Source organism: Rhizobium leguminosarum bv. trifolii WSM2297 (assembly GCF_000271845.1).
Window position 1 is genome coordinate 4325270 of sequence record NZ_JH719395.1, and the last position, 56607, is coordinate 4381876.

Consider the following 56607-nt stretch of genomic DNA (forward strand, 5'->3'; position numbering starts at 1 on the left):
CTTCGCAGACCATCCTCACGCTGTTCCGCGGCTAATAATCCGCAGACATATCGGCCCGCCGGTCGCCGGCGGGCACCTCGGAAACGAGCCGCGCTTCAATGGAGCGCGGCTTTTTTAATGTCTGTTAACGGTTGATTAACCATAATGCTGTTTTCTCAACTCAACGAGACGGCGGGTTAACCAAATTTAAGAATCGGTTAACAGGCATGAGGCTGGTCCCCGTTCCCGGTAGCTTTCCGGAATGTCCCTTTTTATCAACTGCCGACAAGGGGCAATCATTTCATGACCAGCATTTTGACGAACGTTGCGGCGATGGCCGCTCTTCAGACACTCCGCGGAATCAATGACGGCCTTGAGGCGACGCAGAACCGCGTATCGTCGGGTTACCGCGTCGAGAAAGCGTCCGACAACGCCGCCTACTGGTCGATCGCAACGACCATGCGTTCGGATAACAAGGCGCTCTCCGCCGTTTCCGACGCTCTGGGCCTCGGCGCCGCCAAGGTCGACACCGCTTACTCCGCCATGGACAGCGCGATCGACGTCATCAGCGAAATCAAGGCGAAGATCGTCGCCGCGACCGAAAAGGGCGTCGACAAGACCAAGGTCCAGGAAGAAATCGGCCAGCTGCAGCAGCAGCTGCTCAGCATCGCGCAATCGGCTTCCTTCTCCGGCGAAAACTGGGTCGCCGGCGCTGACGGCACCAAGAGCGTGGTTTCCACCTTCGTGCGTGACGGCAACGGCAATGTCTCGGTCAAGACGACGGACTACATCCTGAACTCGAGCTCCACGGGCAACGTCCTCTTCGGCATGGACTCGGTCGGCTCGATCGAGACGAGCTCCGGCATTATCGGCACATCATACGGTACGATCGGTTCGATCTACTCGATGGACATCAGCAGCTTCGGGTCGGTCGAGATCTCCATGGCCCTGACGTCGATCGAGGCCGGCTTGGACGCGATGACCAAGGCTGCATCGCAGCTCGGCTCGATTTCCACGCGCATCGAACTGCAGGAAAATTTCGTCGGCGCGCTCAGCGACTCGATCGACTCGGGCGTTGGCCGCCTCGTCGATGCCGACATGGAGGAAGAATCGAGTAAGCTGACTGCGTTGCAAACGCAGCAACAGCTGGCGATCCAGTCGCTGTCGATCGCCAACTCCAGCGCTCAGAACATCCTCACGCTGTTCCGCAGCTAAACCAGGCGCTGAAGCTGGACCGAATCTTGCGCCTTCGTCCGGCAGCAGGCAAAAAAACTACGAACCGCGCCCGAAACGGCGCGGTTCTTTCTTTCATATCAATGGCTTGGCTTCCGTGGCGATCGATCCGGCGCGTCCAGTGCTGCGCTCTTGCCCAACAGGTTGATATCGAGTTACCTTAACTTTCAGTTGATTTGCTTTTGCGACACGCCGGTAGAAACGCTACCGGAGGCATGACGCCACGTCAGTCGCCGCCGGCATTCCGGCCTGCCCCTTGACCTTAATCCGAGACCCTGTCGATGACCGTTAAGATTACCAGCGCGGCCGCGGTGAATGCGCTTGCGGTGCTGCGCAGCATCAACAAAGAAGCCAGCCAGACCCAGCAGCAAGTTTCCTCGGGCTACCGTATCGAGACGGCCGCCGACGATGCGTCCTACTGGTCGGTCGCGACCGTCATGCGTTCGGACAGCACCAATCTCGGGACGATCGGGGATGCGCTCGGTCTCGGAGCTGCCAAGGTGGACGCGACCTACACGGCGATGAATTCGGCGATCGATCTTATGGGCCAGATTCGCGCCAAGCTGGTTGCGGCAAGAGAGCCGGGCACCGACAAGGACAAGATCAATGCCGAGATCAGCGAATACAAGCAGCAGCTGCAGACAATCGTCGAATCGACTTCGTTTGCGGGTGAGAACTGGCTGCTAAACGGAAATACCACCGCGCCCCCGACATGGTCGGTCATCTCCAGCTTCGTGCGCGCTCCGACCGGCGAATATCAGGCCCGGACCATCGATTTCCCGTCGTCGCAGACCATCCTCGTCGACAAGAACAATGCCAGCGGCGGCCTGTTCACCAAGGCGGTCGATGCCAATGCGATCAACAACAGCGGCGCGACGGCGCGCAACTACTACCTGCTGAACGCCAACTCGACGACACCGGCGGCAGGAACGGAAATTGCCATCGGCAAGAATACGACCGATGCGCAACTGACCGACATGCTTGATGTGACCGACTCGCTGCTTGCCTCGCTGACGACGACAGCCGCATCCATCGGCGTGATGAAGACGCGCATCGACGATCAGATAGACTATACGGCCGATCTCTCCGATTCGATCGACAAGAGCGTCGGTGCGCTCGTCGATACCGATATGGACGAGGCTTCGATCCGGCAGAAGGCGATCGAAACCCAGAAGCAGATGGCCGTTGAAGCAATCTCGATCCTCAACACGGCTTCAAGCAAGATTCTGATCCTGCTGGAATAAAGGTGGGCGCGATCGCGGATGGCGGCGTCATTCATCCTCGCGCAAGTTTGACTTCCTAGTTTCCGGCATGAAGGCATCGTCCGAAATTCGTGCCGGCGCAAGGTGAAGCCCTTGCCCGTTCGAAGCGACATGCCGGTGCGCAAGTCGTTTTGAGCGGGGGTGGATATGCTGCATGCCTCCCGAATGCTGGATGGTTTTTTATGAGCATTACGCTTTCCCGGTATTTGAAGGATTTCGGTGAACCGGAACCGTCAGCGCCGATCATCGAGATGGACGATTTCGGCGGCGACGGTTTTCCCGAAATGCCGAGCGAACCGGCGATCGACGTCGAGGCGGAGCGCCGCGATGCCTATGCGGAAGGTCATGCCGCAGCGACCGCGGATTTGACCGAGAAATACGAACGCGAGGCGCAGACGCTGGCCGAGATTCACGCGCGGGAGCTCGAGGAGCTGAAGCTTCGCTACGAAGTTGAGGCGGCAGCGATCATTGCCTCCCGCGTCCGCGATATCGCCGAAGAGGTCGCGCAGCTGGTGAGTGCCGGCGCCGCTATCGCCATTGCGCCCGTGATGACCGAAGCACTTGCCGCCAAGGCCGCCGAAAGCCTCGCCGTCCTGCTGCGCGACGCGATCCTCGAGGGTGCAGCCGGACCGATCGTCGTGCGCGGACCGACCCGGCTTTTCGATCTATTGAAGGCCGAACTCGGTGAACATGCCGGCGCGGTTCGACACTTTGAGACTGACGATATCGATCTTGCCGTCGAAATCGGCGAATCCGTCATCGTTACCCGTATGTCCGCCTGGGCAGCCAGCTTGAAGAAAGTTCTCGAATGAGCGAAGGCGAAAACCACCACCACGGCAAGAACGAGATCATCATCGTCAAAAGACATGGCGGCGGTGATCACGATGGCTCCCATGGCGGTGCGTGGAAAATTGCCTATGCCGACTTCATGACGGCGATGATGGCGTTCTTCCTGGTCATGTGGCTGGTCAATGCCGCCAACGAAGAGACCAAGGCCTCGGTCGCGACCTATTTCAATCCGATCAAGCTCTCCGACGAAAAGCCGACCGAAAAGGGACTGAAGAAGCCCGTCGACAACGCGGAGGGCGAGGAGAAGCAGGAGAAGTCGAAGCAGAAGGAAGAAAATCCCAACGACGGCAAGGCCTCGGCGGATGGCGACGACCAGACATCGACATCAGGCGACCAGACCAATTATTCCGAGGCCGATTTCTTCGAAAATCCCTACTCGGTTCTGGCCGAAATTGCGCAGGAAGTCGGCCAGCAGGCCAATGTCAGCGCCAAGGGTGATGGTGGCGCCGCCGATTCCGGCCCTGCCACCGGCGCCGATGGCGGCGAGGCCTATCGTGACCCCTTCGATCCGGATTTCTGGACGAAGCAGGTCGAGGTCACGACAGCCGGCAAGTCCGCGCCTCAGGGCAAGACCGACGAGCAGCCGGCCGAGAGCGGCACAACCGAGGTCGCCAAGGTCGAGGATATGAAGCCGATCCCGCTGACCACCGATCAGAAGGCCGCTCAAGAACCCAAGGAGACCAAGGGCGCGGCCGATAAGGACGGCAAGGCGCCGGACGACAAGAAGGCTGGCGACAAGAAGGCTGAGGACAAGAAGGCCGAAGCGCAAAAGGACGCCGATCGCCAGAAGGATGCGGACAAGAGCGCGGCCCAGACCGAGCAACAGCAGCAGAAAGAAGCAGAGCAGTTGCAGGCTGAGATCGCCCGGCAGATCGGTGGCGTTGCCGGCAAGCTTGCCGAAGGCCTGACCGTGACGGCATCCGAAGGTGGATTGCTAGTCAGTATCTCCGACCAGAACGACGACTCGATGTTCAATATCGGTTCCGCGGTTCCCCGCCAGGAGATGGTGCTCGCCATGGAAAAGATCGGCGCGATCCTGAAGGAGCGGGGTGGCGCAGTCGCCATCCGCGGCCACACAGACGGACGTCCGTATAAGGGCACGCAGAACGAGAACTGGCGGCTTTCGATGGATCGCGCCCAGAGCGCCTATTACATGCTCGTGCGCGGCGGGCTCGACGAAAAACGCATTACTCAGGTCTCGGGCTTTGCCGACCGCCGGCTGAAGCTGCCCTCCGACCCGTTCAACGCGACCAATCGCCGGATCGAGATCCTGGTGCAGGCGGATCGAGGATAACAGGATGGCGTGTCGGCAGCATCGCTATGTCGGATTTTTGGCGCTGAGCCTGGCGATGCTTTCGCCGGCTGCAGGCAAGGCGCAGGATCCGGATGATCTTGCGCCGTACAAGATGCTGCGATCGCTGCAGTTCGTACAGGATTCCGTCGTCGCCGGCGATCATTCGGCCGGTGAGATGCAACGCTTCATGCTGGGTACGATCGACGAGCGGCTGCGCACCGTCGACACGTCGGTCTTCGATGACGACCGCAATGTCGATGCAGCGCTGATTTACGCGATGAGCGGCGGCAATCCGCAGACCCTCGAATATCTGATCGCCCACGACGTCAACGGCTATTTCGACAACCGTGTCACCGATGTGCTCAGAAAATATCTGAGCGGCAAGGGGTTGCTCGTCGCCAAGACGCTGGAGGAGACGGCCAGGGAATACCGCGACAAGAAGATTGGCCCCTACCTCGCATTGATCGGCGGCAACGTGCTGATCGCGACGAAGCCGACAGACGCGCTGGATCTCTACGACCAGGCGCGCCTTGCAGCACCCGGTACGATCGTCGAGGAAGCGGCGTTGCGCCGCTCCGTCGCCATCTGCCTCGACAAGGGGATGCTCGACAGGGGCATGGCCTATTCGCAGCGCTATGTCAGGCGTTTCCTGCATTCGCCCTATGCCAGCCAGTTCGCCGATCTTTTCGTCACGCTTGTCGTCGGCCACGATCACGCCGTGAAGCCGCAGGAAGTCATCGATATCCTGTCCTTCATGGATGCGCCGCGTCAGCGTGAGGTCTATCTGCGCATCGCCCGCGCTGCCGCGATTGCGGGTAAGCCGGAGCTGGCCCACATGGCGGTCGCGCGTGTGCAGTCGCTTGGCGCCGGCACCGACAATGCCTTTGGTCCGCTGGCAGATTTTTATGGCGGCATGGCCGGGCTTCCCACAGAGGATATCGACCGGGCGGCGAAGAATGTCAGCGGCATCGCCGGCAACGCGCTTTCGCCGCGGGATCAGGCGCTGCAGGAGGCGGCGCGATCGGTTGCCGAGCAGATCCTGCGCGCTCCCGACCCGGCAAGCCTGATGCAAGCCTCGGACCCTAACACTTCCAATCAAGAAATCACTTCTGAAAAGGCTGCGGCTATAGCTCCGCAACCGGGAGCGCCAGGCGCGCTTCCCGAACCTGTTCCGGGAGGTGTGGCATCGACTGGCCAGAGCCAGGGTACCGACCCCTCATTCAACGCATTTGTGACGACCAATCGGTCCAAGCTCGACGAGATCGACGGTCTTCTGGCGCAGGAAGGCAACGAACAATGATGGATATGAGCGTCTTGGGCGGAGCCGCCGGTGCGGAAACCGCCGCGGCTGCGAAATCTGCACGGCCGATGGGCAAGGACGATGCCGCTGGCCAGAAGAACGGCTTCTCCGATGCGCTTGCCAAGGCAAGCAACGGCGCCGTCTATGACGACGCCGACGATCCGCAGCCGGATCAGGGTGCGGTTGCCGATGCCGGCGCCGAGCACGTAGCGCGGACCCTCCGCAGCCGCGGCGGCGCAAAGCCGTTGATCGACCTCGGCGACGCCGCGTTGAAGGCGCAGGCTGAAGTGCAGCCGGAAACGATCGCCAATGCCGCAAAAGCCGCGGCAAAGCCCGGAAAGGCGGCGGTCAAGATGCCAGCGGATCTCGCCTTCGGCAAGCTCGACGCGAAGGACCGCTCGGCCGAAGAGGTCGTTCAGGCGGCCAAAGGCGGAAAGCACGCCAAAGCCGATGCGTTGCAAACCGATACGGACCAGGACAGCGACGATGACGACGGCGGTATCTCCGATGTCCTCGGCCTGCTGAAGCAGGATCCTGCCGACGCCGCGGTCGCTTTGCAGGCGGCAGCAGGCGCCCATCACGCGTCCGCCCAAGCCGATGAAGTCAAGACCGCCGGCAAGAAGATCGAGGGCACCAACGCCAAGGCAGGCGGCCATGCGTCCGACGCCCTGGCGGCCGTTAGCGGCAGCGTCGACAGCGGCAAGGCGGATGAGGTGAAGGTTCCCGGATCGGAGAATGCCGAAGCCGCCGACGGCAGGACGTTCAGAATCAGCCGCGCCGATGGCCGTGGCGTGTCGATGGACGTTCACCTCGGCACCGACCAGGCCGGGCAGAAGGACGGCGCGAAGAAGGCCGATGTCGAAAACGTTTCGGTCCTTGAATCGCGCCGTTATATCGGCCTGATGCAGAATTCGAATTCTGCCGCCGTAACCGCCGCTCTCTCAGGCGATTCCGAATGGGCGCGCGCCATGGAGCCGAGCTCGGCACTCTCCAATGCGGCGGAATGGACGAGCACCGGCAAGGTGGTCAACACGCTGAAGATCCAGATGAACCCGCTCGATCTCGGCATGGTGACGGCGACCATGCGCCTGTCCGGCGACGCCCTGAACGTCGACCTCAAGGTCGAAACCGGCGCGGCCTATCGTCAGATGAAGGAAGATCACGGCAAGATTCTCGAAGCTCTGCGCAGCCAGGGTTATGCCGTCGACAACGTCACCATCAGCATGGCGCCGGTCGAGCGGAGCGACGCCGGCAACCAGGCAGGCAGCCAAGGCCAGGCCTCCCAGCAGCAGTCGCTCGCCCAGCAGGGGCAGGGCGGCGAGGCGCGCGAGCGCCACAATCAGACGGCACAGCGGACGGACGGAGGCTTCAATGGTGCAGGTGAGACCGGTATTGAAGACGTTTCTGCTGGCCGCAGCGGCGGCGCTGGCGGCGTTTACCTCTGAGGCGAAAGCCTCGACCGGCGCCTGCGAACGTGAGATCCAGTCGGCAGCTGCCAAATACGGCATCCCCGAAGGCATCCTCTATTCGGTCGGCCTGACGGAGACCGGCCGCAAGGGCTCGCTCTATCCCTATGCCATGAACGTCGAAGGCAAGGCGATCTTTCCGCCCTCCGAGCAGGACGCCATGCGGCAGTTCGATGTCGCCCGCAGCAGCGGCGCCAAGCTCATCGACATCGGCTGCATGCAGATCAACCACTACTATCATGGCGAAAATTTCGGCTCGGCCGAGGACATGTTCGACCCTCATCGCAACGTCGAGTATGCGGCAAAATTCCTCCGCAACCTCCATGATCGTCACGAGACATGGACGATGGCGGTAGCCAGATACCATGCTGGACCCAACAACGACCCCGCGCAGAAGCAATATGTCTGCCGCGTCATCGCCAATCTGGTCGCCACGGGCTACGGCAAGTGGACTCCTAATGCGAGTAACTTTTGCCGAAATTGATTCAACCAAAGATGGAAGAGGCATATTGTGACGAAACTGTGTCACAATATGGCAGGAATCCGGCACGAATCCCCTACGCAAGTCATAATTAAGGGACTGTTAACTTTTCCACGAAATTTTGGTGTGCATAAACAGCCAGACCCACTAGATATAGATCAAATCGCCACCCGGATCTTAATCAATTATTAGTTTCTGCCATTAACTTTAACGAGTTGTCGCCGATTCGTGCGATTCGTACCCATAGATCATCGAAGTGCCACACTGATTCGGAGGCGGACGAATGATCGTCGTGGTTGATGAGCGTGAGCTCGTGAAAGATGGATACACATCTCTGTTTGGCCGTGAGGGCATTCCCTCCACCGGCTTTGATCCAACCGAATTCGGCGAATGGGTACAAACCGCCGCCGATTCCGACATAGCGGCAGTCGAGGCCTTCCTGATCGGTCAGGGCCAGCGCAACTACGAACTGCCCCGGGCGATCCGGGACCGGTCGATGGCGCCGGTGATTGCGGTCAGCGACCAGCACTCGCTCGAAAACACTCTTGCGCTGTTCGATTGCGGCGTCGACGACGTGGTGCGCAAACCGGTTCATCCGCGCGAAATCCTGGCAAGGGCGGCGGCAATCCGGCGCCGGCTGAAGGCGATCGCCAATTACACCGAAATCGGTGGGATCCGCGTCTTCTCGGACGGTCGTGACCCGGAGATCAACGGCGAAGTCTTTGCGCTTCCCCGGCGCGAGCGCCGCATCCTCGAATATTTGATCGCCAATCGCGGTCGCCGGGTCACCAAGACCCAGATCTTCAACGCCATCTACGGCATCTTCGATGAAGAGGTCGAAGAGAACGTCGTCGAAAGCCACATCTCGAAGCTGCGCAAGAAGCTGCGCAAAAAGCTCGGCGTCGATCCGGTCGATTCCAAGCGCTTCCTTGGCTACTGCATCGATTGGGCCTGATTTTCCGGCCGGGCGGCGGCGCCCGGCTGAACCTCGATATTAGCCTCGCAGTGCGCCATGACAGACAGCTTCACGCAAGGCCCGACAAATACTCTCGAGTTTAACAGGTAAAACGAGGTTTTCAGATGAGCATTTTCGGCAGCATGAAGACGGCAGTATCGGGAATGAATGCGCAGGCGAACCGCCTCAGCACCGTCGCCGACAACATCGCCAACGTGAACACCACCGGCTACAAGGCCGTGTCGACGAGCTTCTCGTCGCTGGTCCTGCCTTCCTCGGGCGGCAACTACAATTCCGGCGGCGTTCAGAGCTCGGTCCGCCAAGCCGTCTCCGACCAGGGCGACATCTCCTACACCACCTCGGGCACCGACCTCGCGATTTCGGGCGACGGCTTCTTCATCGTGCAGGGTGCCGACGGCACACCGGTTCTGACTCGCGCCGGCGATTTCACCAAGGACGACGAAGGCAACCTCGTCAATGCCGCCGGCTTCCAGCTGATGGGTTATTCCTACGACTCCGGCTCTCCCGCCGTCGTCGTCAACGGTTTCGATGGCCTCGTTCCCGTCAACGTCAGCCAGGATGGCCTGACCGCCATCGCCTCGACCTCAGGTGTCTTCAAGGGCAATCTCGATTCTAACGCCAAGATCCCGGTCGCTCCTGCGACGGCGCCGAGCGCCAACGCCGCCACCACGACGACCGACACCAAGAAGGTCTCGATGGTCGCCTACGACCGTCTCGGCAACAAGGTGATGTACGACTTCTATTTCACGAAGACCGCGGTCGCCGCAGCGCCGCCGCCGGCACCTCCCGCTACTGCAGCCACCTGGGAAGTGGCGATGTACCGCAACGCCAATGCGGCGGTGGGCGGCACGACATCCTTCCCTTACACAGCCGGCGGCGCAGTCGGGAACGGAACGCTCACTTTCGACTCGAACGGCAAGATGACCTCGACCGGCGCCGTTAACATCACCGATGGCGTGACCGGCCAAACGATCGCCATGGATTTCTCCGGATTGACGCAGCTAGGCGCCGACTTCTCTGGCACCGGAACACCGAACGGCCAGGCGGCGACCCCGGTCAAGGACGTCACGATCGACGGCGATGGCATCGTCTATGCCAAGTATGAAGACGGCAGCACGAAGCCGCTCTATCGCATCCCCCTCGCCAACGTCGCGAGCCCTGACAAGCTGACGCTGATGAGCGGCAACGTCTACAGCGCCAACGGCCAGTCGGGTGTCACTGTCACCGGCTTCCCTCAGACCAACGGCCTCGGCACGATCAAGTCGGGCGCTCTCGAAGGTTCGAACGTCGACCTCGCCGGCGAGCTGACCGAGATGATCGAATCCCAACGCAGCTATACCGCCAATTCCAAGGTCTTCCAGACGGGTTCCGACATTATGGACGTTCTCGTCAACCTCAAGAGATAAGTAGGGTAACGGGTAAGCCATGTCGCTCACATCCGCACTTAATACCGCGCAGAACATATTCAACAATACCGGCACGCAAAGCAGTGTCGTATCGAACAATATCTCGAACGCGGGCAACAAAGATTACGTGCGCCGGCAGGCGATGCTCACCACGTCCTTGAACGGCGCGCAGGTCGTCAAGATCGACCGGGCACAGGAAGACGCCCTGCTGCGCCAATATCTGAAGACCTCCTCGCAGGACAGCGCCCAGCAGGCATTGCTGGGCGGTCTCGAAGACCTCAAGTCGATCGTGGGTGGCAACGACTACGAAACGTCGCCATCGACCTATCTCGGTGTTTTCCAGCAGAAGCTTCAGGCCTTCCGCACGACGCCGGGCAGCACGGTTGCCGCCCAGGGCGCCATCACCGCAGCCCAGGATGTCGCCAACTCGCTGAACAATGCCTCGCAATCCGTGCAGGACGTCCGCGCCACCGCCGACAAGCAGATCGCCACCGACGTCGATACGCTGAATACGCTGCTCAGCCAGTTCGAGAAGGCGAACAACGCGGTGAAGACCGCCACGGCTTCGGGGACGGATGCCTCGGGCGCGCTCGATGAACGCGAGAAGGCTCTCAAGCAGATTTCGAAGATCGTCGGCGTCAACGCGACGACGCGCGACAACAACGACATGGTGCTGAGCACCTCCGACGGGACCATCCTCTTCGAGACAATCCCGCGCAAGGTGACATTCAAGTCTCAGGATGTCTACAACGCCACCATCACCGGCAATTCGGTCTATATCGACGGTGTCGCGCTTGCGCGCGGTAGCGGATCGACGACGACGGCGCAGGGGAGCCTCCAGTCGCTCCTGCAGGTCCGCGACGAGATCGCCCCGAACTTCCAGAAGCAGCTCGACGAAGTCGCCCGCGGCCTGGTGTCGCTCTTCAAGGAGCAGAACACGGCGGCCGGCCCGGCCTATGTGCCAGGTCTCTTCACCTGGAGCGGCGGCGCGGTCGATACCGGCGGTACCGCGATTGCCGGCATGGCCTCGACCATCACCGTCAGCAGCCGCGTCATCACCTCGCAGGGCGGCGATCCGATGCGGCTGCGCGATGGCGGCATCAACGCCACGGGCCTTGTCCTGAATCCCACAGGCCTCAGCGGTTATACGACTGAGCTCGACCGTCTCTATACGGCGCTGGGCTCCGACATCGATTTCGACCCGGCTGCGGGAGCGGCGGTCGGTTTCGACGCCACGACCGGCATCGATTCCAACGTCAGCATCATGGAATATGCCACCAATTCCCTCGGCTGGCTCGAGCAATACCGCAGCAACGCCACGACGGCGGCGGAAAACAGCTCGGCGGCGCTGTCGCGGTCCGATGAAGCCTATTCCAATGAGACCGGCGTCAACCTCGACGAGGAACTGACGCTGCTCCTTGACATAGAGCAGTCCTACAAGGCGGCGACCAAGATCCTGAATGCCGTCGATGAAATGCTGAAGTCATTGCTGGATATTGCGAGTTAAGCCATGAAGAGCTCATTTATTTCAAGTTCGGCCATTCAGAACGCGATGCGACTGACGATCCGTCAGGCGCAGAACCAGATGACCAAGGCGACGATGGAGGCAACGACCGGAGTCTATGCGGATATTGGCGTCTCGCTCGGCGGCAATGCCGCGAGAAGCGTCGACTTCAGCCGCGAAACCGACCGGATCGACTCGATCAAAGCAAGCAATTCGCTCGTCACCGCCCGCATGGAATCCTCGCAGCTCGGTCTTTCCAAGATGAAGGATGTCGGCGACGGTCTGGTTTCGAAGCTGACGGCGCTGCAGGGCAGCCACGATCCCGGCAGCGTCACCGTCGCCATCCAGTCGGCGACCAGCGCGCTCTCCACCATGATGGACACCGCCAATACCATGGTGAACGGCGAATACCTGTTCTCCGGCATCAACACCGATGTGCAGCCGCTGACCGACAAGACGACGGCGACGAGTGCGGCCATCGTCACGGCACTGAATACCTATGCTGGTGCTCTCGTCCCGCCGAAGGCGGTCAGCGCTCTCACCGGCGCCGAGATGGAAACCTTCATCACGACGACGGTGGAGCCGATGTTCAGCCAGGCAAACTGGACCAATGCGACGACCGGCTGGTCGCAGGCATCGAGCCAGAACATGACGAGCCGCATCAGCAATTCCGAAGTGATCGAATCCTCGACCAACGCCAACTCCGAAGGCATGCGCTACATGGCGCTCGCCTCGGTGATGACCTCGGCGCTGCTCGGCCAGAACCTCAGCAGTGATGCGATGAGCACGGTGTCGAAGCAGGCGATCACCTACACGACGAAGGCGACCAGCGGCCTCGTGACGCAGGCAAGCCAGCTCGGCCTTTCCCAGGAGCGCGTCAAGAAGTCCAACGACGCCCTCGACGCCCAGTCGAACATCATCAAGAACAAGCTCGTTGATCTCCAGGGCGTCGATCCCTACGAGGCCTCGACCCTCGTCAAGACTTTGGAAACGCAGCTTGAAACGGCTTACACGATTGTCTCGAAAATCCAGCAGTTGAGTCTCGTAAACTACCTTTGATGATCAAAGGCGCGCAAGACTAAGAAGGATGCATGAATGTATCAGTTCTCTTATGCCGAAGTCATGCAGGACTCGGTGGCCGACGCGAAAGAGCGGGAATGGCAGGTCCTTGACCGCTCCATAGACCTGCTGTCGCTGGCGCGCGAAAAGGACAAATACGGCCGGGAAGCCATCGAAGCCCTGTTTTATACGCGCCGGGTCTGGGTCAGCTTCATCGAGGATCTGAAACATCCCGACAACCAGCTGGAGATCGAGCTCAGGGCCAACCTCATCTCGATCGCGATCTGGATATTGAAGGAATGCGACAGGATCCGAAAACGTCTGTCGAATAATTACCAGGGCATCATCGACGTTACCACCATCATCAGGGATGGACTTAAATGAAAAGTACACTTCGCATTTCTCTGAAAGCCGGAGAAAGAATCTTCATCAACGGCGCCGTCCTGCGTGTCGACCGCAAGGTCGCGCTGGAATTCCTGAATGATGTGACGTTCCTTCTCGAAAACCACGTCCTCCAGCCGGAAGGCGCCACCACGCCGCTGCGTCAGCTCTATTTCATCGCGCAGATGATCCTGATCAATCCCGAGGGCAAGGACCACTCGACGGCGATGTTCCGCAAGTCGATCACCATGCTGCTCAGTTGCTTCAAGAACGAGGAAATCCTCGCCGAACTGAAGCGCATCGATGCACTCGTCTCGACCGGCCGCGCTTTCGACGCGCTGAAGGCGATCCGCGGCCTCTACGCGATCGAAGACAATATCCTCAACAACCACGAAATGCCGCCGACGATGGTCGAGCAGATTCGCAGGGAGATTGCACCATGGCGGTAGATGCAACATCAGGCGTGACCACTTCGACATCGAACTCGACGAGTTCGGCCCAGAAGAAGGCGACGCTGAACTACGACAATTTCCTTCAGCTGCTCATCGCGCAGATGAAAAATCAGGATCCGACCGATCCGGTCGATGCCAGCGAGCAGATGTCGCAGCTGGCAAGCTTCTCGCAGGTCGAGCAGACGATCCAGACCAACACCAAGCTGGATACACTTCTGTCGAGCTCGAGCCTCACCCAGGCAAGCAGCTACGTCGGAAAATACATGGAAAGCGCCGACGGTACTGTCAAAGGCATCGTCGATTCCGTCAAAGTTTATTCCGACGGCATCATTGCGACGACCAAGGATGGGGGTAAGATACTCGTGCAGGCGGGAATCACTGTTGCCGACAAGGCGCCGACGACCACGACCAGCGATACCTGATACCGCGGCGCCGACGCGCCGGGTGATACCAACCAATAGCGGCCCGGCCACGGCGGGGCTGCTTCGAGGCGATATGAGGTTGCCTTCAGATGAATGAAGCTGATGCATTGGATCTGTTCCAGGCGGCGATCTGGACTGTCCTGATTTCCTCCGGTCCCGCCGTTCTCGCCGCGATGGTGGTGGGTCTCGTCATTGCCTTGATCCAGGCGCTGACCCAGGTGCAGGAAGCGACACTGACCTTCGTGCCGAAGATCGTTGCCGTGCTGGTCGTGGTCGGTGTCACAGCGCCCTTCGTCGGCTCGCAGATCTCGATTTTCACCAATCTGGTTTTCTCGCGCATACAGTCGGGCTTCTGAGCCACCTTCGCGCAAGCTTCGCCATTTAATTCTCGATCCGAATTGGCGGACCTTATGTCCGCTCCTCTCATGAAGAGACGGTATCGTTATGGCGCAACCACCTGCACTCCCCCTTCCGAAAGTCGTCCCGAGTCTGCGCGACGTCGGTTTCGCCCTCGGCATCATCGGCATCATCTGCATTCTCTTCCTGCCGATCCCGCCGTTCCTGATCGATATGGGGCTGGCCTTCTCGATCGCCTTCTCGGTGCTGATCCTGATGGTTGCACTGTGGATCCAGAAACCGCTCGATTTCTCGTCTTTCCCGACCATTCTGCTGATCGCGACGATGACCCGGCTGGCGCTGAACATCGCGACAACGCGCGTCATCCTGTCCCACGGCAATGAAGGTCACGATGCAGCCGGCGGCGTCATCGCCGGTTTCGCAAGCCTGGTGATGTCCGGCGACTTCGTCATCGGTCTGATCGTCTTCCTGATCCTCATCACCATCAACTTCATCGTCATCACCAAGGGCGCCACGCGTATCGCCGAAGTCGGCGCGCGTTTCACCCTCGATGCCATCCCGGGCAAGCAGATGTCGATCGACGCCGATCTTTCGGCCGGCATCATCGACGAGAAGGAAGCCCAACGCCGGCGCAGAGAGCTCGAAGAGGAAAGCTCCTTCTTCGGGGCGATGGACGGTGCCTCGAAATTCGTCCGCGGCGATGCCGTTGCCGGCCTGATCATCACCGCCATCAACGTCTTCGGCGGCATCATCATCGGCTACTTCCGCCACGGCATGCCGATCGGCGAGGCGGCCGACGTCTTCGTCAAGCTCTCCGTCGGCGACGGCCTCGTCTCGCAGATGCCGGCCCTCATCGTCTCGCTCGCCGCCGGTCTTCTCGTCTCGCGCGGCGGCACCACCGGCTCCACCGACCAGGCTGTCGTCAACCAGTTGAGCGGTTACCCCCGCGCGCTCTCGGTCTCCGCCGTGCTGATGTTCGTGCTCGCCCTGATGCCGGGCCTGCCCTTTGTCCCCTTCGTGATCCTCGGCAGCCTTCTTGCCTTCGGCGCCTGGTTCATTCCGCGTCAGGTCGAGGCTGAAAACAGGCTTCGCCGCGAGCAGGAGGAAAAAAAGGTCGTCCAGAGCAAGGAGCTGGAAAAGGATTCGGTCAAGTCGGTGCTGCGGACCTCCGAGATCGAGCTCGCGCTCGGCAAGATGGTCTCGACACGCCTGCTCGGCGCCCACCAGGAGCTCGCCTTCCGCGTCGGCAAGATGCGCAAGAAGTTCGCCACGCAATACGGTTTCGTCGTGCCCGAGATCAAGGTCACCGACGATATCGCCATCGCCGAGAAGTCCTACCAGATCCGCATCCACGGCACGACGGTCGCCTCCAACCTGCTGCGCGTCGGCGAAGTCCTGGTTGTCACCGGCGCCGGCCGCCGGCCGAGCATCCCCGGCGACGAGATCCGCGAACCCGCCTTCGGCATGCCTGCCGTGTCGATCCTCGAAAACTTTGCCGACGATCTGAAACGCGAAGGCTTCCAGCCGATCGACAACGTCTCCGTCGTGCTCACCCATATGAGCGAGGTCATCCGCAACAACCTGCCGCAGCTTCTGTCCTACAAGGACGTCAAGGTGCTGATCGATCGCCTCGATCCCGAATACAAGAAGCTCGCCGACGAGATCTGCTCGTCGCACATGTCTTATTCGGGCCTGCAGGCGGTGCTCAAGCTCCTGCTTGCCGAACGTGTCTCGATCCGCAACCTGCACCTCATTCTCGAAGCGGTGGCCGAGCTCGCCCCGCATGTCAGGAAGACCGAGCAGATCGTCGAGCATGTCCGCATCCGCATGGCCCAGCAGCTCTGCGGCGACCTTGCCGACAACGGCGTGCTGCGCGTGCTGAGACTCGGCAGCAAATGGGATCTGGCTTTCCACCAGGCCCTGAAGCGCGACGCCAAGGGCGAGGTGATCGAATTCGACATCGACCCGCGCAGCCTGGAAGAATTCAGCGAGCAGGCCACCAAAGTTATCCGTGAGTTCATGGATCGCGGCCTGCCATTCGCCCTTGTCACGTCGCCGGAAACACGCTCCTATGTGCGCATGATCATCGAACGGCTGTTCGCCACGCTCCCGGTCCTGTCGCATGTCGAACTGGCCAAGGGCATCGAGATAAAGATTTTGGGCTCTATTTCATGATAACAGACCCGCAAGGGACCGTTCTCGCGCTGTTTCTGGTTTTCTGCCGGATCGGTGGCTGTGTGCTGGCTCTTCCGGGTTTTTCCTCGGCGCGCGTGCCCGACCAGTTGCGCGTCTTCATCGCCGGGGCGCTGTCGATTGCCGTCATGCCGCTGCTCTGGGACACTGTCTATCCCGCCGTTCACACCAGTTCCGGGACCTATATCGGCCTGATTTTCAGCGAATCGCTGATCGGCGTGATGTACGGCATGCTGGCGCGGATTTACACCCTCGGCATGCAGTTCGCCGCGACGATCCTTGCCACGATGGTCGGCTATACCCAGCCGGGGTCGGCAGACATCATCGAAGACACGCCGGAGAGCAGTCTGTCCGGCTTCATCACCTTTGCCGGCATCATGATTCTCTTCATCATGGATTTCCATCACATCGTCTTCCGAGCGCTGATGGATTCCTACACCACCATGCCCTTCGGCGGCCTGATGCAGATGCGCGCGACGCTGATCTCCTTTACCGATACGCTGGAGCAGACCACCTACATCATGCTGCGGCTGTCGAGCCCGTTTTTGATCTACGGCCTGATCTTCAACGTCTCGATCGGCTTCATCAACAAGCTGGCGCCGCAGATCCCGGTCTACTTCATCTCCACACCCTACCTGCTGATGGGCGGGCTATTCCTGATCTATTTCTCGATTGCGGCGTTGGTCAGCCAGTTCGGCCAGTCCTTCGGCTCGATCTATATCGGGCGATGAGGCTGTCATGGTCGAGAAGAACCGTTCCCAGAAGCTCAAGCGACTGCTCTCGGTGCAGCGGCATATCGAAAGGATGGCCGAGAACGATCTGGCCGAAACCAGCCGCCAACGTGTCGAAGTCAATGTGGCGATGGACGACGTCATCCTCGCGCTCGGCTCGATGGATCCCGTCCACCATGCCTTCTCGCAGAATTACGCCGACCGATTCGGCAGGCTCTCCATCAAGGACAAGCAGCTGACCGGCATGCAGGAGGTCCACGAGATGCGGCTGGCGCGCGAGCGCGCCAAGGGCGACCGTTTCGAAGAAGGCATGAAGGAGGCCCTTGAGGCCGAGCGCCGCGAGGCCGACGACAATGCCGTCTATGATGTCATCGATCAGCAATTCGCAACGCCAGCCTCCAGCAAGCTTCGAAACCCATAGTCGTTACGATCTTAATTTAGAGGATTGTAACGTGGCTATTTCGCCCCCCAGTGATCTGGTCCTGGACGTTGTCAAAGCTGCCGACCCCATGGAGGTTCAGGCGGCCCAGGAAAAATTGAAGGCAAATCGTGCGGCCTTTGCCGCAACGAGCCTCGCCGAGAACGGCAAGGGCTTCTCCAATACGGTCGATGTTCTCGACCATATCGGCGAGAAGAGCGGCCTCAACAACATCCAGAACCGTGCCAAGGCTGAGGAAGTGCCGGAAAGCTACCGGAAATTCGAGGCTATGGTTCTGCAGAATTTCGTCAAGTCCATGCTGCCGAGCGAAAGCGAGGAGGTCTACGGCAAGGGCGCGACCGGCGATATCTGGAAAGGCATGATGGCCGAGCAGCTCGGCAACACCATGGCCAAGGGTGATGGCATCGGCATCGCCAAGCAGATGTACAGCGAGCAGCTGCGCCGGCAGGAAGGCAAGGTCGTCAATGCCTCGACCGATGATCATGACCGCAACACCGCGATCAGCATGATCGACGACTTCCAGCGCAAGACCTTTGGCACGCCGACGGCCGACGCCAAGACCGATAGAACCGGATGATTTTAGGCCCGTTGGCCTAATCTGAATCCTGTTCTCACTCAAATAGTTAGAGCACGATGTCGTGCGAATGCCGCGCATTCTTTTCGGCATCACGCTCCAAGCGACGCATAACCGAGGGTACAATGGAAATAGTTTCGAACGAATACAGGATCAAATCCGTTCTCGGACGCCTCGAAATGATCATCGACAATGAGAACACCCGGATCGGCAGCGATCCGCAGTTCGATCTCAAGGTCTCCAATGCGCATAAGAGCCGCTGCCTCTACGAGCTGTCGATGCTCTTCCGCGACACCGATCCAGCCGAGCTTGCCGCTGCCCATCTCGATCAGCTGCATGGCCTGAAGAAGAAGCTGGTTCTCAATGCCCGTCGGGTCGAGGCGCATCTCGAAGCGGTCCGCGCGGTTGCCGATCTGCTGAAGAACGCCGTTCAGGACGCCGATGCCGACGGCACCTATTCCCAGGAACAATTCGCCGCGCGTGGAAACTGATGATCAAGCTCGTCCTCACCGGTGTCTGGGTTTGCGCCATCACCTTGGCATCGGTCTATTTCTCGGTGTACCTGGCGACTGCGCCGGCGCCCGCGGCATCCGATTCCAAGCAGAGCGCCCTCGAACTGGTGAAGGGTGAAACCATCACGGTACCGATCATCGGTAACGGCGCGATCACCGGCTACTTCCTCGGCCGCGTTTCCTTCATGATGAACAAGGAGATGCTGAAGGGCGTGACGCTGCCGCTGGCCGAGATGACCACGGACGAGCTTTTCAGCTTGCTCGTCGGCAACAAGATGGTCGATATCGCCCACATCAAATCCTTCGATCCGAAGGCCTTCCGCGAAGAGATCAAGAAGGGCATGAACGAGCGCCTCGGCGGCGAATATGTCGCCGACGTGATGCTGGAGCAGCTCGACTATCTCTCCAAGGACGATGTGAAGGAAAGCTCCGCCGGGCAACCGAAAAAGGTGGGCAAACCGGTCAGCATCGTCGAGACCGCACCGGCTGGCGAAGCGCCGGCTCCGGCCGCACACTAGATATTACAGTATCATCGACGAAAACGGCGCCGCAGGGCGCCGTTTTTCGTTTGGCCGGAGTGGTTAACAAACCACTTATGCGAGCATGGAAATTCAAGGAATTTTCCTAAGGGTTGTTTGAAACCGTCCTGTTATACCACTCTCACAGCTTGGCATGTGCCGCTTCCGAAATCGGGGCGACGCCGTCACGGCGGGACGCGACCGGTGCTTTCGAGAGCCGGTGCGGAGGTGTGGGCTTGTTTTCCGGGATGTCGGGCGGATGAAGCATCCTCGGCAGGAGGTAGGAATGAATCTGATTGCAAACTTCGCGGTGCTCGCATCGCGGCGGACGATCTTCGATCTGCCGGTCTGCGATCTCGGCTGGGACGACGCCCTCGTTTTCATCAACGAGCTGGCCTCCATTCCCGTCGGCCAGACCGTGGTTTGCTTCGTCAACGCCCACAACATGCTGACCGCGCTGCGCGACGACGAATACTACCGGATCATGTCGCACAATCTGGTGCTGCCGGATGGCATCGGCCTCAACATCGCATCGCAGATCGCCCATGGTTCGCCCTTTCCCGCCAACCTGAACGGCACCGATTTCGTGCCGGCCTTCCTCACCTTCATGGAGCCCCCGCGCCGCATTGGTCTCATCGGCGGCACGCGTTCGGTGGTCGAGGCGGCGGCGGAAAATTTCCGCAGGCATACACCCTGGCACGAATTCATCGTCGTTTCCGACGGTTATTTCGACAAGGTCGATTCATCCGCGGTGACCGAGGAGATCGAGCGCCAGAAACTCGATATCCTGATCGTCGGCATGGGAACACCGCTGCAGGAGAAATGGGTCCACGACAATATCCGTGCCGATCATGCCCGCCTGGTGCTGACGGTCGGCGCTCTCTTCGACTTCGTCTCCGGCGCCGTGCCGCGCGCACCGAAGACGGTGCGGATGATGCGCCTGGAATGGGCCTATCGCATGATGCAGGAACCGTCGCGCCTCTGGCGCCGCTACGTCATCGGCATCCCGATCTTCCTTTTCCATGTCCTGCGCTACCGCTTCCAACGGCGTGAAAGAATTCTCAGCCAGCCGGAAGAGCATCACACCGTGCTGCAGCCGCCGTCGGATCATAAGAAGGCGAGCTAGCTGACGCGCAGCCGGTCTTTCCAAGGACGCCGTCGCACTCTGCAACGCATCTTTGAATCGTTTTCGATCCGAGGAGCGATGCTCAGTTCTTACACGCTGCGGTTAACCATTTCTTTGCCATGAATATTTAGACTGGCTTAATCATCTGCATCCGTGCCGATGAGCGAATTCGGCCATCCTGTGCATGAGATGTGGCGCAAATGTACGATATCAGGGCCAGAAGCAGCTTTCACGATCGCGCGGCCACCCGGCCGGCGGTGTCCGCACCGGCGCGCGTGCATGACAATCGCTATGATGGGCCCCGGTCGAATCGCCCGGATATCGCGCCGCCCGAGGCCGAACTGCTGCGCGCCATCGGCCGCGCGCTGGAAGAGCAGCGCGAAAAAGCGGCGCGCCCGGCGCCGCTGGTCGATCGCATCGAAACCATCCTCGGCAATCGCCTGCGGGCCGCCAATGATGTCGGCCATCCGCTTCCTCAGGAACAGCCGTACCGTGAAGAACTGGCTGCTCCGGTCAGCGAGCCGATGATCTCGCCCGAAACGCCGGCTGTCATTCGCGAGGAACCGGCCGAGCCCCGCCCGGCAGCACCACGCCATCGCCTCGGCGGCAGTGCTCTGGCGATGACGGTCGCCGCTGCGACGATCATCGGCGCCGGCCTGCCGGCGCTGATGCCGGCTTCGCCGGCCCTCTACCGTGCCGAAGCGACGCTTGCGGTAAAGACCGATGCCGCAAGCCGGGCCGCCTTTACCCAGGCTGCAGCGAAAGGGCTGATGTCGGCTCGGGTGGCTGCTTCGACGGTCGCCGCCCTGAAACTCGATCGCGATCCTGAATTTGCCGGCCCGGGGGCCAATGCGCTTGGCGTTGCGCTCGATCTGCTCTCGGCGACCGGTGCTGCTGCCGATCCGGCCTCGCGCGCCGAGGCAACCTTGAAACATGCTGTCGAGATCCTGCCCGATGCCGTCGCCGGCACGATCCTCGTGCGGGTGACGACCGGCGACAGCCGCAAATCCATGCGCATCGCCGCAAGGCTTGCCGAAGTGGCCTCCCCAGCCGGCGGACCCGGCGGTAACGCCGAAACCGACGCCGCCTTGCGCAAGGCCTATGACGAGGCGAAGGCGGAACTTGCAGCCTTCACGGCAAAGAGCGGCGAGGGTAACGTCAAGGTGGCGGTCGATCTTCGCCACCAGATCGACCGGCTCGATGCCGATCTGAAACAGGCCGACCAGACGATCCTCGACGCCAAGGCGCAAGCCGACCGGCTCAAGACCGCAAAACTTGCCGGGGTGCTCGACGGTTCGCTGCCCGCCGATATGCTCTCGCCGGCGCTGCAGGACTGGCGCGACAAATATGCAGTCGCCAGGACGGCACTTGCGCAGCTTTCGGCCGAACTCGGCCCGCGCCATCCGCGGCTGTTGCAGCAGCAGGCCGAAACCGATGGCCTGAAGGAGAATATGGGCAAGGAGCTTACCCGTCTTGCCCAGGCCGCCAACGTCGCCGCCAAGGCTGCCGTCGATGCGCGCAAGGGCCTGAACGACCGGCGCAACACGCTGATCGCACAAAGCCGGGATACCGGCGTCGAACTTGCCCGGCTGACCGAGCTTAGCGAGAAGGCGACCGCCGCGCGTTCGCGCCTGGAAGATGCGGCCCCCGGCTCGGCGGGAACGGCCGCCGATGGTCATATCACGCTGATGAAGCCGGCAATGGCAACGGCGGTATCGGCGCCCGACGGCCTGACCGGCCGGTCGCTGGCCGGCGCTGCCGCGGGTCTCGCCGCCGGTCTTGCTGCGGCCTTCCTGCTGCGCCTGCGTAAACCCAGGGCCGCAGCCGACGAGGAAATGCCGCTATCCCAACCGCTGTCTTCGGAGCCGCCGCCGGCACCGCAACCGGTCCCGACCACGGTCGACGAGATGGAGGCGCTGCGCTCCGAAATCTCCGGCCTGCGCGACCGGCTTCTTGTTCATGGCCTCGACGCACGGCAGCCGCTGCGCTGACCGAAACATTTCCTTGCATTTTTGATATTGCCTTGCTGCTTTCCGACAGGATAGGGCGTTAGCGGGCATTTGACGCTCGCCGACTATCCATAGATTGGCGCGAAACAGGGCGGAGAGACGCGTGACGACAGTAATCGACGGCAAGAACGTAGCTGCATCGGTCATTCAGACGGTCAAGAGTGCGACGGCAGCGCTGGAAAAGAGCAGCGGCGTCACCGCCGGCCTTGCGGTTGTCATCGTTGGTGACGATCCGGCAAGTCACGCCTATGTCGGCTCCAAGGGCCGCATGGCCAAGGAATGCGGCTTCAAATCGGTCCAGCACACGCTGCCGGCCGAGACCAGCCAGGAGGAGCTGGCAGCCCTGGTCGCCACCCTCAACGCCGATCCGTCGATCCACGGCATCCTGGTGCAATTGCCGCTGCCGAAGCCGCTCGACAGCGAGCCGATCATCCAGTCGATCCTGCCGGAAAAGGATGTCGACGGCCTGAGCATCGCCAATGCCGGCAAGCTTGCCATCGGCGACCTGAAGACCGGACTGGTCTCCTGCACGCCGGCCGGCGCCATGGTCTTCGTCCGCCGCACCCATGGCGAGGATCTCTCCGGCCTCAACGCCGTCGTCATCGGCCGCTCCAATCTGTTCGGCAAGCCGATGGCGCAATTGCTGCTCAACGCCAATGCGACGGTGACGATCGCACATTCAAGAACCAAGAACCTCGCCGAGGTCTGCCGCAATGCCGATATTCTGGTCGCCGCCGTCGGCCGGCCGGAAATGGTCAAGGCCGATTGGGTCAAGCCGGGCGCGACGGTCATCGACGTCGGCATCAACCGCGTGGCAGCCCCCGAAAGAGGTGAGGGCAAGACCCGGCTCGTCGGCGACGTCGCCTTCGAGGAGGTCTTTGCGGTCGCCAGCACCATCACCCCGGTTCCGGGCGGCGTCGGGCCGATGACCATTGCCATGCTGATGGCCAATACGGTCATCGCCGCGCATCGCGCCGCAGGGCAAACGCCGCCGCAATTTTGATCCATCAAGACTGCGGGGCAGGGCCGGTCGAGGCCCGGACGATCAGTTCGGTCTTCCAGAGTTCCTGTTCGGGGAAGGGGCCTGCCTGCTTCACCGTGCCGATCAGCCGCTGGGCGATGCGAACGCCGGCGGCCCTGAGCGAGGAGCGCGTCGTCGTCAGCGGCACGGAGAAGTTTTCCGGCTTCAAGAGCGGCAGCACGTCGTCATGGGCGATCAGCGAGATATCCTCGCCGAGCCGCAATCCGGCCTGGTTGACGGCGCGGATCGCGCCAAGCGCCAGCACCGTGCTGGAGCAGAGGATCGCCGTCGGCCGCTCCGGCAGCTGCAGGAAGTGTTCCATCGCCAACAGGCCCTGCTCGTCCGTCATCAGCGTGTGGCTCATGCAATTCTCGTCGAGCGCCAGCCCGCGCTCGGCCAGTGCCGATATGACGCCGTTCTTCCTGCGGATGGCGAAATCGAGATGCATCTGCCCGTTCATCAGCGCAAATCGCGTATGGCCGAGTTGCAGCAGCAGCCGCGTCGCATCGTAAAAGGCGCCTTCATTGTCGATGTCGAGATAGGGATAGTCCGGTTCCGAACCGAAGGATCGCCCGTGCACCACATAGGGCATGGAGAGCGACTTCAGCATGGGGAGACGCGGGTCGTGGCCGCGCATATAGGCGACGAACAGCGCATCGACATTGCCGCTGATCGCCAGGCGCCGGAGCGCCGCCACCTCATCATCCGGGTCGGCCGGCATGATGACGAAGTGGAAGTCGTGGCGCACGGCTTCCTCGCCGAGCCCGGCCAGGAATTCGCCGAAATGCACGTCGGACTGGTGGCCGGGCGCCGTCGGCATGACAAGGCCGATCGAGCCGGCCTTGCCGGTGGCAAGCCGCTGTGCCGCCTTGTTCGGGCGATACCCGGTTTCCTTGACAGCTTGAAGCACGCGCTCCCGGGTCGCCTCGTTGACCTCGGGATAACCGTTGAGCGCTCGGCTCACCGTCGTCTGCGACAGCCCCAGCAATTCCGATAGCTGTTTGAGATTCACCTGCTATGCTTCCTCCCGGCCCGCCCGTCGGCCGTCCTGAAAAAGGTCCGCCGCCTCCCAGTGTGGCATCCAAAGCGCTTTCAATTATGTAGCATCTGCCGCGCTTGACTCAAGAAAAATCGATCCATATTTCCCGATAGCCTCTGCTGCGCGGCGATAAGAGCCGCGTCCACAGCGGCTTTTCTTGAAATGACTTGACTCCATTCCGCCGAAAGTGGAATGAGTTGGGTGTCAAAGCGCTTTGAAATTTCTTATAAAGGGAATTCGGCGCGGGTTGGGATTGTGATGGGAGGTTGATCACATGAAAAAGACATTTTTGATGGGCGTTGCCGTGGCAGCGCTTTTTGCCGGTGCTGCATCCGCGGCCGATCTGAAATTTGCCCCGGGACAGGATTCCAAGTTCAATTGGAAAAGCTATGACGAATTCAAGGCCGCTCATGCCGATCTGAAGGGTCAGCCGCTGACGATCTTCGGACCGTGGCGCGGCGAAGACGAGGCGTTCTTCATGAGCGTCCTCGCCTATTTCACCGAAGCGACCGGCATCGACGCCAAATACTCCTCGTCCGAAAATTACGAACAGCAGATCGTCATCGACACGCAGGCGGGCTCGCCGCCGAACATCGCCGTTCTGCCGCAGCCGGGCCTTCTGGCCGATCTCGCCAGCAAGGGCTTCCTGACACCGCTCGGCGACGACAACTCCAAGTGGATCAAGGACAATTACGGCGCTGGCGACAGCTGGGTCGGTTACGGCACCTATAAGGGCAAGGACGGCAAGGAAGCCTTCTACGCCTTCCCATATAAGGCCGACGTGAAATCGCTGGTCTGGTACGTTCCGGAAAACTTCGAGGAAGCCGGCTACAAGATCCCGACGACCATGGAAGAGCTGCATGCTCTGACTGACCAGATCGTCAAGGATGGCGGCGTTCCCTGGTGCATCGGTCTCGGTTCCGGCGGCGCTACCGGCTGGCCGGCGACCGACTGGGTCGAGGACATCATGCTGCGCACCCAGCCGCCGGAAGCCTACGACAAGTGGACGACCAACGAGCTGAAGTTCACCGATCCGGCCGTGGTTGCCGCGATCGATGAATTCGGCAAGTTCGCCAAGAACGAGAAATACGTCGACGGCGGCGTCGCGGCCGTGGCCTCGACCGACTTCCGCGACAGCCCGAAGGGCCTCTTTGCCGTTCCGCCGAAGTGCTACATGCACCATCAGGCCTCGTTCATCCCGTCCTTCTTCCCTGAAGGCACGAAGCTCGGCCAGGATGCCGACTTCTTCTACATGCCGACCTTTGCGTCGCACCCCGAACTCGGCAAGCCGGTTCTCGGCGCCGGCACGCTTGTCTCGATCGCCAAGGACTCGAAGACGGCCCGCGCCTTCATCGACTTCCTGAAGACCCCGATCGCCCATGAGGTCTGGATGGCGCAGTCGAGCTTCCTGACCCCCTACAAGGGTGTCAGCACCGAGGCCTATGCCAATCCGCAGATGAAGAAGGAAGGCGAGATCCTAACGTCGGCCACAACCTTCCGCTTCGACGGTTCCGACCTGATGCCGGGCAAGATCGGTGCCGGCGCCTTCTGGACAGGCATGGTCGATTTCGTCGGCGGTAAGTCGGCTGAAGAGGCTGCTGGCGAAATCCAGAGCGCCTGGGACGGCATCAAGTAATCCTTTAAAATTATGCCGCCGGCTTGCCGGCGGCATGGATTTGCATGACTGGCCGGGTTCGCAAAGAGCCCGGCCATCGCAGGATATATTGTGATTGGGCAATACACATAGATTGACGATGACCGGCGCTGATCCGTCAGAATAACAACCGGTCGCACTAAGATCAGGGGAAGCAGGGGAGGGACGAAATGCTGTCGCAGATAGTGTCCGCTTTGGGCGTGGTGGTCGGAGCCGTTTTCGCGTGCTCGGCCTATTTCTATTTTTCGAACAAGCTCCTGGATCTCGCTCTGCCGGTCAAGGATGGCGACATCCGCGCCGCATCGCGCAATCTCAACCGTCGTGCGCTGATCCGCCCGTGGCTGTTCATCGGCCCGGCGCTGTTCCTCCTGATCGTCTATCTCGTCTATCCGGTCGTTGCGACTTTCATCCTCTCTTTCTACGACCGGTCGGGCAATGAGTTCGTCGGCGCGACGAATTACCTGTGGGCCTTGAACGACCGCGAATTCCGTCAGTCGATCTTCAACAACATCCTGTGGCTTGCCGTCGTACCGGCCGCCTGCACCTTTTTCGGCCTCGTCATCGCCGTGATGACCGACCGCATCTGGTGGGGCAACATCGCCAAAAGCATCGTCTTCATGCCGATGGCGATCTCCTTCGTCGGCGCCTCGGTCATCTGGAAATTCATCTATGAATATCGCGGCGGCAACGACGTCCAGATCGGCCTGCTGAACGCCATTGTCCAGACCTTCGGCGGCACGCCTGAGGTGTGGATCTCCGTTCCCTTCTGGAACAATTTCTTCCTGATGGTCATCCTGATCTGGATCCAGACCGGTTTTGCCATGGTGATCCTGTCGGCCGCCCTTCGCGGCATTCCCGAGGAGACGATCGAAGCCGCCGTCATCGACGGCGCCAATGGCTGGCAGATTTTCTGGCGCATCATGGTGCCGCAGGTATGGGGCTCGATCGCGGTCGTCTGGACGACGATCACCATCCTCGTCCTCAAGGTCTTCGATATCGTGCTGACCATGACCAACGGCCAGTGGCAGACGATGGTGCTGGCCAACCTGATGTTCAACTGGCTGTTCCGGGGCGGCGGCGATTCCGGCCGAAGTGCTGTTATCGCCATCATCATCATGCTCGCCGTCACGCCGATCATGGTCTGGAACGTGCGCCGCGCCAATCGCGAACTGAAGGGCCACTGAGATGACCGCTGTTGGAAGCTACTTCAAGATCGGCCCCGCCCGTCTCTTTGTTCACGCCGCCGTTCTCTTGATCGTCATCGTCTGGCTGATCCCGACGCTCGGAATCTTCGTCAGTGCGCTCCGCGACAAGGACCAGATCGTCGTCTCCGGCTGGTGGACGGCCTTCGTCGGCTCGACACAGACCGTCGCCGTCCGCCTGGGTACGCCGGACCAGCAGCAGCAGGAAGGGGCAATCTACGTCATCTCAGGCAATGTGCTGGAAGGCCAGACCGGCCGCTCGGTGAAGGCCTTCGGCAACCGCGTGCAGCAGCCGGCAGCCTTCGAAGCAGGTCAGACCGCCGATCTCGGCGACGGCGAAAGCCTGCAGATCAACAGCGACGGCAGCTATCGCTATATGAAGAACGCCGCCTTTTCGCCCGACGAACGCCCGCGGCGCATCTATGCGTCGGTCTCCGCGCCGCCGGAGTTCACGATGCAGAACTACAAGACGGTTCTTACCGGCGAGGGTATCGGCCAGTCCTTCATCAATTCGCTGACCGTGACGATCCCGGCGACGATCATCCCGATCCTGATTGCCGCTTTCGCCGCCTATGCGCTGAGCTGGATGGAGTTTCCCGGCCGCGGGCTGCTGATTGCGCTCGTCGTCGGCCTGATCGTCGTGCCGCTTCAGATGTCGCTGATCCCGCTGCTGCGCCTCTACAACGAGATCGGCAACATGCTCGGCCAGCCGTCCAAGACCTATCCCGGCATTTGGCTCGCCCACACCGCCTTCGGCATGCCGCTCGCCATCTATCTCTTGCGGGCCTATATCGCCGGCCTGCCGAAGGAGATCATCGAATCTGCCCGCGTCGATGGCGCCAGTGACTTCGAGATCTTCGTGCGCATCGTATTGCCTTTGTCATTCCCGGCACTCGCCTCCTTCGCCATCTTCCAGTTCCTGTGGGTGTGGAACGACCTGCTCGTCGCCATGGTCTTCCTCGGCACCGACAAGGACCACCTCGTGCTGACCGGCAGCCTCAACGCGCTGCTCGGCTCGCGCGGCGGCAATTGGGAGATTTTGACGGCGTCGGCCTTCGTCACCATCATCGTGCCGCTGCTCGTCTTCTTCGGGCTGCAGCGTTATCTGGTGCGTGGCCTGCTGGCGGGTTCGGTCAAGGGAGGCTGACCATTTCCAAACGTGACTTCAAACAGGATATTCCATGAACGTGGCTCCCCAATCGATCTCGACCCCCGACAAGGACTGGTGGCGCGGCGCGGTGATCTATCAGATCTACCCGCGCTCCTACCAGGATTCGAACGGTGACGGCATCGGCGACCTCAAGGGCATCACCGCCCGCCTGCCGCATGTGGCAAACCTCGGCGTCGATGCGATCTGGATCTCGCCCTTCTTCACCTCGCCGATGCGCGATTTCGGTTACGACGTTTCCGATTATGAGAACGTCGATTCGATCTTCGGCACGCTGGTGGATTTCGACACGATGATCGCTGAGGCCCATCGCCTCGGCATCCGGGTGATGATCGACCTCGTCATCTCGCACAGCTCGGATCAGCATCCCTGGTTCGCCCAAAGCCGCTCCAGCAAGACCAACGCCAAGGCCGATTGGTATGTCTGGGCCGACGCCAAGCCTGATGGTACGCCGCCGAACAACTGGCTGTCGATCTTCGGCGGCTCCGCATGGGCGTGGGATCCGACGCGCATGCAATATTACATGCACAACTTCCTGACCTCGCAGCCGGACATGAACCTGCATAACCCGGAAGTGCAGGACCGTCTGCTCGATGTCGTGCGCTTCTGGCTCAATCGCGGCGTCGACGGCTTCCGCCTCGACACCATCAATTTCTATTTCCACGACCCGCTGTTGCGCGACAATCCCGCCCTTGCGCCTGAGCGCCGCAACGCCTCGACGGCGCCGGCGGTCAATCCCTATAATTTCCAGGAGCATATCTACGACAAGAACCGGCCGGAGAATCTTGCCTTCCTGAAGCGCTTCCGCGCCGTTCTGGAGGAATTCCCGGCGATCGCCGCCGTCGGCGAGGTTGGCGACAGCCAGCGCGGCCTCGAAATCGTCGGCGAATACACCTCCGGCAATGACAAGATGCATATGTGTTACGCCTTTGAGTTCCTGGCTCCCGATCCGCTGACCGCCGAGCGCGTCGAAGAGGTGATGCAGGATTTCGAAGCCGCAGCACCGGATGGCTGGGCCTGCTGGGCCTTTTCCAATCACGACGTCATGCGCCATGTCAGTCGCTGGGGCGGGCTGGTCGCCGATCACGATGCCTTCGCCAAGCTCTATGCCTCGCTGCTGCTGACGCTGCGCGGCTCCGTCTGCCTCTATCAGGGCGAGGAGCTGGCGCTGACCGAGGCCGATCTCGCCTACCAGGATCTGCAGGATCCCTACGGCATCCAGTTCTGGCCGGAGTTCAAGGGCCGCGACGGCTGCCGCACGCCGATGGTCTGGGACAGTCAGGTCGCCCAGGGCGGCTTTTCCACCGTCAAGCCCTGGCTGCCGGTGCCGGTCGAGCATATCCTGCGCGCCGTCAGCGTCCAGCAGGGTGACGAGGCCTCGGTGCTGGAGCACTATCGCCGCTTCATCGCCTTCCGCAAATTGCATCCGGCCTTTGCCAAGGGTGAGATCGAATTCGAGGAGCCGCAGGGCGACGCCCTGGTCTTCACCCGTGAATACGGCAATGAGAAGCTGCTCTGCATCTTCAACATGAGCCCGACTGAGTCTGGCGTCACTTTGCCTGCGGGAGAATGGCAGGCGTTGACGGGGCATGGCTTTATCAGCAACAACTATGGCGACAAGATCGATATTCCGGCCTGGGGGGCGTATTTCGCCCGTCTCGCTTAAGGATCAGCAGGGGAGAGAGACATGACTGGACTGACGCTGAAGGACATCCGCAAATCCTACGGTTCCGTGGACGTTCTCCACGGCATCGACCTCGATATCAAGCAAGGCGAGTTCATCGTCTTCGTCGGTCCGTCGGGCTGCGGCAAGTCCACGCTTCTGCGCATGATCGCCGGTCTCGAGGCGATCACCGGCGGCGAGATGTATATTGACGGCCATCTCGTCAACGACGTGCCGCCCTCCAAGCGTGGCATCGCCATGGTCTTCCAGTCCTACGCGCTCTATCCCCACATGACCGTCTTCGACAATATGGCTTTCGGGATGAAGATCGCCGGCGAAAGCAAGCAGGAGATCGAACGTCGCGTGCGGGCGGCGGCCGAGAGCCTGCAGCTGACAAAATATCTCGATCGCCTGCCGAAAGCACTTTCCGGCGGCCAGCGCCAGCGCGTGGCGATCGGCCGCGCCATCTGCCGCGATCCGAAGGTCTTCCTGTTCGACGAGCCGCTCTCCAACCTCGATGCGGCGCTGCGCGTCGCGACCCGCATCGAGATCGCTCGCCTGAACGAACAGATGGCTGATACGACCATGATCTACGTGACTCACGACCAGGTCGAGGCGATGACGCTCGCCGACCGCATCGTCGTTCTCTCCGCCGGTAATATCGAGCAGGTCGGCGCGCCGCTGGAGCTCTATGAGCGCCCGGCCAACCTTTTCGTTGCCAAATTCATCGGCTCGCCGGCGATGAACATCATCCCGGCGACCGTTGCCGGAACCGGAAGCCAGACGACGGTGACGCTGACCGGCGGCATGTCGGTGACATTAGATGTGCCGACCGGCGCCTCTGAAGCCGGCAAGCAGGCAAGCTTCGGCGTTCGCCCGGAGGATCTGAGGATTGCCGACGGCGCCGACTATCTCTTCGAGGGCGAGGTGTCGATCGTCGAAGCGCTCGGCGAAGTGACGCTTCTCTATATCGAAGGCCTGGTCCCGGGCGAGCCGATCGTCGTCAAGCTGCCCGGCATTTACGATGTGAAGAAGGGCCAGAGGATGCGTTTTGCCGCCGACAGGCAGAAGTTGCATCTGTTTGACGCAACCGGCCACACTTACCGGAAATGAGGTAGCCATTTTTGGGGTGATAATCCCGAGAATTGCGCTGGGCGGACCAGATTCTCACTTTCTGTTAAAGATCGGCTGCTACCTTTTTCCCATCGATTTATGAGGGGGAAAAGCACGTGGCCGCTTCCAATCCATCACAGCCCAAATCTCATTTCCTGAGCAAGGAAGAATCCTTCATGTATGACCGCGAACAGCGGTTCAAGATGGAGGACACGATGAATGCCGCGCGCATCGAATATACGGAAAAGGGCGTCATGCACGCGGCTTCGCGCCGCTGCGATATCGTCCGTATTTCGATGAGCAGCGCGACGCTGGCGATCCTCACCCAGTTCAACCTGCCGAAACAGTTCTATCTGGATATTCCGGATGCCCGCATCACCAAGGTCGGCTGCCTGCTGATGAAGGTCAACGCCAACAACACGATCGAAGTCCGCTTCCTGCGCCTGCTGACGCAGAAGGAGCTGAACAAGATCTTTGTCTACAGCACCCATCCGGCGCACCGCGACTACGTGCTCGATATCCGCGCCTGACGCCATAAGTCCTGACACCCGAAAACCCGCGGAGTGCTTCACGCGCGCCGCGGGCTTTTGTTTGCGGGATCGTCAAGTTCAGCTTCGCTCTGTTGGCGCTCTTCCCGGTCGACGGTGTTTCGCAGCTCGACGCTTTATGCTGACACTCAACTAAAGACGGGTTGCACCATCAGGCGCAGCAAGCGCTCTTTCCCGTCGAGGGGCCGCAGCACGCTTGGATTTGCTGCTCGGCGAGCCAGCGGTCACGCGGCTTGCAGCTGGCCGGCCGCGGCGACAGCTCGACATGGATGCTGTCCGCGCGAAGCGTTGGCAGCGCAGCACAATAGAGCCGCATCGGCTGCACGCCATCGCTGACCTCGAATGTCAGTTTTGCGCTCTCCCCGAGCTTTGCGTGCTCCGTGACCTTGCGGACGATCGCATGGAACTTGCCGGCAGGCATATGGCTGCGATCGCCATCTTCTATATCCCAAAGCTGGATGAAGATCTCCGTCCAGCTTTCCGGATTGGCGCCGCAATCGAGCGCTGAGAACTGGCCGGCCTTTACCTCGGTGACGTGGTAGCCGGGCTTCACCGGACGGCCGTCATAGTAGAAAATCAGCGATGAGTTCTCGGCCGCCGCAAGCATGCCCATAAGGTCGCCGAGGCAGATATCGTCCTTCTGCATTTTGCCGTTGTCGATCACGTTCATCTGCGGTAATCCTCGTTTCAATTATTCAAGGATTGTTGAAATATGGATCAACGTCAAGCTCTCATCTCCTTCGCGGCGCTCTCGCAGGAAACCCGTCTTCGGATCGTCCGCATGCTGGTGATAGCCGGTCCGGACGGCATGGCGGCCGGCATGATCGCCGACAAGGTGGAGGTCTCGCCGTCGAATGTCTCATTTCACCTGAAGGAGCTGGAGCGCTCCGGACTGATCGACCAGAAACGAGAAGCCAGATCGATCATTTACACCGCGAGCTACGAAACCCTCGGCGGTCTCGTCCGCTTCCTGATGGAAGACTGCTGTGGCGGCCGTCCGGAAATTTGCGCACCGGCGGCGGAAGTGGCCGCATGTTGCGCTCCTGCGCCGGAAACCCACCTTCGGCAGATCGGCGCCATGGAGGGCGCGACGGCAAAACCATTCGAGGCCAGCTGATGAACGGCTTCGATTTGCCGCGCCGGCTCGTCGCCGAGGGATTTGGTACTGCCATGCTAGTAGCAACGGTTGTGGGCTCCGGCATCATGGCCACATCGCTGATGCAGGACATCGGTCTGGCACTGCTGGGCAATACGCTGGCGACCGGCGCAATCCTTGTGGTGCTCATTACCGTGCTCGGGCCGATCTCCGGCACGCACTTTAATCCGGCGGTCTCTCTGATCCTTGCGATCTCGCGCGAATTGCCGGGGCGTGATTTTGCCGGTTACGTCCTCGTACAGATCATCGGTGGCATAGTCGGCACAATCGCCGCGCATCTGATGTTCGACCTGCAATTGTTGGAGCTATCCACCAAGGTTCGAACCGGCGGGGCGCAATGGTTCTCCGAAGCTCTGGCGACCTTCGGCCTGGTCGCCGTCATCCTTGCCGGGATCAAGTTCGAACAGAAAGCGGTGCCGTGGCTGGTGGGGCTCTACATTACCGCTGCATACTGGTTCACGGCCTCGACCTCCTTTGCCAATCCCGCCGTCGCGCTGGCCCGGTCGTTGACGAACACCTTCTCCGGCATTCGCCCGGTCGATCTTCCTGGCTTCTGGATCGCCGAGATTGCCGGCGCGGTCGCAGCACTCTTCCTGTTCACCTGGCTCTTGCAGCCAAATGCTCCATCAACCGTATCGTCAGAGGCGAAACTATGAACGTCACGATCTACCACAATCCGGACTGCGGGACGTCGCGCAATACGCTGGCAATGATCCGAAATGCCGGCATCGAGCCGACCGTCATCGAATACCTCACCTCGCCGCCATCGCACGACGAACTTGCAAAAATGATCGCCGATGCCGGCCTGACGGTTCGCGAGGCGATCCGGGAAAAGGGCACACCCTACGCGGAACTCGGCCTCGATAATCCGAAACTCACCGACGATCAGTTGCTCGACGCTATGATGAGGGACCCGATCCTGATCAATCGCCCCTTCGTCATCACGCCGCTTGGAACCCGTCTGGCGCGGCCGTCGGAAGCGGTTCTCGACATCCTGCCGGACAGCCACAAGGGACCCTTCACCAAGGAGGACGGCGAGAAGGTGCTCGACGAGCACGGGCAGCGCCTTGTCTGACGGGCCAGCGACAGCGCTGCGCGTCTGACGGACGCGCAAGCAGCGCTGTAACACCTTTGCCGCCACGCATCAGTGGTGGAAGAGCACGCTCGCACCTTGATCCGAAGCGCCGACGGCGCGGCGGAAGGGTGCGAAGAGTTCGCGGCCCATGCCGAATTCATTGTCGGAGAGATCGACGGTCACCGGCTCGCGCTCGGCCAGATCGGCCGCATCGACGAGCAGCTCGAGCGTGCCCTTGATCGCATCGAGGCGGATGATGTCGCCGTCGCGGATGCGGGCGATCGGGCCGCCGTCGACCGCTTCCGGCGTGACGTGGATCGCCGCCGGCACCTTGCCTGAGGCGCCGGACATGCGCCCGTCGGTCAGCAGTGCCACGCGGAAGCCGCGGTCCTGCAGCACACCGAGCGGCGGCGTCAGCTTGTGCAGTTCCGGCATGCCGTTCGCCTTCGGACCCTGGAAGCGCACGACGGCGATGAAATCGCGGTTGAGCTTGCCTTCCTTGAAAGCGTCCTGCAGTTCCTGCTGGCTGTGGAAGATGATCGCCGGCGCCTCGATGATGTGACGCTCCGGCTTGACGGCGGAGATCTTGATAACAGCCTTGCCGAGATTGCCGCGCAGCATCTTCAGCCCGCCATTCGCCTGGAACGGCGTCTCGATGCTGGAGAGAACCTTGGGATCGACGCTTTTCTCAGGCGACGGCTCGCGCAGGACGCCGCCGTTTTCGCCGAGCCGGGCATCGACCGTATAGGCTTCGAGACCGTGGCCGAAGACGGTGCGAACGTCGTCATGCACCAGCCCATGTTTCAGGAGTTCCTTGATCAGGAAACCCATGCCGCCGGCTGCCTGGAAATGGTTCACGTCGGCAAGCCCGTTCGGATAGACGCGGGCGAGCAGCGGCACCACTTCCGAAAGCTCGGCAATGTCCTGCCAGGTGAGCTGGATGCCGGCTGCCCGCGCCATGGCGACGAGGTGGAGCGTATGGTTGGTCGAGCCGCCGGTCGCATGCAGGCCGACGACGCCGTTGACGATCGAGCGCTCGTCGATCATCTCGCCGGCCGGCGTGAATTCGTTGCCGAGCGCGGTAATCGCCAGCGCCCGCTTGGCGGCTTCGCGCGTCAGCGCTTCGCGCAGCGGCGTGCCGGGATTGATGAAGGAGGAGCCGGGCATATGGAAGCCCATGATCTCCATCAGCATCTGGTTGGAATTGGCGGTGCCGTAGAAGGTACAGGTGCCGGGGCCGTGATAGGATTTAGATTCCGCCTCCAAAAGTTCGGCGCGCCCGACCTTGCCCTCGGCAAAGAGCTGGCGCACGCGCGACTTCTCGTCGTTCGGCAGGCCGGTCGTCATCGGACCGGCCGGAACGAAAATCGAAGGCAGGTGCCCGAAGGACAGTGCCGCGATCACCAGGCCAGGCACGATCTTGTCGCAGACGCCGAGGAAGAGGGCGGCATCGAACATATTGTGCGACAGGCCGACGCCCGCCGACATGGCGATCAGGTCGCGAGAGAACAGCGAAAGCTCCATGCCCGGCTGCCCTTGCGTGACGCCGTCGCACATCGCCGGCACGCCGCCTGCCACCTGCGCCACGCCGCCTGCCTGGGCCGCCGCCTCGCGGATGATCGCCGGATAGGTCTCGAACGGCTGGTGGGCCGAGAGCATGTCATTATAGGCGGTGATGATGCCGAGATTGGGGATGCGGTCGCCGGCGAGCGCATCCTTATCGGCGGGGGAACAGACCGCAAAGCCGTGGGCAAGGTTGGCGCAGCCGAGCACCGAACGCGCTACACCTTTGGATGCGGCGGCGCGCAGTCGCTCCAGATAGCGCTCGCGGGTTGGCTTCGAGCGTTCGACAATGCGATCGGTGATCGCAGAAATGCGTGCGTGAGCGGACATGGAAAATCCCTGCCTTGTTCGTTGTATCATCTGTTTCGGCGGCTTTGGCCTGATATTCGATCCGGATTGACGGCCGATCAGGGAGCCCAGTAGATCTCGACCGGGGAAGTGGCCCGGCGCAGAATGGCGCGGATCGGCATGTCTGCCTCTTCACCTTTGCCTTCTGCCTTGGCGAGAACGTCTTTTTTGCCTTCGCCCTCGATATGGAGAACCAGGAGTGCGGCATCCTCAAGACTGGAGAAGGTGAAGGTCAGGCGCGGCTCGCCGGCCCCTTCCGCTTTCATGGTGATAATGCCGCGTGGCGTCGATGGATCGAGCGCCTTGGCCAGATTGCTGCCGCCGGGAAAGAACGAGGCCGTGTGGCCGTCGCCGCCCATGCCGAGAATGACGACGTCGAAGGGGATGCCGATTTCGGCGCTCTTTTCAGTCGCAAGCCGTGCAGCTTCTTCTACGGAGGCGGCGGGCTGGTAAAGCGGCACGAAACGCGCCGACTTCGCCTTGTTCTGCAAGAGATTGGCATCGACCAGCATATGGTTCGAGCGCGCATTGTCAGCCGGCACGAAACGTTCGTCGACAAGCGTGATCGTCACCTTGTCCCAGGCGATGTCGCGGGTCGACAGTGCCTGGAAGAAGGCCTTCGGGGTCGAGCCGCCGGAAACGGCGATGGACGCCGTTCCGCGGGCTGATATCGCCGCCGAAAGCGTATCGGCGACCTTGTCGGCGAGGGTCTCGGCGAGATCTGCAGGGCTGGCGAAGGAATGCAGGGTCGATGCCATCGGTTCCGTCCTAGATATCGTCATGCCAGGTGCGACCGTCACGCTCGATCAGCGCGATGGCCTGGCTCGGGCCCCAGGTGCCGGCGGTATAACCCTGCACCTGCTGGCCGGTGGTTTCCCAACCCTTGAGGATCGGATCCACCCATTTCCATGCGGCTTCGACTTCGTCGCGGCGCATGAACAATGTTTGGTTGGAGCGGATCACGTCCATCAGCAGACGCTCGTAGGCGTCCGGATTGCGGACGTTGAAGGCCTGGGCGAAGCTCATGTCGAGCGAGACGTTGCGCAGGCGCATGCCGCCCGGGCCTGGATCCTTGATCATCAGCGACTGTTTGACGCCCTCATCCGGCTGCAGCCGGATGATCAGCTGGTTGGCAACGATGCGTCCGGCCGCCTGGTCGAAGATCGCATGCGGGATCGGCTTGAAGGTGATGACGATCTCGGACATGCGTCCGGTCAGGCGCTTGCCGGTTCTGATGTAGAAGGGAACGCCCGCCCAGCGCCAGTTGTTGATCTCGGCCTTGATGGCGACGAAGGTCTCGGTGTTCGAGACGCCGCCTTCGAGTTCTTCGAGATAGCCCTTGACCGGGCCGCTGCCTGATGCGCCGGCGCGATACTGGCCGCGGACCGTCGCCTGCTCGACATTGGAGGCATTGAGCGGCTTCAGTGCGCGCAGCACCTTCAGCTTCTCGTCGCGGACGGCTTCCGAATCCATCGACGAGGGCACTTCCATCGCCGTCAGGCAGAGCAGCTGCAGAATGTGGTTCTGCACCATGTCGCGCAATGCGCCCGCGGTGTCGTAATAGCCGGCACGGCCTTCGAGGCCGACCGCTTCGGCCACGGTGATCTGCACGTGGTCGATATAGTTGGCGTTCCACAGCGGCTCATAGAGCGCGTTGGCAAAGCGCAGCGCCATCAGGTTCTGCACCGTCTCCTTGCCGAGATAGTGGTCGATGCGGAAGATCTGTTCTTCCTTGAAGGCGCGGCCGATCGTGTCGTTGAGCTGCAGCGCCGAGGCGAGGTCGCGGCCGATCGGCTTTTCGACGACGATGCGGGTCGACTTGGTGATCAGCTTGTGGTCGTGGATCTTCTGCGAAATATCGCCGAAGATGCCGGGCGCGACGGCGAGATAGAAGGCGCGCACGCGCTCCTTGCCTTCGTCGAGCAGCTTCTTCAATTGGTCCCAGCCGGTATCCGTGCGGGCATCGACCGAGACGTAGTAGAGACGAGCGCAGAACTTCTCTACTTCTGCTTCGTCATATTCGCCCTTCTTCAGGTGCTCGTTCAACGCATCCTTGGCGAATTTGCGATATTCCTCGTGCGAAAGCGGGCTGCGCGAAGCGCCGATCACCCGGGTCGGTTCGGAGAACTGGCCCTCGATCTGGCGATGGTACAGCGCGGGCAGAAGCTTGCGTTCGGCAAGGTCGCCGCTGCCGCCGAAGACGACGTAATCAAAAGGCTCAACGGGAATGATTTGGCTGCTCATGAGCTTATCTCTCAATCAGGCTGGTTGGCGGCTCTTTTAATCTAATCGATTTAAAAAAGCCAGTGTGCAGTGCAATGAATCTGTCAGGCACCGGTTTTAGAGCGAATTTCTGGAAGAGGAAATCCGCAAACGGACTAAAACTTGTCGCGAAGCGCAAACCACGACAAGGCGAGGAAAAGCAACGGCGCCCGCATCCGGGCCCCGCCGGGAAAGGCGGGAATATCGAGCGACGCGAAGAGATCGAGATCGCCGGATTTTCCAAGCACCGTTTCCGCATAGAGCTTGCCACAGTAGTTTGACAGCATGACGCCATGGCCGGAATAACCGCCGATCGAGATGACGCCGGGCATGACTTCGCGCACGAAGGGCTGGCGCGGCATGGTGATGCCGACGCTGCCGCCCCAGGCATGGGTGATGTCGATATCCTTGAGTGCCGGGTAGATCTCGGCGATCTGCCGGCGGATGTGCTCGGAAATGTCCTTCGGATTGTCCGACGTATAGGCCTCGCGCCCGCCGAACAACAGGCGGCCGTCGCCGAACTTGCGAAAGTAGCGCACGACGAAACGCGAATCGGCGACAGCCTCGCCGCCCGGCAGCACCTCGGGATGCCGGTCGAGCGGCGCGGTGGCGCCGATGAAGGAGCGGATCGGCATGACATGGCTTGCCGTCACCGGCTCGAGGTTGCCGATATGGCCGTTGCAGGCAATCAGCGCACGGCTTGCGATGATCGTCCCCCTGTCGGTTTCGATCGTCACCTTGCCGGCGCTTTGGCGGATCGCCTTTGCCTTGGTCATCTCGAAGATATCCGCCCCGGCGTTGGCGGCGACCCGTGCCAGGCCGATGAGCAGTTTCAGCGGATGGATATGGCCGGTACCGACATCGCGCACGCCGCAATAAAAACGCTTCGAACCGAGCCGCTCCTGCGTTTCCTTCTCGTCCATGAAGCTGATGTGCGGATAGCCGTAGCGCTCTGCGGCAATCGCGGCATTTTCATAATAGTCGCGTTTGTAGCTCGCCTTGTGCGCGACGTTGAGCTGGCCCGGCGCATAGTCGATCTCGATCTGGTGCTCGCGGGCGAAATCGATGAGATGGCGCTTGGCCGCCTCGGCAAGATCAAACAGCGCCTTCGAGCGTTCGTAACCGATCTTCTCCTCGAGTTCTTCCGGCCACCATCGCTGGCCGGTGCCGAGTTGGCCGCCATTGCGCCCGGACGCCCCGTCACCGAAGCGACAGGCCTCGATCAGGACCACCGAAACGCCTGCTTTGGCGAGATTATAGGCGGCCTGCAGGCCGGTATAGCCGCCGCCGATGATGGCGACGTCACATGTCCGCGAGCCGTCGAGGGCGGCATAGGTCGGCCGCTCCCCGACGGTTGCCTGATACCAGGATAGGCCCGGCGCGATCGGGCTCTGCCACATCTCCTGCGATGCCATGACGCTCCCTCACACGTTGAGCAGAAGGAATTCCCGCTCCCAGGGGCTGATCACCTGCATGAAGGTCTCGAACTCGCCGCGCTTGACGCCGGCATAAAGGCCGATGAACTGCTTGCCGAAAATCTCTTCGAAGGCAGGCTCGTCCTCCATCAGCGCCACGGCCTCCAACAGGCCGCGCGGCAGGTCGATCGAGCCCTCATTGGCCGAATCCTCGGTCGGCGCCGTCGGTTCGATCTCTTTCATGATGCCGAGCAGGCCGGAGGCGAGTGAGGCGGCGAGCGCCAGATAGGGATTGGCGTCCGAGCTCGGCAGCCGGTTTTCGACGCGCCGCGCCTGCGGATCGGACACCGGAACGCGGAAGGCTGTCGTCCGGTTGTCGTAACCCCAGGCATTGTTGACAGGGCAGGACATATCGGGCTGCAGACGGCGGTAGGAATTCACATAGGGCGCCAGCATCGCCATCGCGCTTGGCACGTATTTCTGCATGCCGCCGATGAAATGGAAGAATTCCTTCGAGGCCGATCCGTCGGGATTGGAGAAGACGTTCTTGCCCGTCTCGATATTCACCACCGACTGATGGATATGCATCGCCGAACCCGGCTGACCCTGCATCGGCTTGGCCATGAAGGTGGCGTAGATGTCATGTTTCAGCGCTGCCTCGCGGATCGTGCGCTTGAACAGGAACACCTGGTCGGCAAGTTCGATCGGATTGCCGTGGCGCAGGTTGATCTCGAGCTGCGCCGGTCCCTCTTCATGGATCAGCGTATCGATCTCCAGGCCCTGTTTTTCCGAGAAATGGTAGACGTCGTCGATCAGCTCGTCGAATTCGTTGATGCCGGCGATCGAATAACCCTGGCCGCCGAGGATCGAGCGGCCCGACCGGCCCTTGGGCGGGTGCAGCGGATAGTCGGGATCGTCATTCTTGGCGACCAGGTAGAATTCGATCTCGGGCGCCACGATCGGTTTCCAGCCGCGCTCATGATAGAGGCTCAAGATGCGTTTCAGCACGTTGCGCGGCGTATAGGGCACTTCCCCGCCGTCCGAATCGACGATGTCGCAGATCACCTGCGCCGTCGGGTCGGTTTCCCAGGGCACGACCGAAAGCGTCGAAAGATCGGGCATCAGCTTCAGGTCGCTGTCGCGCGGCTCATAGCGGAAGCTCTCGGTCTCGTCCGGATATTCGCCCGAGATCGTGTGCCGGTAAATCGCCGAAGGCAACGCAAGCGAGGTGTTCGAGGTGAATTTCGAGCTCGGCATCATCTTGCCGCGCGGAACGCCGGCAAGGTCCGGCGTGATGCATTCGATGTCTTCGATGCCCCTGTCCCTCAGCCACCGCGCTGCTTCCTTCCAGTTCGCAACGCCACGCAGAGATCCGGGGTCCGGGGGAGTCTTCTTCGAGGCGGGTACGTTTCTGGCAGGCTTCAGCGTCGTCTTTTTTGGGGACATGACACACCGGTTTGGTTGATCGTGGCGCCATCATAACCAGACTTTGCCAATTGGCGAGAGGTTGAGAACGTTGACTTTCGCCCTTCGATGGAAAAGAAGACGCTGTCTTGATCGGGGAAACGGGTTTGCAGCGCAAAAGCGACGTCATCGTCATCGGCGCCGGGGCAGCGGGCATGATGGCGGCCATCCGCGCGGGAAAACGCGGCCGCTCGGTGGTGATCCTCGACCATGCCAGGGCGCCCGGCGAGAAGATCCGCATATCGGGCGGCGGCCGCTGCAATTTCACCAATATCCATGCCGGGCCGAAGAATTTCCTCTCCGACAACCCGCATTTCTGCAAGTCCGCACTTGCCCGTTTCACGCCTGCCGATTTCATCGCCATGGTCGACCGCCACGGCATTGCCTGGCATGAAAAGACGCTCGGCCAGCTGTTCTGCGACGACAGCGCCAAAGACGTCATTCGCATGCTGCTGAGTGAGATGCGCAGCGCCGGCGTGCAGCTGCATCTCGGCACCGAGATATCAGGTGTCGAAAAGGTGGAAGCGGGCTTCCGCGTCTCGACAGGCGAGGGCGCCTTGGAAGCATCGTCGCTGATCGTCGCCACAGGCGGCAAGTCGATCCCGAAGATGGGCGCCACCGGCTTTGCCTATCGCCTGGCTGAGCAGTTCGGTCTTCCCGTGCTCGAGACCCGCCCCGGCCTCGTGCCGCTGACGCTCGATCCCGGCCTGCTCGAGGCGATCGCGCCGCTCGCCGGCATTTCCGCCCCGGCCGAAATCCGCCATGGCAAAACCGCTTTCCGCGAAGCGCTGCTGTTTACCCATCGGGGGCTGAGCGGCCCCGCCATCCTGCAGATCTCCTCCTATTGGCGCGAAGGCGACGAGATCGTCGTGGGAATCGAACCGGATATCGACATTGCAGCACAACTGAAGACGGCAAAGCAGCGAAATGGCCGCCAGTCGCCGCAGACTGCTCTTGGCGACCTCCTGCCGAAGCGGCTGGCGCAGTTTCTCGTCGAGCGCGAAAAGATCTCCGGCAATATGGCCGACCTGCCGGACAAGGTGTTGCTGCGGCTTGCCGCGAGCGCCCAGAGCTTTACGGTCAAACCCTCCGGCTCGGAAGGCTACCGCACCGCCGAAGTGACGCTCGGCGGTATTGATACGGCAGCGCTCGATTCCCGCAGCATGGAGGCGAAGGCCGTGCCCGGGCTTTATTTCATCGGCGAATGCGTCGACGTCACCGGCTGGCTCGGCGGCTATAATTTCCAATGGGCCTGGGCCTCCGGATTTGCGGCCGGCGAATGCGTTTAAAGCTCTTTGTTTAGCATGTCGCCCGGAAGGCTGCGCGCAAGCAACACCGATTCAAGACTTCTTAATCCAGGTGCGCCATCCTGTCTCAATTGGTGGTTTGCAAGATCGTTCCTAGATAATGCTTTACCGGCAAGCTGTTTTGTTGGATTGTTGTATCAGACAGAAGTGAGGTTTCGACCATGAGCGAAAACACACGACGCGCCCGCGCCATCGCAATTGCTGAGGCTAAACCGAATGCCCGGATGGTCGCCCTGCGTTATCTGATGCTTGCAGCCGGCGCCACCGCCGCCAGCCTCGCACTGCTGCTCTCGCACTTTCTCTGATCCTGTCTGCCGGCCTTGAAAGACCAATGCGGCATGTTGCTTGCCGCGCTGCGGCTCCTCGGCCGGCAATTTGCAACTATTTCACTGCCTTGGCTTAAGCTGCCATCCCCGCTTATCCGAAAATTAATATCTAATCTGACACAATTGCCCGCGATTATTTGGGCATCTCCAAGTTGTTTGGACATGAACTGGCAATGACTGCCGCCTGGCTTCCGGGTTCCCCAATGTAAATTTAAAAGCAGCTCGATGTGCACCCGGCCGGCGCCAAAATGGCCGCCTGCGGGAGGAGTGGTGTATGAAAGGCCCGGAACGCCATGTTGATTGATAAGATTCTTTCCCGCTTCAGGATCAAGACGAAAGTCCTGATCTTCGTTCTGCCTTTCGTCGTCACCATTTCGGCGGTCGGTCTGACGGGCCTTTACGCTTCGGGACTTCTGCAGGGCCGCATGGAAATATCCAATAGCGTCTTGCAGTCTTTGAGCGGGTTCAAGGATCTTTACGGTTCGATGGACGATTTCCTGCGCGTCACCAGCCCGGAGGCCCGCAATAAGCTGACCGCCGAGCTGAAGACCCAGCAGGGCGTGCTCGACCAGACGCTGAACCAGGTGGGCGACGAGGCCGCCGGCCGCGACAGCCTGGCCGAAGCGTCGCGCCGCACCAAGGATATTTCGGGCGTCATCGACAAGCTCTGGGCGCTGCACGAGCAGGAGCAGGCACTGCACGAGCAGATCGACGCGGCGCAGAAGAGCTTGATCAGCACTCGCTTCACGGTCTCCTACCAGGCCGAAGAATTGCAGACCGCGCTCCAGAACGACGAGGGTGCCGCCACCATCACGCTGCGCACGGCCGACCGCCTGCTGAAGGGCGGCGATTTCCTCGGCACCGTTGCCAGCGGCTACAGCAAGCCGCAGACGCCGCAGGACAAGATCGCCTACATCAACGAACAGATGCCTGCGATCATCAAAGCCCAGCGGCAGATCGCCATTTCTGTTCCGACCAACCAGAAGAACGTTATCGACGCGCTGACTGCGACCATCGACAGCATCAAGGCAATCGCCGCAATGCCCGCTCCGACCGACGAGGACATCGCCGAACTTGGCCGCCTCGTTTCGCGCTTCCGCCAGACCTCGACCTATACGCAGCTGACGGCAACGCAAAAGATGCGTGAGGCGACCCAGCGTTTCGCCGAGCTCGAGGGCCGCATCGCCCAGACCAATTCCGTCCTGCAGGATACGCGGCGCCTCGAAAATTCCGTCTATGCGCTGCAGATCGTCCTTTCCGATTTCCTCGCCAACTCAAGCAAGGATAATCTCGTCCGTCTGCAGCAGCAGGCCGGCACGCTTGGCAAGGACATGCAGGTGCTGATCACCAGCGCCAAGGGCATGGGTTTTGCCGAGGGCATCTCGGGCGCGATCCAGCCGGCACTGGACGCCATCTCTGGCGGCGGCTCGAAAATCGTCGATACGATCGGCGAGCGCGTCACCGCCTATGCCGCGGCCCGCCAGGAACTCGACCAGATCTGGACGAAGCTCACCGATTTCGCCGAACTGCAGAAACAGACGGCCGGCACCGAGCGCACCCAGGCAAACAGCATCTCCGTCATGACCACCGGTCTCGGCATCCTCCTGTCGATCCTCGGCGGCATTGCCCTGGTGCTGACGCTGCAGCGCCCAATCAGCCATATCACCGCCGCCATGCGCCGCATCGCCGAAGGCGCGCTGGATACCAGCATCTCCGGCGAGCAGCGTCACGATGAAATCGGCGATATGGCCCGCGCGCTCGGCATCTTCAAGGAAAATGCCATCTCGAAGATCCGCATCGAGGAGCAGAGCGACGAAGAACGCGCCGCCGCCGAACATGAGCGCCAGCGCAACGATGCCGACAAGCGCGAAATGGATCGCCAGATCGAATTCGCCGTCAACGCGCTCGCCGCCGGTCTCGAACGCATGTCGCAGGGCGATATCTCGACGACGATCGAAACGCCCTTCATCGGCCGCCTCGAACAGCTGCGTCAGGATTTCAACGGTTCGATGATGCGCCTGCAGGCGACGATGAGCCAGATCCGCGACAATGTCGAACTGATCCAGGGCAACGGCAACCAGATGGCCCAGTCGGCCGAGGATCTGTCCAAGCGCACCGAACAGCAGGCTGCTTCGCTCGAAGAGACGGCGGCGGCCGTCGACGAGATCACCGTCACCGTCCGTTCGTCTGCCGAACGCGCCAAGGATGCCGACCAGATCGTCCGTCAGGCCAAACGCAGCGCCGACGATTCCGCCGTCGTCGTCAGCAACGCGATCGACGCGATGGGCCGCATCGAGGAAGCCTCGCGCCAGATCGAGCAGATCATCGGCGTCATCGACGAGATCGCCTTCCAGACCAACCTGCTGGCGCTCAATGCCGGCATCGAGGCGGCGCGCGCCGGTGAAGCCGGCAAGGGTTTTGCGGTCGTCGCCATGGAAGTCCGCGAACTCGCCCAGCGCTCCGCAGCCGCGGCGCAGGAGATCAAGGGCCTGATCAACAAGTCGACCAACGAGGTCAGCTCCGGCTCGCAATTCGTCCAGGAAACCGGCACTGTGCTCGCCAAGATCAGCGCTCAGATCGTCACGATCAGTCAGCATGTCGAGATGATCGCCCGCGCCAGCCACGACCAGTCCAATGCGCTGCAGAGCGTCAACGCAACCGTCAACCAGATGGACCAGATGACGCAGCAGAACGCCGCCATGGTCGAGGAGACGACCGCCGCCAGCCGCGAACTGGCCGACGAGGCCGGTTCTCTGCGCCGCCTCATCCAGCAGTTCAAGATCGACGGCGACGCCACAGCCGCGCCGGTCTATCGCGCCGCCTGATCGTCGCGCGATCCGGCTTCATTCGAACGGCTCCGGTTTTCCGGGGCCGTTTTTTGTTGCGAAATCGCACGTCCGGCGGCGCTGATTTACGGAAAATTTTCCTTAACGCCTTTCGTCTAATTTAGCCTGGTTATTCCGCCGGGGGTTTTGATGCTGCGCCTTTTCTCTACGTCGATCGTCCGTCAGATCGTTGCGATCACGCTGTTTCTGCTGGCAATCAGCACTGCTGCCATCGTTGGCGTGACCTATTACAATCTTAGCCGTCAGGTGATGGACGGGGCTGTCGCCGACGCCAGGGATGCCACCCGGGCGATGGCGGTGCTCTATGGCGCTGCCGACCAGGCGGCGAAGATCGAGCTGAAGGGCAACCAGCTCTCCACCGTCACCGAAGACGCCATTCCGGCGCTTGCCGATCACTCGCTGGTCGACCGCACCGCGCAGTCGATCGCCGGTGTTGCGACGATTTTCCAGAAGCAGGGCGGCGACTACGTCCGCATATCGACCAACGTCAAGAAGGAAAACGGCGACCGCGCCGTCGGCACCAAGCTCGTCGCCGAACATCCCGCCCAGCCGGTTCTCGCCAGGGGCGAGGCCTATTACGGCCAGGCCGAGCTTTTCGGCCGCAAGTTCATGACCGGTTATTTCCCGATCAAGAATGCCTCGAATGCCAATGTCGGCATTCTCTTCATCGGCATTCCGATGGAACTCTACTACGCAAGGCTGAACGAGCTGCAGATGCTGGTCCTGGGCGTCGGCGCCATCGTTATGCTGCTGGTCGGCGTTCTCGCCTTCTACGCCATCCGCCTGTCGGTGAAGCCTCTGCAGGCGCTGACTGCGAGCGTCCACTCGATTTCCTCCGGCGATCTCGATGGCGCGATCCCCTGTATCGACAAGAAGAACGAGTTCGGCGCCATCGGCCGGGCCTTGGCGCTGTTCCGCGACAGCGCCCGCGCCAAGCGCGACCTGGAAACGCAGGCCGCCGAACAGCGCTCCTTGAGCGATGCCGAACGCGCCAGAAACGATGCCGACAAACGCTCGCTGGACAGCCAGATCGACTTTGCCGTCAACCAGCTTGCCGCCGGCCTCGGGCGCCTGTCGCAAGGCGATGTCTCGGAAACGATCGGCACGCCCTTCGTCGGTCGCCTGGAGCAGCTGCGCGCCGATTTCAACGCCTCGCTGCTGCGGCTCCAGGATACGCTGTCCGGTATCCGCGACAGCGCCTCGACCATCCAGCGCAACAGCGGCTCGGTTTCTACCTCTGCCGGCGAGCTTTCGAAGCGCACCGAGGCGCAGGCGGCCAGCCTCGAGGAGACCGCAGCGGCAGTGGAGGAGATCACCGTGACGGTTCGCTCGTCCGCCGAGCGTGCCCGTGAAGCCAACAATGTCGTCGCCGCCACCAAGAAGACGGCCGATAATTCCGGCGCCGTCGTCGGCGATGCCGTCGCCGCCATGGAGCGCATCGAGCAGGCTTCGCAGCAGATCGAGCAGATCATCGAGGTGATCGACGATATCGCCTTCCAGACCAACCTGCTGGCGCTGAACGCCGGCATCGAGGCGGCCCGCGCCGGCGAGGCGGGCAAGGGTTTTGCCGTGGTTGCGCAGGAGGTCCGCGAACTCGCCCAGCGTTCGGCCGATGCGGCGCGCCAGATCAAGTCGCTGATCGAGACATCCAGCCGGGAAGTGACGGTGGGCTCCGAACTGGTCCAGAAGACCGGCAGTGTCCTTGCCTCGATCAGCCACGAGATTATCGCCATCAGCGGCCATGTCGAGACCATCGCCACCGCAAGCCGAGATCAGTCGGCCGCATTGCAGGAGGTTAACGGTTCGGTAAACGCCATGGACCAAATGACCCAGAAGAACGCTTCGATGGTGGCCGAGACGACGCAGGCAAGCCGCCTGCTCGCCGGCGAGGCCGACACACTGATGACGCTGATCGAGCGCTTCCGCATAGCAGCGCCCGCCGCTCACCTCGGGGCAAGGAAAGTCGCCTGAGGCGCGCGGTGTCCGTTGCCGCAGGATTGCGCCGCAGTTTTGCGGCGTAGTCCCTTGGATGCAAGGCGCTTCATGATGAGGTCGAGCGAGGTCAACCAGGTGGCGAAGCCAATGAGGCTGCTGTCTCCGAACTCGGCATAGAACCGATCCTCGTCCGCCTTGCTCCCGCTTGGCCTGCGAGTGTGGCGATATCCCAGGGTGCCCGCGATGGTGATCATGTCGATCATGGCGATGTCCTTTCTGTAGAAGACATCCTTGATTTAGGCATCGAATATCTCTTCATAAACAGGGAAAATCCCGCTATGTTTTTCATCGATGAAAAACGCGAATTGGGATTCCTACCAGCTTTTCCTACAGGTCGCCCGCCTCGGCGGCCTGACGGGGGCAAGCACGGCAAGCGGGCTCAGCCCGGCGACCGTCGGCCGGCGCATGCTCGATCTCGAACAGGAGGTCGGCCGCGCCCTATTTTCACGCAGCCAGACCGGCTACCGCCTGACCCAGGATGGTCAGGCGCTGCTCGATCACCTTCAGGAGATGGAGGCCGCTGCCCGCAAGGTGGAGGCGTGGCGGCAATCGGGCGAGGGCGGCACGACCGTCAGGATCACCGCCGGCACATGGGTCGCCTGGCTGCTGACGGAGAATTTCGCCGCCATCCGCATGCCGGGCGACGGCTTTGCCATTTCGCTGACCATCGGCGAGGCTCGGGCGAGCCTTGCCTATCGCGAAAGCGATATCGGCATTCGCGCCTTCGAGCCTGAGGAGGCCAATCTGGCCGCCCGCCGGCTCGGCGAGGTGGCCTATGCCTGTTATATCAGACGCAACGCCGCCGAGACGGACGAGCGCTGGATTGCGGTTGCCGAGGAGGAGGCGATATCGGCCTATCTGCGCTGGCCGCACGCCCATGCCGCTACCGATATCGTCGCCACCGTCAACCGGCCGCGTTCGCTGCCCGATCTGGTGCGCGCCGGCGCCGGCAAGGCGGTGCTCCCCTGTTTCGTCGGCGATCTTCATCCCGATTTGCAACGGCTTGGTGGTGAACTTCCGGAATTGCGCCACGCGCAATGGATCGTCATGAACGCCGAGGACCGCCATCGCCCGGAGATCCGCACGGTCGCCGACCGCATGACCAAGCTGATCAGAAGTTATGCCGATCTCTTTGCCGGAAAACGGCCGAGCCGCGGCTGAAATCTACGATGAAACGCCCGCACACCTCTTGGGATGCGCGGGCATTTCTCTTTAATGCCGGTTGGTGACGACGACGGGGATCAGCAGGTCGCCCCAGTTGCCGTCGCCGCCGTGATGGCGGGCCGAGCGCACCAGCTCGACCGAGACGCCGGCCTCGACGGCCTTCATGACTGATTGGTTCAGCCGATGCAGGTCGTTGGCGAGCATGCGGATCGTCGTCTGCTGATCCTCGCTCATGCTGGTCGATTGCTCCTCGGCCCGTTCTCTGACACGTGAAATGGATGCCATGATTTTCTTCTCCTCTTCGCCTTATTCCGCAGCCGGTTTGAACTGCGCATGTTCGGTGGAATCGTGCATTGCCGTCGTCGAAGACCGGCCGCCGGTGATGGCGAGCGACACGGCGTCGAAATAGCCGGTGCCGACCTCGCGCTGATGTTTGGTGGCGGTATAGCCGTTGACCTCGGCGTCGAATTCCGCCTGCTGCAGTTCGGAATAGGCCGACATCTGCCGCTGCTTGTAGCCGCGCGCCAGTTCGTACATGCCGTAGTTCAGCTGGTGGAAGCCGGCCAATGTGATGAACTGGAACTTGTAGCCCATAGCCCCGAGTTCGCGCTGGAACTTTGCGATCGTCGCCTCGTCGAGGTATTTCCTCCAGTTGAAGGACGGCGAGCAATTATAGGCAAGCAGCTTGCCCGGATGGACCTTGTGCACGCCTTCGGCAAAACGCCGCGCCTGGTCGAGGTCGGGCTTCGAGGTCTCGCACCAGATGAGATCGCAATGCGGCGCATAGGCGACGGCCCGCGCGATGCAGGGCTCGATGCCGTTTCTGACCTGATAGAAGCCTTCGACCGTGCGCCCGGCGTCATAATCGACGAAGGGCTGGTCGCGCTCGTCGATGTCTGAGGTCAGAAGCTTTGCCGCTTCCGCATCGGTGCGGGCGATGACCAGCGTCGCAACGCCCATGACGTCGGCGGCAAGCCGCGCGGCGTTGAGATTGCGGATATGGGCGGCCGTCGGGATCAGCACCTTGCCGCCGAGATGGCCGCACTTCTTCTCCGAGGCGAGCTGATCTTCGAAATGGACGCCGGCCGCACCCGCCTCGATATAGGCCTTCATGATCTCGAAGGCGTTGAGCGGCCCGCCGAAGCCGGCTTCCGCATCGGCGACGATCGGCGCAAACCAGCTGTCGACGGAAAGCCCCTGGCCCTCCGAGGTCTCGATCTGATCAGCGCGCTGCAGCGTGCGGTTGATGCGCTTGGCAAGCTCCGGCCCGGCATTGGCCGGATAGAGCGACTGATCGGGATACATCGCCGATGCCGTATTGGCGTCGGCCGCTACCTGCCAGCCGGAGAGATAGATCGCCTTCAGCCCGGCGCGTACCATCTGCATGGCCTGGTTGCCGGAAAGCGCGCCGAGCGCATTGACGAAATCCTCCTGGCGCAGCAGCCGCCACAACCGGTCCGCCCCCATTTCGGCGAGCGTATGGGTCAGCGCCACCGAGCCCCTGAGCCGCCGCACGTCATCGGCCGAATAGGGCCTGTCGATGCCGTCGAAGCGGCCCGCCGGTGCATTTGGAACAAGCTTGTAAAAATCGGTCATGCTGATCTCCTCACTAAAATCGATATCGGGGGGTGTTGATGACAAGATTGACAATATCGTGCGGTATGGCCAGGAAAACCTTTGATTTCCAGCTCGGAAAGAGGTTAAGATGACGAGGATTGACAGAGCGGCACTGTGAATTTGTAAAGTTTTGTAAATCTTGGTGCCGCTGGCTGTCAAAGGGTGTGACAATGGCGGAACGGAAGATCTTCGCAGGCCCGAAATTGCGGCGCATCCGCAATGCGTTGGCGCTGACTCAGACCGCCATGGCCGAGGCGCTCGAAATATCGCCCTCCTATCTGAACCTGATCGAACGCAACCAGCGGCCGCTGACGGTGCAGCTTCTCTTGAAGCTCGCGGCCGTCTACAGGGTCGATCTGGAGGAGTTGCGCGGGCAGACCGGCGGCAGTCTCGGTCAGCTCAAGGAAGTCTTTGCCGATCCGCTGCTTTCGGGCGAGTTGCCTGGCGACCAGGAACTGGTGGAGGTGGCCGAGGCCGCACCCAATGCCGCAAGCGGCATGATTAAGCTCTACCGCGCCTATCGCGAGCAGGCGGCAAGACTGTCCGATCTGACGGCGCTGATGGCTGCCGAAGGTCATGCGCCGGTTGCCGCCGGCCGGTTGCCGCTTGACGAGGTGCGCGAGACGCTGGAGCGCAGGTCTGCCTATTTCGGACGGATCGAGTCGGCGGCGGAAGCCTTTGCCGCAACGCTTCCCGGGGGTCTCGATCTTGCTGCTGGCCTGAAGGATTGGCTGCGCGCCGAGCGTGGCATTGCCGTGCGGGTTCTGCCGGTCCATGTCATGCCGGATTTGCGCCGCCGTTTCGATCGCCATTCGATGCGGCTGTTCATCTCGGAGCGCTTGTCGCCGGCCGATCGTGCGCACGAGATATCAGTCGAGGCTGCGACCCTCGCCTTGTCGCCGGCCATCGATGCCGAACTCGACGATCTCCAGCTCTCCTCGGCCGAGGCGCGGCGCATCGCCCGCTTCGAGCTTGCCCGCATCGCCGCCCTGGCGCTTGCCATGCCCTATGAGGCCTTCCTGTCCGCGGCGAAGACGACGCGCTACGATATCGACATTCTGCGGGCCCGCTTCGGCGTCTCCTTCGGCCATGCCGCAGCGCGCCTGATGATGCTGCAGCGGCCGGGAGCGGCCGCCGTTCCGTTCTTCCTGATCGAGATCGATGCCGCCGGCCATCGGCTGCGCCGGGCGGGCGCCCAGGGTTTCCCGCAGGCCCGTTTCGGCGGCGGCTGTCCGAAGCTCAATCTCCACGCCGCCTTCCTGCAGCCGGGCCAGATCCTCGCCGAAACGGTGGTCATGCCTGACGGCGCATCCTTCCTGACGGTCGCCCGCACCCTGGAGGGGCCGAGCGTCGAATTCGGCGAAAGGCTGAGGCGCACCGCAATCCTGATCGGCTGCGACGCCGCTCTTGGCGACGCACTGCTCTATGGCCAGGCAACAGTGCTCGAGCCGGTCGCAATCGGTCCGGCCTGTCGCCTCTGCGAGCGGCGCGGCTGCCTTTCCCGCGCCGAGCCGCCGGTGACGCGGCCGCTCGGGCTCGACGAGATGGTGGCGGGGCTCAGCGCCTTCGATTTCCAGTGATTGTGAAATCATTGAAGGCGCAGGATTTTGCGCTTGTGGGCTGTGAAATTCCTTCTTAGTCTGCGGGCAAAACCAGAGGGAAAAGATGTCCGGGTTGCGGGCTCTTTGAACAAGCAGGAGAAGTCATGAGGTCAATCATCCCAAGTGTGACGGCCGCCGCCGTTGCCGCACTTCTTGCCGCCGCGCCGGCCTTTGCCCAGGAGCGCGTGGTCAACGTCTACAACTGGTCGGATTATATCGACGACAGCATCCTGGCCGACTTCACCAAGGAAACCGGCATCAAGGTCGTCTACGACACCTTCGATTCCAACGAGACCGTCGAAACCAAGCTGCTTGCCGGCGGCACCGGTTATGACGTCGTCGTTCCCACAGCCGACTTCCTGCAGCGCCAGATCCAGGCTGGCGTCTTCCAGAAGCTCGACAAGTCGAAACTGCCGAACCTTTCCAACATGTGGGATGTGATCCAGCAGCGCACCGCCGAATACGACCCGGGCAACGAACACGCGGTCGATTACATGTGGGGTACCGACGGCATCGGCTACAACGTCAAGAAGGTTGCCGAAATCCTCGGTCCCGACGTCAAGCCCGGCCTCGAAGTGATCTTCGATCCGAAGGTCGCCGCAAAGTTCAAGGATTGCGGCATTTACGTTCTCGACACCCCGAAGGACGTCATCACCACGGCGTTTCGATATCTCGGCCTCGATCCGAACTCCACCAAGGCTGAGGATTTCAAGAAGGCCGAAGAGCTGCTGACGGCCGTCCGCCCCAATATCCGCAAGTTCCACTCGTCCGAATACATCAATGCGCTTGCCAATGGCGACATCTGCATCGCCTTCGGCTATTCCGGCGACATGCTGCAGGCGCGCGACCGTGCAGCCGAAGCCAAGAACGGCGTCGAGGTCAATTATTCGGTTCCCCCGCAGGGCGCCCAGATGTGGTTCGACATGATGGCCATCCCTGCCGATGCGCCCCACGTCGCCGAAGCCCACGAGTTCCTGAACTACATGATGAAGCCTGAGGTCATCGCCAAGGCGAGCGACCATACCTTCTATGCCAACGGCAACAAGGCGTCGCAGCAGTTTGTCAGCAAGGACATTCTGGAAGACCCGGCGGTCTATCCAACTGAGGAGGTGATGAAGAACCTCTTCACGGTCAAGCCGTGGGATCCGAAGACGCAGCGCCTCGGGACGCGCCTCTGGACGAAGGTCGTCACCGGCCAGTAATTTAAGCCTTGGGCCCGGACGGCAACGTCCGGGCCTTTCAATTACCGGCCGGGGTGGAGGCCGGAAAAACCTTATATTCGGGGAATAATATGAAGTCTCTCGGCAATATCCGCCGCGCTTTTGCGCCTTGGACCGATCCCTCTGCAAAACCCTTCATTGCTTTCAAGAACGTCACCAAGCGCTTCGGCAATTTTACCGCCGTCGACGATCTCTCGCTGAATATCTACCACCGCGAATTCTTCGCGCTGCTCGGCGCTTCGGGCTGCGGCAAGTCCACGCTGCTGCGCATGCTCGCCGGCTTCGAGCAGCCGACCTCCGGCGAGATCGTGCTCGATGGCACCGACATGGCCGGTACGCCGCCCTACAAACGGCCGGTCAATATGATGTTCCAGTCCTATGCGCTTTTCCCGCACATGACGGTGGAAAAGAATATCGCCTTCGGCCTCAGGCAGGACGGTATGGGCAAGGATGAGATGACCGAGCGCGTCTCGCAGATGCTGAAGCTTGTCAAGCTCGAGCAATTCGCCTCCCGCAAGCCGAACCAGCTTTCCGGCGGCCAGCGCCAGCGCGTGGCGCTGGCCCGCTCGCTGGCCAAACGCCCGAAGGTGCTGCTGCTCGACGAACCGCTTGGCGCGCTCGACAAGAAGCTGCGCGAAGAAACTCAGTTCGAACTGATGGACCTGCAGCAGAACCTCGGCCTCACCTTCGTCGTCGTCACCCACGACCAGGAAGAGGCGATGACCATGGCCGACCGCATTGCCGTCATGAGCCACGGCAAGGTCGTGCAGGTGGCTACACCGGCGGAGATCTACGAGGCGCCGAATTCCCGTTTCGTTGCGGATTTCATCGGCGACGTCAACATCTTCGACGGCAAGGTCGCCGCATCGGGCAACGGCACCGTCGAGATATCAGTCGACAGCGGCTTCAGCGTTCGCGTCGCCTCTTCCGAGACACCTGAGGCAGGCAGTGCCGTCGGCTTCGCCATCCGGCCGGAAAAGATGCGGGTCGGGCGCCAGCCGCCGGCCAACGCCTCGGTCAACGCCGCCAGGGGCGAACTCTGGGACATCGGCTATCTCGGCGACATGACCGTCTTCCATGTGAAATTGCAGAGCGGCAAGATCGTCAAGGCCTCTTCCCTCAATGCGCAGCGCTCCGTCGACGACCCCTTCACCTACGACCAGGAGGTCTGGATCTCGTTCGACGAAAACGCCGGCGTTCTGCTGAAGGATTGAGATCATGGGCAAGCTTACCTCCGGCCTCTACAACCGCCTCGTCATCACAATCCCTTATGCCTGGCTGCTGCTCTTCTTCCTGGCGCCGTTCTTCATCGTCTTCCGCATTTCGCTATCGACGACAGCGATCGCCATGCCGCCTTACGAGCCGGTCTTCTCGCTTGCCGACGGCTGGGCCGGGCTCTGGAGCAAGATCGGCGAGCTATCTTTCGACAATTACGCCTACCTCACCGAGGATGCGCTCTATATCAATGCCTACATATCGAGCGTGGTGATTGCCGGGATCTCCACCTTCCTCACCCTGCTGATCGCCTATCCGATTGCCTACGGCATGGCGCAGGCGCCGCGCACCATCCGCCCGACGCTGGTGATGCTGGTCATCCTGCCGTTCTGGACGAGTTTCCTCATTCGCGTTTATTCCTGGATCGCGATCCTGAAGCCGGAAGGCCTTCTCAATCAGCTTCTCCTGTCGCTGCACATCATCGACAGTCCGCTGATCATCCTCAACACCCCGACCGCCGTCTATATCGGCATCGTCTATTCCTATCTGCCTTTCATGGTGCTGCCGCTCTATTCGGCCCTGGAAAAGATGGACGGTACGCTGATCGAGGCAGCACAGGATCTCGGCTGCACGCCGATCCGGGCCTTCTGGCGCGTCACCTTTCCGCTGTCGATCCCCGGTGTGGTTGCCGGCTGCATGCTGGTGTTCATTCCCGCTGTCGGTGAATTCGTCATTCCCGACCTGCTCGGCGGTTCGCAGACGCTGATGATCGGCAAGACGCTCTGGAACGAGTTCAACGCCAACCGCGACTGGCCGGTCTCCTCGGCGGTGGCAACGATCCTGCTGATGATCCTGGTGATCCCGATCGTCTTCTTCCAGAATGCCCAGGCCAAGGCCGAAGAGCGGGGGAAATAAGCCATGCTGAAATGGACCCGCTTCAACATCGTCTCCGTCACGCTCGGCTTTGCCTTTCTCTACCTGCCGATCGTGCTTCTGGTAATCTTCTCCTTCAACGAATCGAAGCTCGTCACCGTCTGGGGCGGTTTCTCCACAAAATGGTATGTCTCGCTGCTCTCGAACCAGGGCCTGCTCGACGCCGCCTGGGTGACGATCCGTGTCGGCCTGCTGTCGGCGACGCTCGCCACCGTGCTCGGCACGATGGCGGCGCTGACGCTGGTGCGCTACACGCGCTTTCGCGGCCGCATGCTGTTTTCAGGCATGATCTACGCGCCGCTCGTCATGCCTGACGTCATCACCGGCCTGTCGCTGCTGCTGCTCTTCGTCGCCATCGGCTTCGACCGCGGTTTCTGGACGATCACGCTGGCGCATACTACGCTCACCATGTGCTTCGTCGCCGTCGTCGTGCAGTCGCGCCTGTTGAGCTTCGATCATTCGATCGAGGAAGCGGCACAGGATCTCGGCGCGCCGCCGTTGCGCACCTTTTTCGAGATCACCTTGCCGATCATCGCGCCGGCAGTGATCTCGGGCTGGATTCTTGCCTTCACCCTGTCGCTCGACGATCTGGTGATCGCCAGCTTCACTTCGGGGCCGGGCGCCACGACGCTGCCGATGCGGATCTACAGCCAGGTCCGCCTCGGCGTGACGCCGGAGATCAACGCGGTCTGCACGATCCTGATCGCCATCGTCGCGGTCGGCGTCATCTGCGCCTCGATCGTCACCAAACGCCGCGAAATCCAGCGCCAGCGCGACGAGCGGGCGGCGGCTGCCGGCGCCTGATATGGCGTGAAAACAAAAGAGCTCTATTGCGCGTGGGGTGTGGTGCCGAAGAGTGGAACCGGCGAGATCACCGGGTTCGGCCAGGAGCCGCCGATGAAAAACGGCAGAAGCGGCAGCTCCGCCGCCTTGGCCGGATCGGTTGCCTCGAGCGATCCGGACAGCGCCAGCCCGTTCGACTGATAGGTGATGACGCCGGATAGCGTCAGCGTCTCGGCCGTGCCGGCGATGCGGGCGTCGTGCATCTCGGCCGAACCCTTGGCGAAATCGGCCTGCATGTTCAACTGGTTGAAAGCGAAGGCGCCGCCTGCCGCCGCGCTCAGCGGAAAGAACGGCTTTTCGGCTGCCTGCGTCCTGAGTGCTGCGGC

55 protein-coding genes (2 of these 55 only partly in view) are annotated in these 56607 nt (G+C 61.5%); 44 read left to right on the forward strand and 11 right to left on the reverse strand.

Annotation, left to right across the window (positions count from 1 at the left end):
* The 25 genes from RLEG4DRAFT_RS36155 to folD all read left to right on the forward strand — a co-directional run.
* Positions 1–35 carry the 3' end of a flagellin gene (locus RLEG4DRAFT_RS36155; RefSeq protein ID WP_003584264.1) on the forward strand. The gene continues 874 nt to the left of window position 1, outside the view, so the window shows 35 of its 909 coding nt (coding positions 875–909); the start codon falls outside the window, past its left edge; its stop codon occupies positions 33–35.
* Positions 36–282: 247 nt separating this feature from the next.
* Positions 283–1194, forward strand: coding sequence for a flagellin (locus RLEG4DRAFT_RS36160; RefSeq protein ID WP_003584266.1), 912 nt, complete (start codon positions 283–285; stop codon positions 1192–1194).
* A gap of 299 nt (positions 1195–1493) precedes the next feature.
* Positions 1494–2456 (forward strand): flagellin, encoded by a 963-nt coding sequence (locus tag RLEG4DRAFT_RS36165; protein WP_003584268.1) that lies wholly within the window; start codon positions 1494–1496, stop codon positions 2454–2456.
* A 200-nt stretch (positions 2457–2656) separates the two neighbouring features.
* Positions 2657–3286 (forward strand): hypothetical protein, encoded by a 630-nt coding sequence (locus RLEG4DRAFT_RS36170; RefSeq protein ID WP_003584269.1) that lies wholly within the window; start codon positions 2657–2659, stop codon positions 3284–3286.
* Complete coding sequence (locus RLEG4DRAFT_RS36175) at positions 3283–4617, forward strand: MotB family protein (RefSeq protein WP_003584271.1); 1335 nt, start codon at positions 3283–3285, stop codon at positions 4615–4617. The genes RLEG4DRAFT_RS36170 and RLEG4DRAFT_RS36175 overlap by 4 nt, the downstream gene beginning before the upstream one ends.
* A gap of 4 nt (positions 4618–4621) precedes the next feature.
* On the forward strand, positions 4622–5917 hold the full coding sequence (gene motC, locus RLEG4DRAFT_RS36180) for a chemotaxis protein MotC (protein WP_003584273.1): 1296 nt from the start codon (positions 4622–4624) through the stop codon (positions 5915–5917).
* Positions 5914–7362, forward strand: a complete 1449-nt coding sequence (locus RLEG4DRAFT_RS36185; RefSeq protein ID WP_003584274.1) for a flagellar hook-length control protein FliK — start codon at positions 5914–5916, stop codon at positions 7360–7362. Before motC ends, RLEG4DRAFT_RS36185 begins: the two co-directional genes overlap by 4 nt.
* Entirely contained in the window at positions 7310–7867 is a 558-nt protein-coding gene (locus tag RLEG4DRAFT_RS36190) for a lytic transglycosylase domain-containing protein (protein WP_003584276.1), read from the forward strand. The genes RLEG4DRAFT_RS36185 and RLEG4DRAFT_RS36190 overlap by 53 nt, the downstream gene beginning before the upstream one ends.
* 280 nt (positions 7868–8147) lie before the next feature.
* On the forward strand, positions 8148–8819 hold the full coding sequence (gene rem, locus RLEG4DRAFT_RS36195; protein WP_003584277.1) for a transcriptional activator Rem: 672 nt from the start codon (positions 8148–8150) through the stop codon (positions 8817–8819).
* Between the two features lie 125 nt (positions 8820–8944).
* Complete coding sequence (locus RLEG4DRAFT_RS36200) at positions 8945–10246, forward strand: flagellar hook protein FlgE (RefSeq protein ID WP_003584279.1); 1302 nt, start codon at positions 8945–8947, stop codon at positions 10244–10246.
* A gap of 19 nt (positions 10247–10265) precedes the next feature.
* Entirely contained in the window at positions 10266–11753 is a 1488-nt protein-coding gene (flgK, locus tag RLEG4DRAFT_RS36205; protein ID WP_003584281.1) for a flagellar hook-associated protein FlgK, read from the forward strand.
* Positions 11754–11756: 3 nt separating this feature from the next.
* Positions 11757–12809, forward strand: coding sequence for a flagellar hook-associated family protein (locus RLEG4DRAFT_RS36210; RefSeq protein ID WP_003584283.1), 1053 nt, complete (start codon positions 11757–11759; stop codon positions 12807–12809).
* 36 nt (positions 12810–12845) lie between these two features.
* Positions 12846–13193, forward strand: coding sequence for a flagellar biosynthesis regulator FlaF (gene flaF / locus RLEG4DRAFT_RS36215; protein ID WP_003584284.1), 348 nt, complete (start codon positions 12846–12848; stop codon positions 13191–13193).
* On the forward strand, positions 13190–13639 hold the full coding sequence (flbT, locus tag RLEG4DRAFT_RS36220; RefSeq protein ID WP_003584285.1) for a flagellar biosynthesis repressor FlbT: 450 nt from the start codon (positions 13190–13192) through the stop codon (positions 13637–13639). Before flaF ends, flbT begins: the two co-directional genes overlap by 4 nt.
* Complete coding sequence (gene flgD / locus RLEG4DRAFT_RS36225; protein ID WP_003584286.1) at positions 13630–14064, forward strand: flagellar hook assembly protein FlgD; 435 nt, start codon at positions 13630–13632, stop codon at positions 14062–14064. Before flbT ends, flgD begins: the two co-directional genes overlap by 10 nt.
* 89 nt (positions 14065–14153) lie before the next feature.
* Entirely contained in the window at positions 14154–14420 is a 267-nt protein-coding gene (fliQ, locus tag RLEG4DRAFT_RS36230; protein ID WP_003584287.1) for a flagellar biosynthesis protein FliQ, read from the forward strand.
* An 88-nt stretch (positions 14421–14508) separates the two neighbouring features.
* The gene (gene flhA / locus RLEG4DRAFT_RS36235; RefSeq protein WP_003584288.1) at positions 14509–16596 is read left to right on the forward strand and encodes a flagellar biosynthesis protein FlhA; all 2088 of its coding nucleotides are present in this window, start codon (positions 14509–14511) and stop codon (positions 16594–16596) included.
* On the forward strand, positions 16593–17345 hold the full coding sequence (locus RLEG4DRAFT_RS36240; RefSeq protein ID WP_003584289.1) for a flagellar biosynthetic protein FliR: 753 nt from the start codon (positions 16593–16595) through the stop codon (positions 17343–17345). Before flhA ends, RLEG4DRAFT_RS36240 begins: the two co-directional genes overlap by 4 nt.
* A gap of 7 nt (positions 17346–17352) precedes the next feature.
* A complete protein-coding gene (locus RLEG4DRAFT_RS36245; protein WP_003584290.1) occupies positions 17353–17766 on the forward strand; it encodes a hypothetical protein in 414 nt (137 codons plus the stop codon).
* 31 nt (positions 17767–17797) lie between these two features.
* Positions 17798–18361, forward strand: coding sequence for a rod-binding protein (locus RLEG4DRAFT_RS36250; RefSeq protein ID WP_003584291.1), 564 nt, complete (start codon positions 17798–17800; stop codon positions 18359–18361).
* A 122-nt stretch (positions 18362–18483) separates the two neighbouring features.
* Positions 18484–18849: a hypothetical protein gene (locus RLEG4DRAFT_RS36255; protein WP_003570277.1), complete on the forward strand. Its 366-nt coding sequence runs from the start codon at positions 18484–18486 to the stop codon at positions 18847–18849.
* The gene (locus RLEG4DRAFT_RS36260; protein ID WP_003584292.1) at positions 18849–19388 is read left to right on the forward strand and encodes a hypothetical protein; all 540 of its coding nucleotides are present in this window, start codon (positions 18849–18851) and stop codon (positions 19386–19388) included. Before RLEG4DRAFT_RS36255 ends, RLEG4DRAFT_RS36260 begins: the two co-directional genes overlap by 1 nt.
* A gap of 286 nt (positions 19389–19674) precedes the next feature.
* Positions 19675–20514, forward strand: a complete 840-nt coding sequence (locus RLEG4DRAFT_RS36265) for a WecB/TagA/CpsF family glycosyltransferase (protein ID WP_003584293.1) — start codon at positions 19675–19677, stop codon at positions 20512–20514.
* Between the two features lie 200 nt (positions 20515–20714).
* The gene (locus RLEG4DRAFT_RS36270) at positions 20715–22505 is read left to right on the forward strand and encodes a hypothetical protein (RefSeq protein WP_003584294.1); all 1791 of its coding nucleotides are present in this window, start codon (positions 20715–20717) and stop codon (positions 22503–22505) included.
* 121 nt (positions 22506–22626) lie between these two features.
* Entirely contained in the window at positions 22627–23526 is a 900-nt protein-coding gene (gene folD / locus RLEG4DRAFT_RS36275) for a bifunctional methylenetetrahydrofolate dehydrogenase/methenyltetrahydrofolate cyclohydrolase FolD (RefSeq protein ID WP_003584295.1), read from the forward strand.
* A 4-nt stretch (positions 23527–23530) separates the two neighbouring features.
* Here the strand turns inward: folD and RLEG4DRAFT_RS36280 are convergent, their stop codons facing one another.
* On the reverse strand, positions 23531–24556 hold the full coding sequence (locus tag RLEG4DRAFT_RS36280; protein WP_003584296.1) for a LacI family DNA-binding transcriptional regulator: 1026 nt from the start codon (positions 24554–24556) through the stop codon (positions 23531–23533).
* A 301-nt stretch (positions 24557–24857) separates the two neighbouring features.
* On the opposite strand from RLEG4DRAFT_RS36280, the gene RLEG4DRAFT_RS36285 reads away from it, so the two are divergent.
* From RLEG4DRAFT_RS36285 to RLEG4DRAFT_RS36310, 6 genes are all read left to right on the forward strand, one after another.
* Positions 24858–26219, forward strand: a complete 1362-nt coding sequence (locus RLEG4DRAFT_RS36285) for an ABC transporter substrate-binding protein (RefSeq protein WP_003584297.1) — start codon at positions 24858–24860, stop codon at positions 26217–26219.
* A gap of 188 nt (positions 26220–26407) precedes the next feature.
* Positions 26408–27421, forward strand: coding sequence for a carbohydrate ABC transporter permease (locus RLEG4DRAFT_RS36290; RefSeq protein ID WP_003584298.1), 1014 nt, complete (start codon positions 26408–26410; stop codon positions 27419–27421).
* 1 nt (position 27422) lies between these two features.
* Complete coding sequence (locus RLEG4DRAFT_RS36295; protein WP_003584299.1) at positions 27423–28586, forward strand: carbohydrate ABC transporter permease; 1164 nt, start codon at positions 27423–27425, stop codon at positions 28584–28586.
* 34 nt (positions 28587–28620) lie between these two features.
* Positions 28621–30273 carry an alpha-glucosidase gene (locus tag RLEG4DRAFT_RS36300; RefSeq protein WP_003584301.1) on the forward strand — a complete coding sequence of 551 codons (1653 nt, stop codon included), beginning with the start codon at positions 28621–28623 and terminating at the stop codon, positions 30271–30273.
* Between the two features lie 21 nt (positions 30274–30294).
* Positions 30295–31383, forward strand: a complete 1089-nt coding sequence (locus tag RLEG4DRAFT_RS36305; RefSeq protein WP_003584303.1) for an ABC transporter ATP-binding protein — start codon at positions 30295–30297, stop codon at positions 31381–31383.
* 176 nt (positions 31384–31559) lie between these two features.
* Positions 31560–31913 (forward strand): hypothetical protein, encoded by a 354-nt coding sequence (locus tag RLEG4DRAFT_RS36310; RefSeq protein WP_037092480.1) that lies wholly within the window; start codon positions 31560–31562, stop codon positions 31911–31913.
* A gap of 169 nt (positions 31914–32082) precedes the next feature.
* Here the strand turns inward: RLEG4DRAFT_RS36310 and RLEG4DRAFT_RS36315 are convergent, their stop codons facing one another.
* Complete coding sequence (locus RLEG4DRAFT_RS36315; protein WP_003584304.1) at positions 32083–32601, reverse strand: DUF6428 family protein; 519 nt, start codon at positions 32599–32601, stop codon at positions 32083–32085.
* A 42-nt stretch (positions 32602–32643) separates the two neighbouring features.
* On the opposite strand from RLEG4DRAFT_RS36315, the gene RLEG4DRAFT_RS36320 reads away from it, so the two are divergent.
* Genes RLEG4DRAFT_RS36320 through arsC form a run of 3 tightly spaced genes read left to right on the forward strand, consistent with a single transcriptional unit; the run spans position 32644 to position 34162 of the window.
* Positions 32644–33048 (forward strand): ArsR/SmtB family transcription factor, encoded by a 405-nt coding sequence (locus tag RLEG4DRAFT_RS36320; RefSeq protein WP_003584305.1) that lies wholly within the window; start codon positions 32644–32646, stop codon positions 33046–33048.
* Positions 33048–33743 carry an MIP/aquaporin family protein gene (locus RLEG4DRAFT_RS36325; RefSeq protein ID WP_003584306.1) on the forward strand — a complete coding sequence of 232 codons (696 nt, stop codon included), beginning with the start codon at positions 33048–33050 and terminating at the stop codon, positions 33741–33743. The genes RLEG4DRAFT_RS36320 and RLEG4DRAFT_RS36325 overlap by 1 nt, the downstream gene beginning before the upstream one ends.
* The gene (gene arsC, locus RLEG4DRAFT_RS36330; RefSeq protein ID WP_003584307.1) at positions 33740–34162 is read left to right on the forward strand and encodes an arsenate reductase (glutaredoxin); all 423 of its coding nucleotides are present in this window, start codon (positions 33740–33742) and stop codon (positions 34160–34162) included. Before RLEG4DRAFT_RS36325 ends, arsC begins: the two co-directional genes overlap by 4 nt.
* Before the next feature lie 69 nt (positions 34163–34231).
* On the opposite strand, the gene edd is transcribed toward arsC, so the two are convergent.
* The 5 genes from edd to RLEG4DRAFT_RS36355 form a co-directional block, all read right to left on the reverse strand.
* Complete coding sequence (gene edd / locus RLEG4DRAFT_RS36335) at positions 34232–36055, reverse strand: phosphogluconate dehydratase (RefSeq protein WP_003584309.1); 1824 nt, start codon at positions 36053–36055, stop codon at positions 34232–34234.
* 77 nt (positions 36056–36132) lie between these two features.
* Complete coding sequence (gene pgl / locus RLEG4DRAFT_RS36340; RefSeq protein ID WP_003584310.1) at positions 36133–36831, reverse strand: 6-phosphogluconolactonase; 699 nt, start codon at positions 36829–36831, stop codon at positions 36133–36135.
* 10 nt (positions 36832–36841) lie between these two features.
* Positions 36842–38317 (reverse strand): glucose-6-phosphate dehydrogenase, encoded by a 1476-nt coding sequence (gene zwf / locus RLEG4DRAFT_RS36345; protein WP_003570253.1) that lies wholly within the window; start codon positions 38315–38317, stop codon positions 36842–36844.
* 134 nt (positions 38318–38451) lie between these two features.
* Positions 38452–39750 (reverse strand): NAD(P)/FAD-dependent oxidoreductase, encoded by a 1299-nt coding sequence (locus RLEG4DRAFT_RS36350; protein ID WP_003584311.1) that lies wholly within the window; start codon positions 39748–39750, stop codon positions 38452–38454.
* 9 nt (positions 39751–39759) lie between these two features.
* Positions 39760–41196: a glutamine synthetase family protein gene (locus RLEG4DRAFT_RS36355; protein ID WP_003584313.1), complete on the reverse strand. Its 1437-nt coding sequence runs from the start codon at positions 41194–41196 to the stop codon at positions 39760–39762.
* A gap of 107 nt (positions 41197–41303) precedes the next feature.
* Between RLEG4DRAFT_RS36355 and RLEG4DRAFT_RS36360 the strand changes: the two genes are divergently transcribed.
* The 4 genes from RLEG4DRAFT_RS36360 (at position 41304) to RLEG4DRAFT_RS36370 (ending at position 47664) form a co-directional block, all read left to right on the forward strand.
* Positions 41304–42503 (forward strand): NAD(P)/FAD-dependent oxidoreductase, encoded by a 1200-nt coding sequence (locus RLEG4DRAFT_RS36360; RefSeq protein WP_003584315.1) that lies wholly within the window; start codon positions 41304–41306, stop codon positions 42501–42503.
* 179 nt (positions 42504–42682) lie between these two features.
* Positions 42683–42826, forward strand: coding sequence for a hypothetical protein (locus tag RLEG4DRAFT_RS41080; protein ID WP_003584317.1), 144 nt, complete (start codon positions 42683–42685; stop codon positions 42824–42826).
* A gap of 314 nt (positions 42827–43140) precedes the next feature.
* Positions 43141–45672 (forward strand): methyl-accepting chemotaxis protein, encoded by a 2532-nt coding sequence (locus RLEG4DRAFT_RS36365; protein ID WP_003584319.1) that lies wholly within the window; start codon positions 43141–43143, stop codon positions 45670–45672.
* Positions 45673–45822: 150 nt separating this feature from the next.
* The gene (locus tag RLEG4DRAFT_RS36370) at positions 45823–47664 is read left to right on the forward strand and encodes a methyl-accepting chemotaxis protein (RefSeq protein WP_003584320.1); all 1842 of its coding nucleotides are present in this window, start codon (positions 45823–45825) and stop codon (positions 47662–47664) included.
* On the opposite strand, the gene RLEG4DRAFT_RS36375 is transcribed toward RLEG4DRAFT_RS36370, so the two are convergent.
* Positions 47637–47891, reverse strand: a complete 255-nt coding sequence (locus tag RLEG4DRAFT_RS36375; protein WP_003584321.1) for a hypothetical protein — start codon at positions 47889–47891, stop codon at positions 47637–47639. The two genes, RLEG4DRAFT_RS36370 and RLEG4DRAFT_RS36375, sit on opposite strands and share 28 nt — an antisense overlap.
* An 88-nt stretch (positions 47892–47979) precedes the next feature.
* Here RLEG4DRAFT_RS36375 and RLEG4DRAFT_RS36380 point away from each other — a divergent pair, with 88 nt between their 5' ends.
* Positions 47980–48849 carry a LysR family transcriptional regulator gene (locus tag RLEG4DRAFT_RS36380; protein ID WP_003584323.1) on the forward strand — a complete coding sequence of 290 codons (870 nt, stop codon included), beginning with the start codon at positions 47980–47982 and terminating at the stop codon, positions 48847–48849.
* 51 nt (positions 48850–48900) lie between these two features.
* On the opposite strand, the gene RLEG4DRAFT_RS36385 is transcribed toward RLEG4DRAFT_RS36380, so the two are convergent.
* Together RLEG4DRAFT_RS36385 and aceA are read right to left on the reverse strand one after the other, a co-directional pair.
* Positions 48901–49137 (reverse strand): SMc00767 family acetate metabolism repressor, encoded by a 237-nt coding sequence (locus RLEG4DRAFT_RS36385; RefSeq protein ID WP_003584324.1) that lies wholly within the window; start codon positions 49135–49137, stop codon positions 48901–48903.
* A 21-nt stretch (positions 49138–49158) separates the two neighbouring features.
* Entirely contained in the window at positions 49159–50448 is a 1290-nt protein-coding gene (aceA, locus tag RLEG4DRAFT_RS36390) for an isocitrate lyase (protein WP_003584326.1), read from the reverse strand.
* Between the two features lie 191 nt (positions 50449–50639).
* Between aceA and RLEG4DRAFT_RS36395 the strand changes: the two genes are divergently transcribed.
* The 5 genes from RLEG4DRAFT_RS36395 (at position 50640) to RLEG4DRAFT_RS36415 (ending at position 56242) form a co-directional block, all read left to right on the forward strand.
* Positions 50640–52049 carry a helix-turn-helix domain-containing protein gene (locus RLEG4DRAFT_RS36395; protein WP_003584329.1) on the forward strand — a complete coding sequence of 470 codons (1410 nt, stop codon included), beginning with the start codon at positions 50640–50642 and terminating at the stop codon, positions 52047–52049.
* Between the two features lie 125 nt (positions 52050–52174).
* Positions 52175–53272: a polyamine ABC transporter substrate-binding protein gene (locus tag RLEG4DRAFT_RS36400; protein WP_003584330.1), complete on the forward strand. Its 1098-nt coding sequence runs from the start codon at positions 52175–52177 to the stop codon at positions 53270–53272.
* 89 nt (positions 53273–53361) lie between these two features.
* On the forward strand, positions 53362–54504 hold the full coding sequence (locus RLEG4DRAFT_RS36405; protein ID WP_003584331.1) for an ABC transporter ATP-binding protein: 1143 nt from the start codon (positions 53362–53364) through the stop codon (positions 54502–54504).
* Between the two features lie 4 nt (positions 54505–54508).
* On the forward strand, positions 54509–55420 hold the full coding sequence (locus RLEG4DRAFT_RS36410; protein WP_003584333.1) for an ABC transporter permease subunit: 912 nt from the start codon (positions 54509–54511) through the stop codon (positions 55418–55420).
* A 3-nt stretch (positions 55421–55423) separates the two neighbouring features.
* Positions 55424–56242: an ABC transporter permease gene (locus RLEG4DRAFT_RS36415; protein WP_003584335.1), complete on the forward strand. Its 819-nt coding sequence runs from the start codon at positions 55424–55426 to the stop codon at positions 56240–56242.
* Positions 56243–56265: 23 nt separating this feature from the next.
* On the opposite strand, the gene RLEG4DRAFT_RS36420 is transcribed toward RLEG4DRAFT_RS36415, so the two are convergent.
* A protein-coding gene (locus RLEG4DRAFT_RS36420; protein WP_003584337.1) for an AsmA family protein crosses the window boundary here: on the reverse strand, positions 56266–56607 show its 3' end. 1551 nt of this gene lie beyond the right edge of the window; only the last 342 of its 1893 coding nucleotides appear in the window; the start codon falls outside the window, past its right edge — the gene reads right to left on this strand; its stop codon occupies positions 56266–56268.

Excerpts from the sequence above, each read along its gene's own strand:
- RLEG4DRAFT_RS36160 (WP_003584266.1), top strand. The coding sequence starts at position 283 with ATGACCAGCATTTTGACGAACGTTGCGGCGATGGCCGCTCTTCAGACA.
- RLEG4DRAFT_RS36165 (WP_003584268.1), top strand. The coding sequence starts at position 1,494 with ATGACCGTTAAGATTACCAGCGCGGCCGCGGTGAATGCGCTTGCGGTG.
- RLEG4DRAFT_RS36170 (WP_003584269.1), top strand. The coding sequence starts at position 2,657 with ATGAGCATTACGCTTTCCCGGTATTTGAAGGATTTCGGTGAACCGGAA.
- RLEG4DRAFT_RS36175 (WP_003584271.1), top strand. The coding sequence starts at position 3,283 with ATGAGCGAAGGCGAAAACCACCACCACGGCAAGAACGAGATCATCATC.
- motC (WP_003584273.1), top strand. The coding sequence starts at position 4,622 with ATGGCGTGTCGGCAGCATCGCTATGTCGGATTTTTGGCGCTGAGCCTG.
- RLEG4DRAFT_RS36185 (WP_003584274.1), top strand. The coding sequence starts at position 5,914 with ATGATGGATATGAGCGTCTTGGGCGGAGCCGCCGGTGCGGAAACCGCC.
- rem (WP_003584277.1), top strand. The coding sequence starts at position 8,148 with ATGATCGTCGTGGTTGATGAGCGTGAGCTCGTGAAAGATGGATACACA.
- RLEG4DRAFT_RS36200 (WP_003584279.1), top strand. The coding sequence starts at position 8,945 with ATGAGCATTTTCGGCAGCATGAAGACGGCAGTATCGGGAATGAATGCG.
- flgK (WP_003584281.1), top strand. The coding sequence starts at position 10,266 with ATGTCGCTCACATCCGCACTTAATACCGCGCAGAACATATTCAACAAT.
- RLEG4DRAFT_RS36210 (WP_003584283.1), top strand. The coding sequence starts at position 11,757 with ATGAAGAGCTCATTTATTTCAAGTTCGGCCATTCAGAACGCGATGCGA.
- flaF (WP_003584284.1), top strand. The coding sequence starts at position 12,846 with ATGTATCAGTTCTCTTATGCCGAAGTCATGCAGGACTCGGTGGCCGAC.
- flbT (WP_003584285.1), top strand. The coding sequence starts at position 13,190 with ATGAAAAGTACACTTCGCATTTCTCTGAAAGCCGGAGAAAGAATCTTC.
- flgD (WP_003584286.1), top strand. The coding sequence starts at position 13,630 with ATGGCGGTAGATGCAACATCAGGCGTGACCACTTCGACATCGAACTCG.
- fliQ (WP_003584287.1), top strand. The coding sequence starts at position 14,154 with ATGAATGAAGCTGATGCATTGGATCTGTTCCAGGCGGCGATCTGGACT.
- flhA (WP_003584288.1), top strand. The coding sequence starts at position 14,509 with ATGGCGCAACCACCTGCACTCCCCCTTCCGAAAGTCGTCCCGAGTCTG.
- RLEG4DRAFT_RS36240 (WP_003584289.1), top strand. The coding sequence starts at position 16,593 with ATGATAACAGACCCGCAAGGGACCGTTCTCGCGCTGTTTCTGGTTTTC.
- RLEG4DRAFT_RS36245 (WP_003584290.1), top strand. The coding sequence starts at position 17,353 with ATGGTCGAGAAGAACCGTTCCCAGAAGCTCAAGCGACTGCTCTCGGTG.
- RLEG4DRAFT_RS36255 (WP_003570277.1), top strand. The coding sequence starts at position 18,484 with ATGGAAATAGTTTCGAACGAATACAGGATCAAATCCGTTCTCGGACGC.
- RLEG4DRAFT_RS36260 (WP_003584292.1), top strand. The coding sequence starts at position 18,849 with ATGATCAAGCTCGTCCTCACCGGTGTCTGGGTTTGCGCCATCACCTTG.
- RLEG4DRAFT_RS36265 (WP_003584293.1), top strand. The coding sequence starts at position 19,675 with ATGAATCTGATTGCAAACTTCGCGGTGCTCGCATCGCGGCGGACGATC.
- RLEG4DRAFT_RS36270 (WP_003584294.1), top strand. The coding sequence starts at position 20,715 with ATGTACGATATCAGGGCCAGAAGCAGCTTTCACGATCGCGCGGCCACC.
- RLEG4DRAFT_RS36285 (WP_003584297.1), top strand. The coding sequence starts at position 24,858 with ATGAAAAAGACATTTTTGATGGGCGTTGCCGTGGCAGCGCTTTTTGCC.
- RLEG4DRAFT_RS36290 (WP_003584298.1), top strand. The coding sequence starts at position 26,408 with ATGCTGTCGCAGATAGTGTCCGCTTTGGGCGTGGTGGTCGGAGCCGTT.
- RLEG4DRAFT_RS36295 (WP_003584299.1), top strand. The coding sequence starts at position 27,423 with ATGACCGCTGTTGGAAGCTACTTCAAGATCGGCCCCGCCCGTCTCTTT.
- RLEG4DRAFT_RS36300 (WP_003584301.1), top strand. The coding sequence starts at position 28,621 with ATGAACGTGGCTCCCCAATCGATCTCGACCCCCGACAAGGACTGGTGG.
- RLEG4DRAFT_RS36305 (WP_003584303.1), top strand. The coding sequence starts at position 30,295 with ATGACTGGACTGACGCTGAAGGACATCCGCAAATCCTACGGTTCCGTG.
- RLEG4DRAFT_RS36310 (WP_037092480.1), top strand. The coding sequence starts at position 31,560 with ATGTATGACCGCGAACAGCGGTTCAAGATGGAGGACACGATGAATGCC.
- RLEG4DRAFT_RS36315 (WP_003584304.1), bottom strand. The coding sequence starts at position 32,601 with ATGAACGTGATCGACAACGGCAAAATGCAGAAGGACGATATCTGCCTC.
- RLEG4DRAFT_RS36320 (WP_003584305.1), top strand. The coding sequence starts at position 32,644 with ATGGATCAACGTCAAGCTCTCATCTCCTTCGCGGCGCTCTCGCAGGAA.
- RLEG4DRAFT_RS36325 (WP_003584306.1), top strand. The coding sequence starts at position 33,048 with ATGAACGGCTTCGATTTGCCGCGCCGGCTCGTCGCCGAGGGATTTGGT.
- arsC (WP_003584307.1), top strand. The coding sequence starts at position 33,740 with ATGAACGTCACGATCTACCACAATCCGGACTGCGGGACGTCGCGCAAT.
- edd (WP_003584309.1), bottom strand. The coding sequence starts at position 36,055 with ATGTCCGCTCACGCACGCATTTCTGCGATCACCGATCGCATTGTCGAA.
- pgl (WP_003584310.1), bottom strand. The coding sequence starts at position 36,831 with ATGGCATCGACCCTGCATTCCTTCGCCAGCCCTGCAGATCTCGCCGAG.
- zwf (WP_003570253.1), bottom strand. The coding sequence starts at position 38,317 with ATGAGCAGCCAAATCATTCCCGTTGAGCCTTTTGATTACGTCGTCTTC.
- RLEG4DRAFT_RS36350 (WP_003584311.1), bottom strand. The coding sequence starts at position 39,750 with ATGGCATCGCAGGAGATGTGGCAGAGCCCGATCGCGCCGGGCCTATCC.
- RLEG4DRAFT_RS36355 (WP_003584313.1), bottom strand. The coding sequence starts at position 41,196 with ATGTCCCCAAAAAAGACGACGCTGAAGCCTGCCAGAAACGTACCCGCC.
- RLEG4DRAFT_RS41080 (WP_003584317.1), top strand. The coding sequence starts at position 42,683 with ATGAGCGAAAACACACGACGCGCCCGCGCCATCGCAATTGCTGAGGCT.
- RLEG4DRAFT_RS36365 (WP_003584319.1), top strand. The coding sequence starts at position 43,141 with ATGTTGATTGATAAGATTCTTTCCCGCTTCAGGATCAAGACGAAAGTC.
- RLEG4DRAFT_RS36370 (WP_003584320.1), top strand. The coding sequence starts at position 45,823 with ATGCTGCGCCTTTTCTCTACGTCGATCGTCCGTCAGATCGTTGCGATC.
- RLEG4DRAFT_RS36375 (WP_003584321.1), bottom strand. The coding sequence starts at position 47,891 with ATGATCGACATGATCACCATCGCGGGCACCCTGGGATATCGCCACACT.
- RLEG4DRAFT_RS36380 (WP_003584323.1), top strand. The coding sequence starts at position 47,980 with ATGAAAAACGCGAATTGGGATTCCTACCAGCTTTTCCTACAGGTCGCC.
- RLEG4DRAFT_RS36385 (WP_003584324.1), bottom strand. The coding sequence starts at position 49,137 with ATGGCATCCATTTCACGTGTCAGAGAACGGGCCGAGGAGCAATCGACC.
- aceA (WP_003584326.1), bottom strand. The coding sequence starts at position 50,448 with ATGACCGATTTTTACAAGCTTGTTCCAAATGCACCGGCGGGCCGCTTC.
- RLEG4DRAFT_RS36395 (WP_003584329.1), top strand. The coding sequence starts at position 50,640 with ATGGCGGAACGGAAGATCTTCGCAGGCCCGAAATTGCGGCGCATCCGC.
- RLEG4DRAFT_RS36400 (WP_003584330.1), top strand. The coding sequence starts at position 52,175 with ATGAGGTCAATCATCCCAAGTGTGACGGCCGCCGCCGTTGCCGCACTT.
- RLEG4DRAFT_RS36405 (WP_003584331.1), top strand. The coding sequence starts at position 53,362 with ATGAAGTCTCTCGGCAATATCCGCCGCGCTTTTGCGCCTTGGACCGAT.
- RLEG4DRAFT_RS36410 (WP_003584333.1), top strand. The coding sequence starts at position 54,509 with ATGGGCAAGCTTACCTCCGGCCTCTACAACCGCCTCGTCATCACAATC.
- RLEG4DRAFT_RS36415 (WP_003584335.1), top strand. The coding sequence starts at position 55,424 with ATGCTGAAATGGACCCGCTTCAACATCGTCTCCGTCACGCTCGGCTTT.